This is a genomic window from Pseudomonas typographi, from assembly GCF_014694385.1.
GTDB lineage: Bacteria > Pseudomonadota > Gammaproteobacteria > Pseudomonadales > Pseudomonadaceae > Aquipseudomonas > Aquipseudomonas typographi.
This window is the reverse complement of sequence record NZ_JAAOCA010000029.1, coordinates 1-57,671: the sequence shown is the minus strand read 5'-3', so window position 1 is coordinate 57,671 and position 57,671 is coordinate 1. Positions and strand designations below refer to the sequence as shown.

Sequence of the window (57,671 nt, the reverse complement as noted above, 5' to 3'; positions counted from 1 at the left end):
CACTGGCGAGAAACGCAAGCCGCTAGCTTCACCGAGCGCCTGTTCCACCGGGTAGTTTTCGAACACCAGCAAGGTATCGAACAGGGCCTGCCCGCCCTGCCCGGCCCAGCCCTGGATCTCGAACAACGGCGTATGTTCATGCTCGCGTAGCGCGCTGTTGAAGCTTTGCAACTGGCGCAGCCAATCGCCCAAGGGCTGCTGGGCTGGCGGCGTCTGGATAACCGGCAACGTGTTGATGAACAGCCCCAGGGTGCGTTCAGCATCGGCCAATTGCGCCGGCCGGCCGGCCACCGTGGCGCCGAACGCCACCGTGGCTTGCCCGCTATAGCGTTGTAGCAACAGGCTCCAGGCGCCTTGAACCAAGGTGTTCAAGGTGACTCGCTCGCGGCGGGCGACGGCGATCAGGCGTTCAGTCATCGCGGCGTCGCATTGCCAGTGGTGCTGGCGGTGACCACTGCCCTCACCCACGCCGGTCACGCTGTTGGCCAGCAAGGTTGGCTCGCCCAGCCCGGCCAGGCGCTCGCGCCAAAAGGCCTGGCGCTGCGCCGGGTCACGCTGTTGCAACCACTGCACGTAGTCGACGAAACGCCCCGCCACCTCGGCGGGCGGCGTGCCCCGATAGTGTTGCAAGACCTCGGCGATCAGCCGCGACGAGCTCCAGCCATCGAGCAACAAGTGATGACTGGTCAGGATCAACTGATAGCGCTGTTCACCCAAACGCACCAGCAGCACCCGTAGCAAGGGTGCGGTACCAAGGTCAAACCCAGCCTCACGTTCCTGGCCAGCCAGGTACTCGACCGCCGTTTCGCGGTCTGCTCGCTCGCGCCAGTCGAGCAGGCGTACCGGCGATGGCACGTTGCGATGCACCGCTTGCAGCGGCTGGCTCAGCCCTTCCCAGAGGAAGGCGGTACGCAGCACGTCATGCCGGGCCACGGTGATATCCCAGGCCTGGGCGAAGCGCGTGGCGTCCAGGCCGTCGATGGCCAGGCTCAACTGGTTGAGGTAATGGCTTTCGCCGGGGTTCTGCAAGGCGTGGAACAACATACCCTGCTGCAACGGCGACAACGGATAGAGCAACTCGGTATCAGCGGGTAACAGCAGGCTCTCCAGCGTGCCTTGATCCAGCCCTGCCAGTGGGAAGTCCGATGGCGTGAAGCGTTGCACGTCGGGGCTCAGGCAATGCTCGATCAACCCTTGCAGCTCAGCGCGGTACGCCTGGGCCAGCCCCTCGACCCAGGCCGAGGAAAGCCGTGCGCCGCTGTACTGCCAGTTCATCTGTAGCTCACCCTGGCGTACCTGGGCATTGATGATCAGCTCGTTGCCCAAGGGTGCATCAGCCGCCTGGTCGTCACCGCCACGCTCGGCCGCGATGCTGAACAAGCCCTGGGCATCCAAACCCCGGTCGGTCTGGCCCAGGTAGTTGAATGTGATCGACGGTTGCGGCGCCCCGGCCAGCTCGGCGCGCACCTCGGGCTCGCCAAGGTAGCGCAGGATCCCGTAACCCATGCCCTGGTCGGGTACTCGGCGCAGTTGCTCCTTGATTCCACGAATCGCCGCACCGGCTGGCGCCGAAGGGTCCGCTTGCAGGCGCACCGGATACAGGCTGGTGAACCAGCCCACGCTGCGGCTCAGGTCAACGTCGGTGTAATCGGGCGGGACTTCGCGGCCATGGCCCTCGAGGCCGACCAGCAGGCTCTCGCCACCGGTCGCGCGCAGGACTACCCGGGCCAGCGCGGTGAGCAGCAACTCATCGACGCGGCTGCGATAGGCCTGTGGCGCCTGGGTCAGCAATTGGCGCGTCAGTGGCTCGGCCAGGCGCACCTGACACTCACGCACCTGGTCGCGGCGACGGCTGCCCGTTTCATCCATCAATGGCAGGCTAGCCACGTCTGGTGCCAGGATGGCGCGCCACAAGTCCAGCTCTGCCAGGCGCGATGGCGCCTGAGCCTGGAGCACTTCGCCCCAGCGTTGGAAGGCACTGGTTTTGTTACCCAACGCCAGCGGCTGGCCGGCCTGGAGTTGGCCATAGGCGCGCTGCAGGTCTTCGAGCAAAATGCGCCAAGACACGCCGTCCACCACCAAGTGATGGGCGGCCAACAACAGGCGCTGGCCCTGCTGGCTGTCCAGCAACAGGCCGCGCAGTAAAGGGCCTTCGCTGATGTTCAAGCCGGCCTGGACGGCGCTGCAGGCGCTGGCCCATTGCGCCGCGTCGGTCACCTGCACCCGATCCAGCGGTACCGCCGCCGTATCGCCGTGGCTTTGCCGCCAGGTGCCATCGGCAGCCTGGGTAAAGCGCAGGCGCAAGGCGTCGTGGTGAGCCACCAAGGCCTGCAATGCGCCACTCAGCAACGTCGCGTCCAACGCTTCCCGCGGTTGCAGCAGTACCGACTGGTTCCAGTGCTGGCGAACGTTGATGGGGCTTTCGAAGAACCACGCCTGGATCGGCGTCAGCGCAGCAGGGCCGGTGACCGGGCCTTGTGCCTGGGCGACGCTTTTCTGGACCTTGGCCACCTGGGTGAGGCCACGGATAGTCTGTTGTTCGAAAACATCCTTGGGCGTCAACAGCACGCCGGCCTGGCGCGCGCGGCCGACCAGTTGCAGGGAGACGATAGAGTCGCCGCCCAGCTCGAAGAAATTCTGCGTGGCGCCGACCTGCCGAATGCCCAGCAACTGCTGCCAGATTCCGGCCAGCAGGGTTTCCACCTCGCCTTGAGGCGCAATGAACTCGCCGCCCTGGACATGCCAATCCGGGGTCGGCAACGCCGCCCTATCGAGCTTGCCGTTTGGCGTCACCGGCAGGCGTGGCAGCCATATCAGCCGCGCTGGGATCATGTAGTCCGGCAAATGCTCGGCCAGGGCCTGCTTGACGCGGGCTTCCAGGCTCGGCTCGTCCGCCGACACCCTGGCCACGCCATAGGCAACCAGTCGTGAACCGGTAGGCGAAGGCAAGGCCAGCACCACGCAGGTCTCGACTTCCGGGTGTTGCTGGATGCGCGCTTCGACCTCGCCGGGCTCGATGCGATAGCCGCGAATCTTGATCTGCTGGTCGATGCGCCCGACGTATTCGATCACCCCATCGGCGCCCCATAACACCCGGTCGCCGGTGCGGTACATGCGCGCGCCTGGCGCGCCGAACGGGTCTGGCACGAACCGCTCGGCGCTCATCGCCGGTCGGCCATGGTATTCACGGGCCAGGCCGCTGCCGCCCAGGTACAGCTCGCCGCTGACCCCGGCTGGCACCGGTTGCAGGCGCGCGTCGAGAATGTAGGCGCGGCGGTCGCCGACGGGGCGGCCGATGGGGGCGTAGGCTGCCAGGCAGGCCTGGCTGGCCGGCACCTTCCATACCAGTGGAGTGACCACGGTTTCGGTCGGGCCGTAGCCATTAATCAGGGTGCGCGGCGCCAGGGTGTGGCGGATGCGCTCGAAGTTGGCCTGAGGCATGGCTTCGCCGCCGAAGGAGTACAAATCCAACGCCGGGGCGCGGCCTTGGGCCTGGGCTTCTGCAGCCATCTGGGCCAGGTAGACCGGCGGGAAGCCGGCGTTGGTGACCTGCTGCTGCGCCAATGTTTGCAGGGTGCGTGCCGGCGACCACAATTCCTCATCGCGCAACACCAGGCTAGCGCCGCACGTCAACGCGGTCAGCCAGCGCTCATGGGCGCCGTCGAAGGCGAAAGAAATGAAGTGGAACTCGCGGGATTCCGCGCTCATGTCGTACACCGGCGCGGTGGCGTCGCAATGCATGGCCAGCGGGCCATGGGCCACGGCAACCCCTTTTGGCGTGCCGCTGGAGCCGGAGGTGTAGATCAGGTAGGCGAGGTTTTGCGCGTGCACTTCGACGTGGGGGGGCTGGTCGCTGTAGCCGGCCAGGTCCAACTGGTCGAGGTCGAGCAACGCCAGGCCGGGCGCTTCGGGTAGCCGCTCCAGGGCCATCTGCTCGGTGATCAACAGGCTCATGCCGCTGTCGCCCAACACGTAGCCGATACGCTCGCGGGGATAGTCCAACGCCAACGGCACGAATGCCGCACCGGCCTTGGCCACCGCCAGCAACGCCACCAACAGCCGGTTGGAGCGCTGCAAGGCCACACCGACGCGCATTTCGGCGCAGACGCCACGGGCAACCAACGCATGGGCCAGGCGGTTGGCCTGTTGCTCCAGTTCGCCACGGGTGAGGGTCTGACCGGCACAGATCAGCGCCACACGCTGCGGATCGGCCGCCGCGTGGGCGGCGATGCGTTGCTGTACGCTGGCGAAGGCGGGTGGCGCGTAGTCCGACTGGCTCCAGGCCATGAGTTGAACGTGTTCGGCATCGCTGAGCGGGCTGATCGCGGCCAACGGCTGGTGGGCATCGGCGATCAGGCCGAGCAACAGGCTATTGAGATGCCCGGCCAGCGCCTCGACTCGGGCGGCGGCGAACGCATCGCGGCGGTAGCCGAAGGTGATGTCCAGGGCTTCGCCGGCGAAGATCGCCAAGGACAGCGGATAGTGAGTCGCTTCCAGGGTACTGGACGCTTCGATGCGCACGCCGCTGCGCTGGCGTATGGCCTGATCGACCGGGTAGTTCTCGAACACCAGCAGGCTGTCGAATAGGCTTTGCCCGCTCAACCCTGCCCAACGCTGGATGTCGGCCAGCGGCGTGTGTTCGAACTCGCCGGCCTCGGCGCTTTGGGTTTGCAGCTCACGCAGCCAGTCACCCACGGCCTGGGCTGGGTCGCCACCGGCGATCACCGGCACGGTGTTGATAAACAGGCCGACCACCGCTTCGGCGCCGTCCAGGGCACTGGGCCGCCCCGATACCGTGGCGCCGAACGCCACCCGGGGTTGGCCGGTATAGGTTTGCAGCAGTAAGGTCCAGGCGCCTTGCACCACGGTGTTGAGGGTTACCCGTTGGCGCCGGGCAAACTGACGCAGGCGCTGGCTGTCGACAGCCGACAGGCCACCATGGATCACACCATGCCCAAGCGCTTCGCCAAACCCTTGGGTATCGCGGGCTGGCAGGCTCTCGGCGAGCAGCGTTGGGCCATCCAAGGCCGCCAGGCGCCCTTGCCAGTAGGCGTGAGCCGCCTGGCGATCCTGGGCGCCCAGCCAGGCAATGTAGTCGCGGTACTGGCTGCGCGGCGCCAGTGGGCGTTCGCCAGCGTAATGTTGCAGCACCTCGCCGATCAGTCGCGCGCTGCTCCAGCCATCGAGGAGGATGTGGTGGAAGGTCCAGATCATCCGGCAGCGCGTGGCGTCCAGGCGCAACAGTTGCACCCGTTGCAGCGGCAAGCGCGCCAAGTCGAAACCTTCCGCGCGCTCGGTGCGGGCCCATTCGTCCAGCGCCTGTTGGCTGAGCCCGCGCGCGTCATGCAACTGCGCCACTGCCGGGCCACGGCGCAGGACGGCTTGCAGCGGCGCGCTGAGTTCGCCCTGCCAGAGAAAGACGCTGCGCAGGGTAGCGTGCTGCTGCACGGTGGTTTCCCAGGCTTGCAGGAAGCGTTGCGGGTCGAGGCCTTCGAGCACCACGTCGATCTGGTTGACGTAGGCGGATTCGGCATCGCCTTGCAGGGTATGGAACAGCAGCCCCTGTTGCAGCGGCGAAAGCGGATACAGGTCCTCGACCTCGCGAGCCGCCAGCGGCAAGGCGTCGAGTTGGGCTTGGGTCAGCCCGGCCAATGGCACATCCGCAGGCGTCAGGGCGGCGTTTTCAGGGGCCAGGCAATGGGCAGCGAGCAGGCTCAGTTCAGCGCGCAGATCATCGAGCAGGCGTTCCAGTCGCGAGGGGCTGTAGTGCTGGGCATCGGCGCGGCCGTCGAATTGCAACTGGCCTTCCACCAGGCGCGCATTGACCGTCAGCGCGTGACTGAGCGGCGAGGCAGGGTCACGCTGGCGGCCCTGGGGTTCACTGGCCAGGGCGAACAGGCGCTGGCCGTCGAGGCTGCTGTCGTATTGACCGAGGTAGTTGAACATCACCTGCGGCGGGGCCTGCTCGGCAAGCAATGCCTGGGCGGATGCCGGGCCCAGGTAGCGCAACGCACCGTAGCCGATGCCCTTGTTCGGCACCTGGCGCAGTTGCTCCTTGACCGCCTTGATCGCCGCCCCCAGGTCGCCCAGGCCCGGGCTCAGGCGCACCGGGTACAGGCTGGTGAACCAGCCGACGCTGCGCTCGATATCCAGGCCTTCGCTGAACGGGGCGGGCAAGGCGTCGCGACCATGACCTTCCAGGGCAACGCTGAGCGAGGCCTGCTGGCTTTGTCGGCAGAGAACTCGGGCCAGGGCCACCAGCAGCAATTCATCCAGGCGCGTGCGATAAGCGCTTGGCGCTTCCTTGTGCAGGCGCCGGGTCAGTTCGCCCGGCAGGCGCATGCGACGTTCCACGGCCTGGCCTTCACAGCCCAGGGCCATTGCCGATTGCCCGGCGGTCTGCGCGCACCAGTAGTCCAGCTCATCGAGCAGCGCCGGGCTTGCCGCGAACGCCTGCAAGCGTTCACCCCATTGGGCGAAGCTGGCACCTACCGGCGCCAACGTCACCGCTTGGCCAGCGGCCTGCTGGCGATAGACGTGTTGCAAGTCTTCCACCAGCACTCGCCAGGACACGCCGTCTACCACCAAGTGATGGACCACGATCAACAGCCGCTGGCTGCCATCGCCCAAGGCCAACAAAGCGGCACGCAACAATGGGCCATTGCCCAGGTCGAGGCTGGTTTGCAGGCGCTCGGCCTCATGGAGGAAGGCCTCGGCGTCCGGGGCGTCGACTTCCACCAGCAGGTTCTCATCAGAAAACGTTGTGTAGCCTTGTTGCCAGGTGCCATGGGCATCCTGCCGGTAACGCAGGCGCAGGCTGGCGTGGTGTTCGACCAAGGCCGCAAGGCTGGCACGCAAAGGTTCGGCTTGCAGAACCTGCAACGGGCGCAGCAACGCTGACTGGTTCCAGTGCTGGCGCTGGGCAATGCCCTGGCTAAAAAAGTACTGCTGGATCGGCGTCAGCGGTGCCGGCCCGACCGTCACGCCCGGCGGCGGCTCGGCGCCCTGGCGAGCGCTACGCGCCCCATGGGCCAAGGCGGCCAGGGTCGGGTGCAGGAACAGGTCACGGGGGTTGAGCTGCCAACCGGCACGCCGCGCCCGGCTGATCACTTGCAGGGACAGAATGGAATCGCCACCCAGTTCGAAGAAGTTGTCGGCAATACCGACTTGCTCCAGGCCCAACACCTCGGCCCAAATCGCCGCCAGGGCCTGCTCGGCCTCGCTGCGCGGCGCGATATAGTCCTCGGCCGCAGCCTGCCCTTCCGGCTGCGGCAGTTGCTTGCGGTCCAGCTTGCCGTTGGCCGAGAGCGGCATGGCATCGAGCTGCACCAGGCGCCACGGCACCATGTATTCGGGGACGTGCTGGGCCAGATGGGCCTTGAGCACATCCTCTTCGGTCGCATCGCCAACCCAATAGCCGATCAGCTTGTCGTCGCGGGCAATGACCACGCTTTCCCGCACGTTGGCATGGGCCAGCAACACCGCTTCGATCTCGCCCAACTCGATACGCTGGCCACGCAACTTCACCTGATGGTCGAGGCGACCGAGGTACTCGATGGCCCCATCGGCACGCCAGCGCGCCAGGTCGCCGCTGCGATACATGCGCTCGCCAAACTCACCGTAGGGGTTGGCGACGAAGCGTTCGGCGGTCAGTGAAGGGCGACCCTGGTAACCCCGGGCCAGGTTTACCCCAGCGATGTACAACTCACCCGCCACACCCACCGGCACCGGGTTGAGGTCGGCATCGAGAATGTGGATCTGCGTGTTGGCGATGGGCCGGCCAATCGGCACGCTCTTGCCATCTTCGCGGCACGCCCAGGAAGTAACATCGATGGCCGCTTCTGTCGGGCCGTACAGGTTGTGCAATTCGCTGGCGGTTTGCGACAGCACTTGCCGTTGCAATTCCCGAGGCAGGGCTTCACCGCTGCAAAGGATGCGTTTAAGCGAGGTGCAAACCGGCAGCTCGCCCGCCGACACGAACGCCTGGAGCATCGATGGCACGAAATGCAGCGTGGTGATGCCATGCTCGACGATCAACTCACGCAACGCTTGCGGATCACGGTGCGCACCGGGCGGGGCCATGACCAATGCCGCGCCGCTGAGCAGCGGCCAGAAGAATTCCCACACCGACACGTCGAAGCTGTAAGGGGTTTTTTGCAGCACCCGGTCGCTGGCGCTCAGGCCGTATTCGGCCTGCATCCATTGCAGCCGGTTGAGCAGGCCGGCGTGGCGGTTGCCGACCGCCTTGGGCTTGCCAGTGGAGCCGGAGGTGTACAGGCAGTACACGAGGTTCTCCGCGCCGATATCGACGCTCGGCGCGGTCAACGGTTGGATGCCCAGCGGTAAGCGTTCCAACGCATGCACCGGCACGCCAGCATCCCCAGCCCATTTGCCCAGCAGATGCGCCTGGGTCAACAGCAACGGGCTGCCACTGTCGGCCAACATGCCTTGCAGGCGCTCTCGCGGATGATCCGGGTCCAGCGGCAAATACGCGCCACCGGCCTTGATCACCCCCAGCAGTGCCACCACCAATTCCACCGAACGCTCGGCGCAAACAGCAACCGGCACATCCGGCCCCACGCCCTGGCCTTGCAGCCAGTGGGCCAGTTGGTTGGCGCGGGCATCCAGCTCGGCGTAGCTCAAACGGGCATCAGCGTGGACCAATGCCAAGGCATCGGGCGTGGCGCGGACCTGCTCTGCAAGCAGCGCGGGCAGGTTGGGATATTGGGGATAGTCTTCCTGGGTCGCGTTCCAACCGGCGAGTTGCTGTTGCTCTGCCGGGGTCAGTGGCTCCAGTTCGTGCAATGCGCGCTCAGGCTGTTCCAGCAGTTGCTCGAGCAGGTGCAGGAAGTGCGCGTGCCAAGCCTGTACGGTGGATGCCTCGAACAGGTCGGTGGCGTAGCTGAAGGTCGCGGTGATCTGGCCCTGGCGGTTTTCCTCGGTGGTCAAGGCCAGGTCCAACTGCGCGGTTTCAGCGGCCTGGTCCAGCCGCTCGAAGACCAGCCCGCCCGCTTCCAACTGGCTGTCGCCGCGCTGCAAGTGGTTGAACAGCACCTGGAACAGCGGGTTGCGGCCTAGGCTGCGCTGGGGTTGCAGTGCTTCGACCAGTTGTTCGAAGGGCAAATCCTGATGGGCCTGGGCTTGCAATGCCTGCTCGCGCACGGCCTTGACCTGGCCGACAAAGGATTCATGGCGCAAGACGCGCAGCGGCCAGACTTGGGTGTTGACGAAGCAACCAATCAGGCCTTGGGTCGCGGCGGCCTGGCGATTGGCGACCGGGATGCCGACGCGCAATTCGGCCTGGCCGCACAGGCGGCTGAGCCACACGCCGTAGGCGGCGAGCAAAACCATGAACGGCGTGGCGTGTTGACCACGAGCGAACTGGCGCAAGCGGCTGCTGGTGGCGTCGGGCAACGGCTTGCCGACCCGCGCCCCGCGATAGGTAGGCAAGCCGGGACGCAGGTGATCCACCGGCAACTCCAGCACCGGCTCTTCACTGCCCAGGCGCCCGCGCCAATACGCCAGCTGTTGCTCGCTTTCCCCGGATTCCAGCCACAGGCGCTGCCAGCGCGCGTAGTCGCTGTATTGTACGTCGAGGCTGGCCAGCGGGCTGCCGGCGGCATGCAGGCGGCGGGCATAGCCGCTAGCCAGTTCTTGCACGAACAGCTCCACCGAGACCCCGTCGGCGACAATGTGGTGCAAGGTGACCAGCAAGGCGTGCCGCTCGGCGCCACAGCGCACCAGGCAAAGGCGCAGCAACGGCCCCTGGGTCAGGTCGAAGGGTCGGCCGGCCTGATCCTGGGCCAGGCGCGTCAAGGCGGCGTCCTTGGCCTGGGCCGACACATCGCTGAGGTCTTCACGCCCCAGGGTCACCGCGCAGGCATCGGCGGCATGTACACGCACCACTGGCTCGCCGCCCTCGCTGGGGAAGTCGCTGCGCAGTACGGCGTGACGGGCGACGATATCCGCCAGGGCCGCCTCCAGCGCCGCCTCGTTCAGTTCACCGGTGAGTTGCAGGCCTCCGGTGATGTGATAAGCGCTGGCCGTCGGCTCCAGCTGCCAGAGCAGCCACAGCCGGTGCTGACTGTAGGACAACGTGCACTTCGCCTCGGCGGGGGCCGGGACGATGGGCAGGCGGCGGGCATCAATGCCTTTTTCACGCAGCTGTTGCAGGAATATCCGCTGCTTTTCGGCTGGAAGAGCGTTGAGCCGTTCGGCCAGCGGCCGCAACGGATCGTCACGGTGGCTGGGGCCGTGGGCTTGGCTCAGGTCGTTCATTCAATGCGCTCCAGTTCGTTCAGCAATTGGGTCATGGCGTCCACCTCGTCTTCGGCGGCGTGCGCCGGAATGTGCTCCAGGTGCCGAGCGAGCGCCTCGACCGTCGGTGTGTCGAACACCGCGCCGAGGCGAATCTGTACGCCTAACCGGTGTCGGATCTGCGAGGCCAGGCGGGTTGCGAGCAACGAATGCCCACCCAGCTCGAAAAAGTCATCCGTCACACCGACCCGCTCCACGCCCAGCACCTCGGACCAGATCCTGGCCAGGTCGCGTTCGGCGTCATTGCGGGGTTCGACATAGCCAATAGCAGCGGCCTGCGCCTCGACCTGCGGCAACTGCTTGCGATCCAGCTTGCCATTGGCCGAGAGCGGCATCGCCGGCAGTTGCATCAACCGCCACGGCACCATGTATTCAGGAACGTGCTGGGCGAGGTGAAATTTAAGCGCGGCTTCATCGGCATCGGTGCCGACCCAGTAACCCAGCAGTTGATTGTTCCGGGCAACCACCACGCATTCGCGCACCGCGTCATGGGCCAGCAACACCGCTTCGATCTCGCCCAACTCGATACGCTGGCCACGCAACTTCACCTGATGGTCGAGGCGACCGAGGTACTCGATGGCCCCATCGGCACGCCAGCGCGCCAGGTCGCCGCTGCGATACATGCGCTCGCCAAACTCACCGTAGGGGTTGGCGACGAAGCGTTCGGCGGTCAGTGAAGGGCGACCCTGGTAACCCCGGGCCAGGTTTACCCCAGCGATGTACAACTCACCCGCCACACCCACCGGCACCGGGTTGAGGTCGGCATCGAGAATGTGGATCTGCGTGTTGGCGATGGGCCGGCCAATCGGCACGCTCTTGCCATCTTCGCGGCACGCCCAGGAAGTAACATCGATGGCCGCTTCTGTCGGGCCGTACAGGTTGTGCAACTCGCTGGCGGTTTGCGACAGCACTTGCCGTTGCAGTTCCCCAGGCAGGGCTTCACCGCTGCAAAGGATGCGCTTAAGCGAGGTGCAAACCGGCAGCTCGCCCGCCGACACGAACGCCTGGAGCATCGATGGCACGAAATGCAGGGTGGTGATGCCATGCTCGACGATCAGCTCGCGCAACGCTTGCGGATCACGGTGCGCACCGGGCGGGGCCATGACCAATGCCGCGCCGCTGAGCAGCGGCCAGAAGAATTCCCACACCGACACGTCGAAGCTGTAAGGGGTTTTTTGCAGCACCCGGTCGCTGGCGCTCAGGCCGTATTCGGCCTGCATCCATTGCAGCCGGTTGAGCAGGCCGGCGTGGCGGTTGCCGACCGCCTTGGGCTTGCCAGTGGAGCCGGAGGTGTACAGGCAGTACACGAGGTTCTCCGGGCCGATATCGACGCTCGGCGCGGTCAACGGTTGGATGCCCAGCGGCAAGCGTTCCAACGCATGCACCGGCACGCCGGCATCCCCAGCCCATTTGCCCAGCAGATGCGCCTGGGTCAACAGCAACGGGCTGCCACTGTCGGCCAACATGCCTTGCAGGCGCTCTCGCGGATGATCCGGGTCCAGCGGCAAATACGCGCCACCGGCCTTGATCACCCCCAGCAGTGCCACCACCAATTCCACCGAACGCTCAGCGCAAACGGCAACCGGCACATCCGGCCCCACGCCTTGGCTTTGCAGCCAATGGGCCAGTTGGTTGGCGCGGGCATCCAGCTCGGCGTAGCTCAAACGGGCATCAGCGTAGACCAACGCCAAGGCATCGGGCGTGGCGCGGACCTGCTCTGCAATCAGCGCGGGCAGGTTCCGGTATTGCGGGTAGCGGACGCTGGTGGCATTCAACTCCGACAACTGACGTAGTTCCGCCGTATCCAGCATGCGCAGCTCGCCGAGGCGCAGCGTGGACGCCCCCTGCACCTGGGATGCCATAGCCAGCAGCAGGTTTTTGAAATGCTCACCGAGGCGAACCACGCTGGCCGCATCGAAGGCGCCTAGCAAGTAACTCAACTGCACGTTCAGCGTATCGCCGGCATGGATCACCACGGTCAGCGGGTAATGGGTGGTTTCCCGCGAGATTACCTGGCCGAACCGCACGCCACTGCCGCTGCGCAAGGCGCTGTCCACCGGGTAGTTTTCGAATACCAGCACGCTGTCGAACAACGCCTGGCCGCCCTGCCCGGCCCAGCGCTGGATATCGAACAGTGGCGTGTGCTCATGCTCGCGGACCGCCAGGTTCAGCGATTGCAGCTCGCGCAGCCAGTCGCCCAGTAAACGCCCGGGGCCGGGCGCCTGGATGATCGGCAAGGTATTGATGAACAGCCCAAGCACGCGCTCGGCATCGGCCAACGCAGCCGGGCGCCCGGCCACGGTGGCGCCGAAGGCAACGCTACGCTGCCCGGTGTAGCGCTGCAAAAGCAGGCTCCAGGCACCTTGCATCAAGGTATTCAGGGTCACTCGCTCGCGGCGCGCAAACGCCGCCAACGCCGAGGTAACACTTGCGTCCAGTTGCAGGCGCAGGTCGCCATGCCCAGCCTGGGCCGGCACCGCTGGCAAGGCATCGGCCAGCCGGGTCGGTTCATCCAGTTGGCGCAATTGTTCGCTCCAGAACCCGTGGCTCGCGGTGGCGTCCTGGCGGGCCAGCCAGGCCAAGTAATCCCTGTAGCGGCTGGCGCTCGCGGTGGGCGATTCACCTCGGTAATGCAGCAGCACTTCTTCGATCAACTGCGCCGTGGCCCAGCCGTCGAGAAGAATGTGATGGCGGGTCCAGATCAGCTGGTAATCGCTTTCGCCCAGGCGTACCAGCAACACCCGTTGCAGCGGCGGCTGGCGCAGATCAAAGCCTTGGTCGCGCTGGGCATCGGCCAGTTCGGCCAGGTCCAGGCGAGCCTGTGCGGCGGATCGTGTGCGCCAATCCAAGTGCCGCACCGGCGATGGCAGTTGGCGATGGATCCATTGCAGTGGCTGCGGCAAGTCGCCTTCCCAGGCGAAACCGGCGCGCAGGATCGCGTGCTCCTCGGTAACCCGCTCCCAGGCCGCGGCGAAACGCGGGCCGTCGACATCGCTCAGGGGCACGCAGACCTGGTTCACATAGGCGCTGCTGGCCCCGCCTTGCAGGGAGTGAAAGAGCATGCCCTGTTGCAGCGGCGACAAAGGGTAAAGGTCTTCGAGGTCGGCGGCGGCCACCGGCAGCGCGTCCAATTGCGACTGGCTGACGCTCGCCAGGGGGAAGTCCGAGGGCGTGACCCCCGCAGCATCGGGGCTCAAACAATGGTCGATCAACTCGCCCAAGGTTGCCAGGTAGCGCTCGGCCAAGGCTTGCACCACCTCGCTATCGAAGCGCTCTGTGCCGTAGCGCCAGCTCAGTTGCAGGCAGCCGTCGCGCACCTGGCCGGTGATGACCCATTCGCTGTCGGCGTCGGCGCTCGGGTCCAGGGACGCGCCAAGGCTTTCTTCGGCCCAGGCAAACAGGCCGCCAGCCGAGCGGCCTGGGTCGAACTGGCCGAGGTAGTTGAAGGTGACTTGCGGGGCCTCCCGGGCCGCCAGTTGGCCAGCCAGCGCGTCCTCGCCCAGGTAGCGCAACATGCCATAGCCAAGGCCTTGGCCGGGCACTTGGCGCAGTTGCTCCTTGATGGCCTTGATGATTTGCGCGGGCGATTCACTGCCAGGCGCCAGTTGCAGCGGGTACAGGGCAGTGAACCAGCCCACGCTGCGGCTCAGGTCCAGGTCCGCGGGGGCATCCGCCCCTGGCGTGCGGCCGTGGCCTTCGAGGAGGATGTCCACCGCCGGCTGGCCGCTCCATTGGCACAACGTCTGGGCCAGCCCGGCCAACAGCAGCTCGTCGATGCGTGTGCGATAAGCGCCGTGGGCCGCGCCCAGCAGTGCACGGGTGCGCACCGGGTCGAGTTGCATGCGCACGTGGGCCGTGGCGCCGAGGGCACGGCTGCCTTGCGGGCGTTGCACGCTCAACGCAGTGGCTGGCGTCTCGGCATAAGCCTGCCAGTAGGCTTGCTCGGTGTTGTCCAGGCCCTGATGCGCCCAATGCCTGAGGTACTCGCCCCAAGCCTTGAAGCTGCTGGTACGCGGGGCGAGCCCCAGGGGCGAACCGGCCAACGCCTGGGTATAGAGCTGCGCCAGGTCTTCGAGAAGGATGCGCCAGGACACGCCGTCCACCACCAAGTGATGAGCGACCAATAACAGACGTTGTTCTCCATCGCCCAACTGCATCAGCAACGCCTTGAACAGTGGGCCTTGGCCCAGATCGAAACCACGCTGGGCTTCTTCGCACAGTGCCCTGATCGCCTCGGGTTCGGGGCCGCTCAGGGTCTGGCAATCCAGCAGCGAGGCTGTGCCGTTCCCATGGCTGGCGCACCAGCGGCCCCCGACGCGCTGGAATTGCAGGCGCAGGGCGTCGTGATGAGCGAACAGCGCCAGCAGCGCCTCGCCCAACGCGGGAGGTGCCAGGTTTTGCAGCGGTCGCAGCAGCAACGCCTGGTTCCAGTGGCCTGGGACCGGCACCGCCTGGGCGAAGAAATGCGCCTGGATCGGCGTGATCGGCGCCTCGCCCTGCCCCGCAGCGCTGTCGACGCGGGCCTGATCCAAGGGCACGGCGACTCGCGCCAGGGCAGCGATATGTTGATGTTCGAACAGGTCACGGGGGTTGAGCTGCCAACCGGCACGCCGCGCCCGGCTGATCACTTGCAGGGACAGAATGGAATCGCCACCCAGTTCGAAGAAGTTGTCGGCAATACCGACTTGCTCCAGGCCCAACACCTCGGCCCAGATCGCCGCCAGGGCCTGCTCGGCCTCGCTGCGCGGCGCGATATAGTCCTCGGCCGCAGCCTGCCCTTCCGGCTGCGGCAGTTGCTTGCGGTCCAGCTTGCCGTTGGCCGAGAGCGGCATGGCATCGAGCTGCACCAGGCGCCACGGCACCATGTATTCGGGGACGTGCTGGGCCAGATGGGCCTTGAGCACTTCCTCTTCGGTCGCATCGCCAACCCAATAGCCGATCAGCTTGTCGTCGCGGGCAATGACCACGCTTTCCCGCACGTTGGCATGGGCCAGCAACACCGCTTCGATCTCGCCCAACTCGATACGCTGGCCACGCAACTTGACCTGATGGTCGAGGCGGCCGAGGTACTCGATGGCCCCATCGGCACGCCAGCGCGCCAGGTCGCCGCTGCGATACATGCGCTCGCCAAGCGCACCATAGGGGTTAGCAACGAAGCGTTCAGCGGTCAGTGAAGGGCGACCCTGATAACCCCGGGCCAGGTTTACCCCAGCGATGTACAACTCACCCGCCACACCCACCGGCACCGGGTTGAGGTCGGCATCGAGAATGTGGATCTGCGTGTTGGCGATGGGCCGGCCAATCGGCACGCTCTTGCCATCTTCGCGGCACGCCCAGGAAGTAACATCGATGGCCGCTTCTGTCGGGCCGTACAGGTTGTGCAACTCGCTGGCGGTTTGCGACAGCACTTGCCGTTGCAGTTCCCCAGGCAGGGCTTCACCGCTGCAAAGGATGCGCTTAAGCGAGGTGCAAACCGGCAGCTCGCCCGCCGACACGAACGCCTGGAGCATCGATGGCACGAAATGCAGGGTGGTGATGCCATGCTCGACGATCAGCTCGCGCAACGCTTGCGGATCACGGTGCGCACCGGGCGGGGCCATGACCAATGCCGCGCCGCTGAGCAGCGGCCAGAAGAATTCCCACACCGACACGTCGAAGCTGTAAGGGGTTTTTTGCAGCACCCGGTCGCTGGCGCTCAGGCCGTATTCGGCCTGCATCCATTGCAGCCGGTTGAGCAGGCCGGCGTGGCGGTTGCCGACCGCCTTGGGCTTGCCAGTGGAGCCGGAGGTGTACAGGCAGTACACGAGGTTCTCCGGGCCGATATCGACGCTCGGCGCGGTCAACGGTTGGATGCCCAGCGGCAAGCGTTCCAACGCATGCACCGGCACGCCGGCATCCCCAGCCCATTTGCCCAGCAGATGCGCCTGGGTCAACAGCAACGGGCTGCCACTGTCGGCCAACATGCCTTGCAGGCGCTCTCGCGGATGATCCGGGTCCAGCGGCAAATACGCGCCACCGGCCTTGATCACCCCCAGCAGTGCCACCACCAATTCCACCGAACGCTCGGCGCAAACGGCAACCGGCACATCCGGCCCCACGCCCTGGCCTTGCAGCCAATGGGCCAGTTGGTTGGCGCGGGCATCCAGCTCGGCGTAGCTCAAACGGGCATCAGCGTAGACCAACGCCAAGGCATCGGGCGTGGCGCGGACCTGCTCTGCAAGCAGCGCGGGCAGGTTGGGGTGCTGCGGGTAGCGGACATCGGTGGCGTTCCACGCGCCCAATTGTTCCAGCTCAGCAACGCCCAGCAGTGGCAGGCTGAACACCGAACGGTCGGGCGCGGCAACCATGCCCTGCAACAACTGGCATAGGTTCTGAGCAAGCCGGTCGATAGTCGTGGCGTCATAGCGCGCGGTGGCGTACTCCAGCCGGCAATCGATGCCGTCGGGGCTGGCGATGACGTCCAGGCTCAGGTCGAAGCGCGCGCTTTCCAGCTCGATGTCCAACACCTGCACGTGCAACCCCGGCAACTGCAAGGCCTGGGCGTCGCGGGAATGGCGGAAGTTGAACAACACCTGGAACAGCGCCGTGTGATGCAGGTCGCGGGTCAGGTTCAAGCCGTCCAGCACGCACTCGAACGGGAAATCCGCCTGTTCCAGCGCGATGCGGCTTTCATCGCGCAGGCGGCCGCACAGGTTTCGGGTGGTCAAGTGTGGCTCGAGCCGGGCACGGTAGACCTGGGTGTTGACGAAGAAGCCGACGATGTCTTGCACTTGGGCATGGCTGCGGGCGGCGTTGGGCACGCCGACGGCGAAGTCGCGCTGGCCGCTGTAGCGCGCCAGCAACACCTGCCAGGCGCCAAGCAACAACACGAATGGCGAGCAGTGTTGCTGGCGGCAGAATTCACGCACTGCCCGGGCGGTGGCGGCCGGCACGCGAACATCGCGCCGCGCGGCTTCACGGCGTGGCGCGGCGCTAGGTGGCCGGTCGCTGGGCAGTTCCAGCACGGGCACGTCCCGGCCCAGATATTCGCGCCAATACGCCTGGCCTTCGGCGGCGCCCTGGCCGGCAAAGCGCTGGCGCTGCCAGGTCGCGTAGTCAGCGTAATCCAGGGGCAGGCTCGGCAATGCCCGGTCATTGCCGCCCAATGCCGTGGCATAGGCCCGGCCTAGGTCGGCGATCAGCAGCGGGTTGGACCAGGCATCGGCGACGATATGGTGCAGGCATAACAGCAACACCGCGCCCTCCTCGCCGCACAACAGGCTGCCCCGCAGCAGCGGCGCCTGGCCGAGGTCGAACGGCATGGCGACGCGCTGGCGCAGTTCCGCTTCCAGGTTAGCGTTGGCTGGCAGGTTCACGCATTCGAGTTGGAAATCCACCCTTGGCTCGATAACCTGCATCGGCAGGTCATCGACCAGCACGAAGCGGGTGCGCAGGCTGGCGTGGCGTTCGATCAGCCGGCGCAAGGCGGCCTGCAATGCCGAAACATCCGGCTGGCCATGAATCCGTAGCGCTCGTGCCGAGTTATAGGCCGGGCTGTCCACTTCGTATTGTTGGAGAAACCACAAGCGGCGCTGGGCGAACGACAGCGGCGCCGGCCCATTCTCGGTGCGTCGGCCCGGCCCCGTGGGTGCGGCTGGCGCTTCATCATCAAGTAACAGGGCAAGCAGTTCGTCGCGGTCGATATCGGTCATGGTCAATCCAATCCGGAATAGAGGGGGCCGGCCTGAGCCGGCCCATTGTCAGTGGGCCGCCAAGCCTTTGGTGGCGCGGGCCTTAGCCAACAGCTCGGCGCGTTGCTGGTCGCTGAGGCTGTCCAGTTCGCGGCGCAGGCGGGCGACCTTTTCCAGGCGCGCCGGGTCGGCAAGTTCGCCAAGGGCCACGGCCAGCCCGGCCGCGCTGGGGTGGTCGAAGACCAGGCCCGGGGGGGCTTCGACCTTGAACATCGTGCGCAAGCGCGCCACCAGCTTGATCACCAGCAGCGAGTGGCCACCGGCTTCGAAGAAGTCGTCGTCCACGCCCAAGGCGGTCGGCGCACAGCCGAGCAGTTCAGCCATGGCATCGCGCAGGCTGGCTTCCAGCTCGCTGGCCGGCGCACGGGCGGGTTGACGACGCGCCAGTTGGCCGGGATCGGGCAAGGCGTGGCGATCGACCTTACCGTTAGGCAGGCGGGGCAGGCTCGGCAACGCCAGCAGGCGCGCCGGGCACATCGCTTCGGGCAGACGCTCGGCCAAGGCCGCCGGCAACTGTTGCAGGGCATCGGCGGCAGCGCCTGGGGCGAGCACCACGTAGGCAATCAGGCTGGCCGCGCCCTCGCTGGGCGACCACAGCCGGGCCAGGGCCTGGTCAACGCCAGGCAAGGTCAACAATGCCGCTTCGATTTCACCCAGCTCGATGCGCTGGCCCCGCACCTTGACCTGATGGTCCTGGCGGCCGACCAGTTGCAAGCCGCCCTCGGCGCGATACCGGCCCAGATCGCCGGAGCGATAAAGGCGTTGGCCCGGCACAAAGGGGTCGCCAACGAAGCGTTCGGCATTGGCTTCGCCCAGGTAGCCTCGGCAGAGCTGCGCGCCGCCGATGTACAACTCGCCCAAGGCACCGGTGGGCACCAGGCGCAGGCGATCGTCGAGCAGGTACACCCGGTTGCCGTCGAGGACGCGGCTCAGCGGCACCCGGTCATCGCGGTCCGGCGCCTCGGCCCGTAGTGGGTGAAACAGCACGCCGACGGTGGTTTCGGTGGGGCCGTAGTGGTTGAACAGGCGCAACGCCGGCGCTTGGGCGAACAGTTGCTCGACCAGCCGGCGCGGCGTGGCTTCGCCGCCGAGGATCAGCGTGCCGGGCAGGGGTGGTACGTCGCCTTCGAGCAAGGCCGCCAGGTGCGACGGCACGAATTTCGCCACATCCGGACGCTCCCGAACCAGGAAGCGGCTGAACGCGGCACCCTCGGCAAGGTCGTCCGGGGCGGCGATGACCAGCTCGGCGCCAACTTGGCAGGCGCCGAACAGCAAGGTATGGCCCAGGTCGACGGTCAACGGGCTGGTCAAGGCCAGGCGCATGCCGGGTTCCAGGCCCAACGCCGCGCAGGCCGCCTGGGCGTAGTTGCGCAGCGCGCCATGTTCGATGAGCACGCCTTTCGGCGCCCCGGTCGAGCCGGAGGTAAACAACAGGTACGCCACGTGATGATCACTGAGGTGCGGTGGCTGGAACGGCAGTTCAGCATCGTTTGCCGCCTGCTCCAGGCGGGCGCTCGGCCATGGGCCTTGGGCGCTGCTGGAGGCCGGGTCGCACAGCACCAGGGCTGGGGCGGCGCGGGCCAGCAGGGCATTACGGCGTTCGTCCGGCCAGGCCGGGTCCAGCGGCAAGTAGTAAGCGCCGGCGCTGAGGGCGGCCAGGATATGCAGCACGCCTAGCAGCGAGCGTTCGCTCTCGATGGCCACACACTGCCCGACGCCGACGCCCCGACCTTGCAACCAGCCGGCCATGCGCGTGACCGTCTGCTGCAACTCGGCGTAATTCAGGCGCTGCAGGCCATCGCTGAGGGCCATGGCCTGTGGGGTTTGCTGGGCATGGTGGGCGAGGCGTTGCGGCAACCACTCACCGTTTGCAAGGGGCTGGTTCGGGGCGAGTGCCAGCAGGCGTTGGCGCTCCCCTGCCCCAATCGGTTCCAGGTCGGCCAGGGCAATGGCGCCGTCGGCCGGTAGGGTTTCCAGCAGTGTGCGGAATTGTTCGAGCAGCACTTCGAGGCTGGCAACGCTGTACACAGCGCTGTCGGCTTCAATGTTCAGGTGCAGGGTTTCGCCCCAGGCGCGGGCGCGCAGGAGCAGTTCGAACGCCGGGCGGCTTGGGGAGGCAAGTATCTGGCGGGGCGCGATGCGCGCCTGTTCGAAGACGAACCCCGCCAACAGCGGCGCGGTGCTGGTGGGCGCCTCGATTGGGCAGTATTCCTGCCAGCCGAGATGGTCGCCCAGGCGACCTTCGGCCTGCTGCAACCATTCGGCGAAGCGGCACGCCGGGTCCAGCTCGATTCGCAACGGCAGGATTTTCTCGAACACGCCCAGGGTGTGTTCGAAGTGATCATAGTCGCCACGGCAATCGTGCAGCCAACCGCCAACAAAGCCCTGCTGGCCACTTAGGCGACCCAACAGCGCCCACCACAGGCCTTGCAGTACGAAGGCCAGGGGTTGGCCGAGGCGATCCGCCAAGGCCTGGGCGGCGCCCAGTTGTGATCCCGGCAATTCGAGCTGCACGTTCAGGCGCCCCGCCTGAGCCGTCGCCGGGTTGCCACGCAGACCGAGGTGCAAGGCAGCGCCCTGGGCAGGATCGACCTGGGCGTGTTGCCAATAGGCACGGCCTTGGGCAGCATCTTCGTCGGCGGCCATGTCCTGGCGCCATTGCACGTAGTGTTCATAGCCCACGTCGCTGGCGACCGGCGTTTCGCCGCGTGCCAATGCCAGCACATCAGCGGCCAAGCGCTCCAGGCTCGGTGGGTCCAGGGCCAAGGCGGCGGCCACGAATTCCACTTCGAACGCGCCATCCGCCAGCGCCCGCCGGCTGACCGCCAGCACTTCGTCTTGTTCCAGCGCCAAGGGCGGCGCCGTGATGTTCAGTTCAACCCATCGCACCGCGCCGCCCTGCTGCGGCAGGGCCTGGCGCCAGCCCCGGAAACCGGGGACTTGCAGCCAACGCGCGCCAAGAATCGGCTTGCTTGCCGCGTATCGTTGCAGCGCCGCATGGATGTTCGCCGTCCCGTCCACCGCGGTCATCGCCAGGCGCAGCCGGTGGCTGCCCGCGTCAGGGCGCGAAGGGTCGTGGCCGAGCAGGCAGGCGCGCTGCTCGGGGCTCAAGGCCAGGGTGTGTGGCGCGGGCAAATCAAGGCTCAAATCGTTCATCGGAGATGTCCCTAAACAGGAAGGCCGGCCGAGTGGCCAAAGCGTTCGACGGTGTTTTCGGCAGCACTGTCAAACACGCTGCGGTCGGTCATTTCGCCCATGGCCACGACGATCCGCCGTGGGCCTTCGAACGGGTCGCGGGCATGGGCGACGAGCATGTTGTCGAGCATCACCACATCGCCACGCTGCCAATCGAAGCGCACCGCGCAGGCTTCGTAGAGTTGGCCCAGTTGTTCCATGACCGCGTCGTCGATGGGCGTGCCGTCACCGAAATACACTTGGCGCGGCATATGCCCGGCACCGACGATGCCCAGCAAGTCGCGGCGTACATCGGCTTGCAAGCAATAGTCGTGGTGCAACTGGACCTGATTGAAGAATGACTTTTCCCCGGTGTACGGATGGCGGATCACCGCTGGGCAAGGCGTGCGGGTCTGCAAGCCGCCATTGGCCAACCACTCGAACTGCACGCCTTGCTCGCGACACGCAGCCTCGACCACGGCACGCTCGTCGGTCTTGTAGAAGTCGCGCCAATCCACATCAAAGCCCGGGGTGAAGGTACGCACGTACAACAGGCCCTTGCGCTCGAAGGTCTCGGCCAGCTCGGCAGGCAAAGCGCGATACATGGCCCGGCAGTCGACGATGGGCGTGGCGCCACCGACCGGCGATGGCAGCTCGCAGAAGAACCACTGCTTGCGCGGCCAACGGCGCAGGTGCGCGCTTTCGTTGTGGAACAGGATCATCTGCCGCTCGGGGTACGGCGTGGAGCGGTAGGTGTTGCGCCCGCCTTCCTTCTTCGGCAAGTCGCCATAGGCGCCATACAGGCCCGGCTGGATGGCTTCGGCGAAGGCCTCGAAATCCTCGGCGGTGCTTAAACCGAAGCCACGGAACAGCAAGCCGGCATGGCGGCGCAGCTTGGTTTCGATGAGCTCGCGATGCTGGCTGGCCCATACACAAGGGTCGAGGTCGGCGCTGACCGGCTCGATCACCAAGGGGAACTCACTGTCGGCATTCAGCGGCGTGCAACGCACGGCGGATTCAACAGCGGGCGGCGTGGCCTGACGGGTGAGGGACTTGAGCTTGTCGCGCTTGGCCTCCAGCCGCGAGCGACCACTGGCCGGGGCGACAGGCGCGGGTTGCAGGGGGGCAAGGGTCAACGTGGCCAGGGGCTGGTCGGGCGCGGCGAGAATTTGCCCGAGAAGGTCTACCCAGGCATCGGCCCAGCAACGTACCCGTGCCTCGTCGAGTATCGCGGTGGCAAACACCCATTCGCCACCCAGGCCTTGGGCGTTCGGGGTGAGGAACAAGGCCATGTCGAACTTCGAGGTTTGTGCCGGCGCGGCAAGCAGCTCGGCGCTTAGCCCCGCCACGGTGAATTGCCCGCGCGGCATGCTGTGCAGCACGAATAACGCCTGCACCAGGGGGTTGCGCTGGCGCTCACGAGGCACACCGCTGGCGTCGACGATCCGCTCGAAGGGCAAGTCCGCCTGCTCGAAGACCGCCAGGGAATCCTCGCTGACTTGGGCCAACCATTGGCTGAACGACTGCTGCGCACGTACACGGGCACGCAGCGGGACGATGTTGACGAAGAAGCCGATAAGTTTTTCCAGCTCAGCCCGTGGTCGGCCGGCGATATCGGTGCCGTAAACCAAATCATCCTGGCCGGTGATGCGATGCAACAGCCAATCGAAGGCACCGCGCAGGACCATGAACAGGCTGGCGCCGTGGGCGCGGCCGAGTGTTTCAAGACGCGCGACTTGCTCGGTGCTGAGCTGAAAGGTCACGCTGGCACCGGCGGTCTGTGGCGTCGCCGGGTGCGGGCGGTCGGTGGGCAAGGCCAGTTGCTGTGGCGCGCCGCGCAGGTAGTCACGCCAGAAATCTTGTTCACGCTGGCGCTCGGCGCTGCCGGCCTTGGCGTTCTGCCATGCCGCGTAGTCGCTGTACTGGATGCTCAATGGCGCCAGCGACGGTTCGCCACCCGCCAATTGCGCCTGGTACAGCGCGCCGAGTTCCTGGACCAGCACGCCGAATGACCAGCCATCGCCAATCAGGTGGTGCATGCTCAGCAGCAGGCGATGCTCCTGACCGCCCAGGCGCAGCAGCGTGGCGCGCAGCAGCGGCGGCCGTTGCAGATCGAACGGTTGCGCCGCCGCTTCGGCTTCGGCCACGGCCAGGGCGGTGGCTTGTTCGGCGTCGCGCACATCACTCAGGTCGAGCAGCGGCAACGCCAGCGCTACCTGGCTGGCACAGTGCACCAACGCCACGCCATCCGGCCCCGGCACGAAGGCACTGCGCAAGCTCGCCTGGCGCTGCAGCAAATCCGCCAATGCGCCTTGCAGGGTACCCACCCGAAGGTCGCCACACAGGCGCAATTGGGCAACCATGTTGTACGCAGCCCGGCCCTGTTCGCCACCCAACTGCTGTGCCAGCCACAGGCTGCGCTGCACCGGCGACATCGCCTGCGGCCCGCTGGCATGCACCCTTTGCAACGGCGCGCTGGCGGCCAGCCGCGGCGCGGCATCAACCGTGGTGGCCAACTGCGCCAGGGGGGTGGCGGCGAATAGCGCGCTTAGCGGCAGCTCGACGTTGAACTCGGTACGCACCCTTGCCACCACTTGCACGGCGGCCAGGGAATGACCGCCCTTGGCGAGGAAGACGTCGTCGCGGCTGACCTCGACGCCCTCGAGCACCTCGGCCCAGATCGCCGCCAGGCGCTGCTCGGTATCGCCCTGGGGGGCGGCGCCGCCTTGCCCGGCGGGGCGCTGGCCCAGTACCGGACGACGGTACACGTAATAGGCACCGAGTTCGCCGGTTTCCAAGCGCTGGCGGCAGGCCGAGCGTTGCAGCTTGCCACTGGTGGTCTTGGGCAAGGCGGCCGGCTCCAGCAAGGCGATGACGCTGGCGGGCTCCTGCTGGGTTTCGCTGACCACCCGGTCGATGGCATCGATCAACGCCTGTGGGTCGAATTTCTTTTGCACACTGCGGCCGATCTCGGCGGCGATGCCGATGCATTCGCGGCCGTCGACCTGTACCGGGAACGCGGCGACGCGGCCTTTGCGTACCGCTTCGACGCCCTGTTCCACGGCCTTCTCGATGTCTTGCGGGTAACGGTTCTGGCCGCGAATGATGATCACGTCCTTGGCCCGCGAGGTGATGAACAGGCCGCCGTTGTAGAGGAACGCCAGGTCACCGCTGCGCAGCCAACGCCCATCGGGCAAGTCGAGGAAGGTCTTGGCGGTGGCTTCGGGGTTGCGCCAGTAGCCATGAGCGACGCTAGGGCCGCGCACCCAGATTTCGCCAACGGTGTTTTGCGCGACGGCTTGCAGGGTTTGCGGGTCCATCAGGCGCACTTGGTCATCGAACAGCAGCCCGCCGCTGCTGACCATTTCGGTGCCGGACGGATCGGGCACCACCCGGCCATGGGCCAGTTCCTCGTGGTCGACATGCAGGGTGTAGTACGGGCCACCACGGGTATTACTGGTGACCATCAAGGTCGCTTCGGCCAGGCCGTAGCAAGGGTGCAAGGTGGTTGGCGACAGCCCCGCCTGAGAGAAGCGCTCTACGAAATCGGCCAGGGTATCGGCACGTACCGGTTCGGAGCCGCAGAACGCCACACGCCACCGGCTCAGGTCCAGCTCGGCAAGCAAGCTGTCGCGCACGCTCTCGGTACACAGGCGAAAGGCAAAGTCCGGGCCGCCGCTCAAGGTGCCGTCATAGCGGTGGATGGCTTCCAGCCAGCGCGCCGGCCGGGCGAGGAAGTGCTGGGTGGTCAGCAACACCAGCGGCACACCGGCATAAATCGGTTGCAGCATGCCGCCGATCAGGCCCATGTCGTGGTACAGCGGCAGCCAACTGACGAATACATCGCCCGGCTTGGTGCCGAAGCCCATTTGCAGCAGGCGCTGGTTATCCAGCAGGTTGGCGTGAGTGACTTCGACACCTTTGGGTTCGGAGGTGGAGCCGGAGGTGTATTGCAGCATGGCGATGGCGCCGCCGGGCACTTCACGTGGCTGCCAGGCCTGAGCCGGTTGCGCCTCGAGGGCCTGGACGCTGGCCACGGCCGGCAGGTTCGCCAGGGTCAGGCCGTCACGCAATAGCAGGGAAGCTTCCAGAGCAGCCTGCTCGCAAAGAATCAGCGACGGCTCGGCATCCATGGCCATGCCCTGCAGGCGTTCGGTATGGAACTGGCGATTGCGCTCCGGCGGATAGGCCGGCACCGCGATCAGCCCCGCATACAGGCAGGCAAAAAACGCCACGATGTAGTCCGGGCCGTTGGTCAGCAGCAGGAGAACCCGGTCCCCCTCCTCGGCGTGCTGCCCAAGGCTCGCGGCCAAGTGACGAACCCGAGCGTCGAGCTGGGCGTAGGTGTACAGCTCGGTGGTTTCATTGCCATCGCCGAGAAAGCGCAGAGCCAGGTGCTCACCTTGTTGTTCGGCGCGCTGCGCCAGCATCTCGATGAGGGATTGGGGTTGAGGCTGATGTGGGATGGCCATGGGGCGTCCTCCTGCAATCGCAAAAAAATTCAGTAAAAGTCGAGGGCTGTTCAGCGCGCGTCGGCGCCATGGGGCTCGGCCATCGCCACCACCACTTTGCGCGCCCCCTGAAACGGCGCACGGCCGTGGGCGGTGAGCATGTTGTCGAGCATCAGCACGTCGTTGGCCTGCCAAGCGAACTCGACTTGCTCCTGCTGCATCACGCCACGGACGTCTTCCAGCAGGGTTTCCTCCAGCGGGCTGCCGTCGCCGTAATAGACGTTGCGCGGCAAGTCCTCCTCCTCGACCAGGTCGAGCAGGGTTTCGCGCACTTCCTCGGGCAAATTGGAAACATGAAACAGGTGCGCCTGGTTGAACCACACCGCGTCGCCGGTGCGCGGATGGGTGGCCACCCCCTGGCAGACCTGACGCGTGCGCAGGCCGCCATCGGCTTTCCACTCCAAGCTGATGCCATGGGCCTCGCAGTAGGCGTGCACGGCACTGCGATCCTCGGTGTTGAATACCTGCTCCCAGGACACGTCCAGGCCGTTGCCGTAGTTGCGGGTGTACATCAGGCCTTTGCTGGCGAACCGCTCGCGAATCTGCTCACCAACCCGCCGGTAGATCGCCCGGCTATCACCAATCGGCGTCGCGCCACCCACCGGTGACGCCTGCTGGCAGAAGAACCAGATTTTCATTGGCCAATCCCGGGTGTAGGCCTGCTCGTTATGCAGCGGGATATGCTGGTGTGGCGGGTATTCGGTGGAGGTGTAGATCCCGGCGGTGACGTTGCTGCGCGGCGTGGAGCCGAACTCGTAGGTGAGCAGGTCTGAACCGAAGCCCACGGCGAAACGGCGAAAACGCTCGGCGGTCTGCACATCGAAGCCACGTAGCAGCACGCCACCGGCACTGAGCAGTTGCTCATCGATCAACGCCCGCAGATCGGGCAGGCAAGCCGATAGATCAAGGCCGGGCTCGCGGGCCTCGATCAGCAGGGGCAACGGGGTATCGGCGTGGCGCAGGGGCCGGATGTCGAAGCGTGAATCAAGCATGGAAGGCTCCGCGAAAAGAGGAAGGCGGCGAGGCATGGGTCACCCCTGGGCGCGCAAGGAACGGAGTGAGGGGCGCTGTGCCTGGGCCAGCGCACCCAGGCTGCGCAGGAAATCAGCGCGCTGGCGGTGCAGGAAGAAATGCCCGCCAGCGCACATTTCCAGCTGGAACGGCCCACTGCATTCGGTCTCCCAGGCTGCCAGCGCACTGACCGCGACACTGTCTTCACGCCCCCCAAAGACATGCAGCGCGCACGGCAACGGCCCACGGCAAGGTGGTTGATAGCGATCACCCAGCAGGAAGTCGGCGCGCAGCACTGGCAACACCATGGCCAGCAGCTCGGGGTCATCGAGTACTGCCTGGGGGGTGCCGTCGAGACGGCGCATTTGCGCGATCAACTCGGCATCGCTCATGGGTTGCGCATCCGGCTTGCCGTCGCGCCGGCTGGGCGCCGTACTGGCGACGGCAATCAAGGCGCTGGGCGGTTCGATGCCCAGGGCGACCAGGGCATGGGCCACTTCCAGGGCAACGACAGCGCCGACGCTATGGCCGAGCATCAGGTAAGGGCCGTCGATCAGCGGCGCCAACTCGTACGCCAGGCTCGCCGCCAGGCTGGGCATGTCCACCTGCAATGGCTCATCACCACGGCGACCATGGCCGGGCAGCTCGACTGGCTGCACATCGAGCCAGGCCGGCAAGGCGGCGCGCCACGGCGCGAAAACCATGGCGCTCGCCCCAGAACACGCGAAGCAGAACAAGCGGATGCGATCGGGTGCGACGGACACTGCGAATCTCCTAAAAGCAGGTGACAAGCCGGACCGGCCTTGCCTGGAACACTGCTCATAAGGACGAAAGAAATCCGTGGAGAATTAAGTGCCGTTGATAAATATTGTTATTTGCGGGGTGGGATTAGGCCGGATTGGAGAAGCGGTTGCAGCCTTGGGGGCGGCTCCGCCACGCCCCAGGATTGATGGTGCCCATCCCTACGCCTGCCCGGCTGAAACCGGCCCCACGGCGTGAGCCGGAGGGACCGGCTTTAGCCGGCAATGGGCCGTGGCCCACGCTGTAGGGTTGAGGTACCTGCCCCTACGTCTTCAGGGGCGCCCCCGGTAGTTGACCCGCAGGGGCCACCTTGCGCCCGCAGAGCGCCTTGTGCCTCACCCCAGATTCATGATCGTTGAACCACCGGCTGCAACCCCGCCGCCAAGGCGGGCGCCTGGCGATGGACGATCTGGCCGCGCTCGAGCTTGATCAACTGGTCGGCCAGGTGGAAGTAGCGGTCGTCGTGGGATATGACCAGCAGCGTCTTGCCCTGGGCGCGCAGCTCGGGCAGCAGCTCGCAATAGAATACCTCGCGGAACGCCGGATCCTGGTCGGCGGCCCATTCGTCGAAGATGATCACCGGCCGCCCTTCCAGGCAGGCGACGATCAACGCCAGGCGCTTGCGCTGACCCTGGGACAGTTCACGGGTGGAGAACGAACCGTTGCTGACGCTGACCTTGTGGTCTAGGTGCAGCTTGGCCAGCCATTCACCCACCTGGGTATCCAGGCTGGCGTCCGGCGCTTCGAGCAAGGTGTCGAACAGATGGAAGTCCGAGAACACCGCCGAGAACAGTTGGCGATAATCATCCCACTCGCCGGCCTTTACCAGCCGGCCATCGACTCGCACTTCGCCGCTTTCCGGCCGGTACAGGCCAGCGATTAGCTTGGCCAGGGTGGTCTTGCCACTGCCGTTGCCACCGACCAAGAAGGTAATCTCGCCAGGGTTGAGGGTCAGCGCCACCGGCCCGAGGGTGAAAACCTCGTCTTCGCGCTCGCTGAAGTAACCATGGGTCAGGCCATCCAGTGCCAATGTCACGCCCTTGGGCAGCACGGCAGGGATCGGGGTTTGCAGTTGGGCTTCAGCCTTCAATTCCGCGAGCGTCGCTTCGATGCGCGCGCTGGCGACTCGCGCCTGGCTCATCTGCGGCAGGTTCAGCAGCACGCCTTCCAGCGGCCCCATCATGTACAGGAACACCATCACGTAGCCGGTGATCACCTCCGTATCGGAAGGAATCCACAAACGCAGGAACAGCACCACACCGATCAGCACCAGGAACAGCAAGCGCCCCCAGCCGCCGGTGATGGCGAACAGCATCAGGCCCTTGGCACGGTTGTGGCGCACTTGCTCGATGGCATTGACCAGCACTTCATCGAGAAAGCGCCGCGCCTTGGAGCGGTTGAGCTTGAGTTCCTTGGCGCCAGAGACCATGGCGTCGAAGTGACCGAAGAGTTGGTCCTGGCTGGAACCGGCCTTGTGGAAGTACTGGAGCATGTGCGAATGGCACAGGTGGTAACCCAGCGAGCCAAGGCCGATGGCCAACACCGAGACCAGGAAAATCGCCCACGACAGATACGCCAGGTACCCGAGGCAACCGAGCACCACCACGGCACTGGTCACCAGCATCGGAAAACCGGTGAAGAAGTTAGACAAGGTGGTGGTGTCGTCGGCCAAGGCCGCCTGGATGCGCCCGCGCCCGGCCTTCTCCAGCCCGCGCAGGGGCGCGGCGACCACATGCCGCGAGATGTGCAGGCGCAGCGTGGCTAGGCCTTGCTGGCTGAGGTGGGCGAACAGCGTTCTAGACAGCACTTGGCTACCCATGACCAGGGCTATCACCAGCATGAAGGGCAGCGCGTAGCCGGCCAGGGCGCCCAGTGGTGCATTCAGGGCCTGATTGATCAGCGCTACCAGCAGCACGTTGGCCAAGCCGCAGACCAGGCTTGCGCCGATGGCCACCGCCAACCGGGTGCGCGAAGCGCGGACCAGCATACCGAACAATGACATGGTGTCTCCTTGGGGTCGGCTGGCGCAGGCCGTCACGCCGTCGCCATCGATAGATTGGGTCACAGGAGTAATAAACGAAGCCTGTGGCAGATTCTTTAGGCCGCACCGGGCGGCATTATTGCAGGTATTGGGAATAAGGTACTGTTGATATAGAATCGCATTCTCGCCACGTGGCGACCTGCCTGCTTGGAGTTTGCTGCAATGCCCATTACCCGCCGTGGAGCCCTGACCGGCCTCGCGTTGCTGCCGGTCGCGCTGTACGGCTCGCCCCTGGTCCGTGCCGCCGGGCCGACATTGCCCAAAGTCGATATCGTCAGTTTCGAGCCCGCCCTCACCGAAAGCCTGCTGGGCCTGGGCGTGGCCCCCAGGGCGGTGGTCAACGCCGGCTTTTATCGCGAGTTCGTCGCCCAGCCGGAAATGCCCGACGACGTCCTCGACCTGGGCCCGAGCATCGAGCCCAACCTGGAGTACCTACAGCGCCTGGCGCCGGGGCTGATCATCGGCACCTCCTGGCAACTGGAGGGTACGTTGCTGCGCCGCATCGCGCCGTTGCGCACCTTCGATATCTATACCACGAATGCCGAGCCCTATCGCAACGCCGGCCAGGTGATGCTGGACCTCGGCGCCCTGGTGGATCGTCGCGACGAGGCGCAAGCCTTGCTGGAACAGACTGACCGCCTGCTCGCCGACTTACGCGCCAAGCTCACGTCGATCAGCGACCGGCCAGTCTATATCGCACGCCTCAATCCGGATGGCCGCCACCTACTGTTGTTCGGCGCCAAGGGCATGTACCAGGCCGTTCTCGAACGGCTGGGCTTGCGCAATGCCTACCAGGGCCGTACCAACGCCTGGGGCGGCAGCCCCGCGGTGGGCATCGAGGCGTTGCTGGAACATCCGGAGGCGTCGTTGCTGTATTACACCAACCCCCGGGAAGCCGTCGCGGCGCAGCGTCGGCTGGACATCAGTCCGATCTGGCGCGCCTTGCCGATGGTCCGCGAAGGCCGCGCCCAGGCGCTACCGCGCTTCTACCCCAGCGGCGGCTTGCTGACCGCGCAGCGCCTGGCCCTGTCGATCACCGAGCAGTTGCTCGCCATGGAAGCCGACCATGCCTGACCACACCTCACGCCTGCGCCGCCAGCCGGCCTGGCTGGCTCTCGGCCTGCTATTCATCGCCCTGGCCTTGAGCGTCCACCAGGGGCATTCACTGCTTGCCCATGCTTCATGGACCAATGCCTTCGGCCCAGTGGCACCCGGCGACCTGCCTGCCTTGCTGGTTCGCTACAGCTACCTGCCGCGCCTGGTCATCAGCCTGCTGGTCGGCGCGGCGCTGGCATTAGCCGGGGTGATCTTCCAGCAAGTGCTGCGCAACCCCATCGCCGAGCCGACCACCCTCGGCGTCGCTTCCGGTGCCCACCTGGCCCTGGCCGCCTGCGCGATCTATGCACCGAGCCTGCTCGACGGCGGCCAGGAAAGCGTGGCCCTGGCCGGTGCCGGTCTGGGTATGCTCGCGGTGCTGGGCCTGGCCTGGAGCCGGCGTTTGTCGCCGGTGGCGCTGATTCTTTCCGGGCTAATCATCAACCTGTATTGCGGGACCCTGAGCACCCTGCTGGTGTTGGCTAACCACGAAGTATTGAGCAACCTGTTCATCTGGCAATCGGGTTCGCTGAACCAGAACAGTTGGCAGGATGTGTATCACCTGGCACCGCGCCTGGCGGTGGCGGCGTTGCTGGCCGCCCTACTCGCTCGCCCGCTGGCGTTGCTCGGTCTTAACGATGCGGCGGCGGGCAGCCTCGGTATGTCGCCTAACCGCATGCGCCTGGTGGCCCTGGCCGTGGCGGTGGCCTTGAGCGCCAGCACCATCGCCAGCGTCGGCGTGATCGGTTTCCTCGGCCTGGCCGCCCCTGCCCTGGCCCGGCTGGCCGGTGCCCGCAGCCTGCGCCAGCGGCTGATTTGGGCACCATTGTTCGGGGCCTTGCTGCTGTTGCTCGCCGACCAGATAGTGCAGGGATTGGCGGCACTGCTGGGCGGAGAAATGCCCACCGGCATCTTCACGGCATTGCTCGGCGCGCCGCTACTGCTGGTGCTGCTGACCCGCCTGCATGAAACCCGGGCCAACCCACCTACCCAACGCGCCGCCGTACACGTTACCCCGCCCAAGCGCACCGCCTGGATACTGCTCGCGCTGCTGGCATTGGCCGTGTTCCTGGCGCTGACCTGGGGACGTGGCCCGGATGGCTGGTATTTTAGCGGTGGCGCGGAGTTCGATGCCCTGCTGCCATGGCGTGCGCCACGGGTGGCCGCGGCGTTCGCCGCCGGCATCCTGCTGGCGCTCGCCGGCACCCTGATGCAACGCATGACCGGCAACCCCATGGCCAGCCCGGAAATGCTTGGTGTCAGCTCCGGCGCCGCTCTGGGCGGTATTCTTGCCTTGCTGGTAGTACCCGGTTTCAACCCATTGGTGCTGCTACTGGCGGCGACCTTCGGCGCCCTGCTTGCCCTTCTGGCCATTGTTGCGCTGAGCTGGCGCAGCGCCTTCGCGCCGGACCGCATGCTGCTTACCGGTGTCGCGCTGGGCACTCTGCTCAATGCTTTCGCCGCGGTGTTCATGGTCAGCGGTGATTCCCGAGTGTTACTCATGCTCAGTTGGATGACCGGCTCGACCTATCGTATCGACGCCAGCCAGGCGGTGGTCATCAGTGCCCTGGCGGTACTGTTCCTGCTGGTCACGCCACTGTGCAACCGGTGGCTGGCGATCATGCCACTGGGCGCCGAACGCGCCCGGGCGCTGGGTATTTCCCTGAGTGGCAGCCGCCTGGTGTTGCTGCTACTCACCGCCGTGATGACCGCGGCCGCCACCTTGGTGGTAGGCCCGCTGAGTTTCGTCGGCCTGATCGCGCCGCACATGGCGCGCCTGCTCGGCGCGCAACGGCCTATTGCGCAATTGATCATCTCGGCACTGCTGGGCGGCACGCTACTGGTGCTGGCTGACTGGCTGGGCCGCAACCTGGTCTTCCCGTGGCAAATCCCGGCCGGGATGTTCGCGACCTTCGTCGGCGGGCCGTATTTCATGTGGTTATTGGCGCGCAAACGCTGAAAAAAGGCTTGTACAGGTTATTTTTATAGAATGTAAATAGTTGCGATTCCTATTCGTTATAGACTTACCCAAGCTATGGCCTGGCCGAACTGAGCCGGGCCAAGGCCGGCAGGTTTCCTGCGGGCCGGCATACGCGAGAAATCACTAACGGAGAAGCATCATGACCACGCCGAACTTCACCCTACACCTGGCTGACGGCCGCAGGGTGATCGCCCAAGTGGCGGACGATGGCAACGGCAGCCTGACCATCGAGGGCGTCGACCTCGTGCATTTCCGCCGCCAGGACGGCAACGTGCTACTGGAAAACATGCCCGAGGCATTCCCGGCCAGTGGCCTGTTGGCGCTGCTCGGCCAAGTCTTCTGCAATTCGTCCCGCGTCCCGATGCTGGAAATCAGTGCCCCGCTCTCCCTCGACCGCGCACGCGATGCCATACGCCAAGGGGTGTTCGACACCCTGCTCGGCCATGACGGCCGCACGGCCCGCCTGGCCTGCGCGCGCAGCAGTTTCTGGCAACACCCGCTGCCCTGGCTTACCACCAGTTCCGCCGCCGGCATGCCGGTGCGCTACACCTTCAGCGGCGACAAGCGTCACCCGCAGCGCCCACCGATCCCACACGGCGAGGTCTACCGCCGCGAACTGCCCGGCCTGAATACCACCTTCACCCTGCGCACCGTAGACATCGGGCTCGACCTGGAGCGTTTCAACCGCTGGATGAATCTAGAACAGGTCGCGTTCTTCTGGGAACAAACCGGCAGCCCGGAGGAACATGCTGCGTACCTGCAACAGATGCTCGACGACCCGAGGGTCTTGCCGTTGATCGGCAGCTACAACGACGAGCCGTTCGCCTATTTCGAGATCTACTGGTGCAAGGAAGACCGCATCGCACCCTATTATGACGCACAAGACCACGACCGCGGCTGGCACGTGGTGGTCGGCGAGAGCAAGCACCAGAGCGCCGGCAAGCTCAAGGGCTGGTTCCGCTCGCTCATGCACTACATGTTCATCGACGAGCCGCGCACCCAACGCATTCTCGGCGAACCGCGGATCGACCACACCCGGCAGATCGGCTTCCTTGAATCCCAGGGCTACGGCAGGCTCAAGACCATCACCCTGCCGCACAAGAAAGCCGCCCTGCTGCGCCTGGAACGCGAGACTTTCTTCGACGATTACTACCCCTGACCGTTCACCGTTAGCCGCCCGCAGCCTGATGGGGATCAAGCACCGGGCGGCCTGATCCTTACCAACTAAAAAAATATCACTTCACACTCAGGAGCCCCCATGTACGCAAAAAACGTCTTCACCTACCATCCGTTGGCACTGGCGTTGTTTCTCAGTGGCCTGCCGCTAAGCGCAGCCCACGCCGCCGACAGCACTGATGCCGCGGCGCCAAGCGGCACGCTGCTACTGCAGGAAACCAACGTCGATGCGAAGGCGATCGAGAACCCGACCGGCCAGGTCAGCGGCCCCGTGGCAACGCGCAGCACCAGTGCGAGCAAGACCAACTCAGCGATCAAGGAAATCCCGCAGTCGATTTCGGTCGTCACTCGCGACGAAATGGACGACCGCAAGACCGACACCCTGGCCGAAGCCCTGAGCTACACGCCCGGCGTGATTGCCCAGCCGGGCGGTTTCAGCCGCGTGGCCGATGACTTCGTGATCCGTGGCTTCAACGTGGGTTCGGGCACCGGCGGTATCCTACGCGATGGCATGAAACTGCAAGGCAGCGTGTATGACGGCGGCATCGAACCCTATGGCCTGGAGCGCGTGGAAGTGGTCAAGGGCGCCTCTTCGGTGCTGTACGGCCAACTGTCGCCGGGCGGCCTGATCAACACCATCACCAAGCGCCCGACCGACACCCCATTGCATGAAATCAACGTGGAATACGGCAGCCATGCGCGCAAGCAGTACAGCTTCGACCTGGGCGGCCCGATCGATGACGCCGGGCAGTTCTCCTATCGCCTCACGGGCCTGTGGCGCGACAGCGATACCCAGACCACCGATGCCGATGACGACCGCCGCTACATCGCGCCAGCCCTTACCTGGCGCCCGAACGAGGACACCTCGCTGACCTTCCTGGCCAGCTACCAGGAAACCCGCACCGGCTTCGCACCGCCCCTGGACTACGACCTGACGACCTCGTCCAGCGCCCGTTATCCCAAGGTCGATCGCGACTTGTTCACGGGCGAGCGCGGCTTCGATCACTACAACAACTATTCGACCACGGTCGGCTACTTGTTCGAGCACAATTTCACGCCAGACCTGAAAGTCCGCCATGCGCTGCGCCATTTCGAGGCCGACCTGAGCTGGGACTACATGCAAGTCGCCGACACCGGCAGCGCCTCCTTGCGCAACCAGGGCCTGCTGGCACGCCGGGCGAGCATTCGCCGCGAACGCTCCGAAGGCTGGACCAGCGACAACAACGTGGAATGGACCCTCAACAGCGGCCGCTGGCAGCATACCCTACTGGCTGGCGTGGACTACTACCACAAGACCTATGACTCGCATCGTTTCGCAGGTGCCACCTCCCTATTCAACCCGGCCAACCCGGTGTACGGCGCATCGACGGGCATCACCTCGGCCGACAGCGGCTCGGACCTGCACAGCGCCCAGGCCGGCGTTTACCTGCAAGATCAGATCAAGTTTGACGATAAGTGGATCCTGCTCCTGGGCGGTCGCCAGGATTGGGCCGAAAGCCGCACCTACGCCAACGCCACCGGCGCACGCACGCCCCGCAACGACAAGAAAACCACTGGCCGCGTAGGCCTGGTGTATGAAGCAGACAATGGCCTGGCCCCATACGTCAGTTGGAGCCAATCGTTCCTGCCGGCCAACGTCTTCAACGCCAACGCCGACACCTCGTTCAAGCCGACCGAGGGCGAACAGTACGAAGTGGGCGTGCGCTATACCCCACCCGGTACCAATGCACTGTTGAGCGCCGCGGTGTACGACCTCAAGCAGAAAAATTCGCTGAGCACCGACCTCTCCGGCAACACCGTGCAGTTCGGCGAGACCCGCTCGCGGGGTGTCGAGCTGGAGGCAAAGGCTGATATCACCCGCAACCTCAGCGCCACCGCTTCATATACCTACACCGATTCGAAGATCACCGATGACCCCGTGGCCAGCCAAGTCGGGACGCGCATCGACGGCGTGCCTTACCACATGGCCAGCCTGTGGGCTGACTATCGCCTGACCGCCCTGGGCCTGTCCAAGGTCGTGATCGGCGGCGGCGCCCGCTACATGGGCACCAGCCGTACTTCCAGCTCGGACACCGATGAGAAGGTTGACGCTTATACCTTGTTCGACGCGAAAGTCAGCTACGAAGTCGACCAGAACTGGACTGTGGCCATGAAGGCGCAAAACCTGGCCAATGAGAAGTACCTGTTCTGCAATGCCTCGTGCCGTTATGGCGACGAACGCACGTTGATCGGTTCGGTCAACTATCGCTGGTAACAGCGGGACGCCCTCTGGATGGGGAATGCTCTTCACTTAAGCATTCGAGACCAAGCCGGGCTTATCCGAAAATCCGATGCCAGACCGCTGGCATCGGATTTTTTATGTGTGCTCAATAGGGGCTGCTCGACGTCGGCCACCTTCCAGCAAAAAGGCGCCTTCTGTGTGCAAGTGGCCCGTTACATAAGCATGGTAAACGCCCGGTGAAGGCACATTGCGATGGGCTATGCTGTGATAGCCACGGATTGAGGTTCCCAGCATGGGATGTCAGGTTCGCCCCGCAACAAGCGAAGACGCAGCAGCGATTAGCCGAGTCGTGATCGCTGCTTTGCATAAGTCGAACTCGCAAGATTACTCACCTGAAGTGATCACTCAGGTTGAGAAGCACTTTTCTCCGGGCGCCGTCAGCGCCCTACTCAGTAAGCGCAAGGTTTTCGTAGCCTTGCTAAGCGAAAATATTACGGGCACTGCAAGTCTCGAGGGTGATGTAGTCAGAAGCGTTTTCGTTGACCCCGCGTACCAAGGTATCGGTATGGGTAGGCAGTTGATGGAAGTTATTCATGCTACGGCTGCCCGCGCTGGTATTGGGGCTTTGCGGGTGCCGTCATCAATTACGGCGCAGGGCTTCCACGCCACGCTGGGTTACCGGAAAATCCGCGGTGATTTTCATGGGGCTGAACGCACCATCGTTATGGCAAAACAGCTTGAAGATTAGCGTGGCGTTCAGAAGTTCGCACGAGCATTGACCTGTGAAGGTTGCTGTTGGGCCAGGCGCCGTGACGCGTCATAGCCGGGCTACGGCGAGCAGGGGCAACGCCGGCCAGCAGCAAAGGGCACCGTCAATAGGGTGCAGCCAACTTCTGAAGCACCACACCCGTAAAGCCCTTAAGCCTGCATCGCCTCGCGCAAGCTGGCCGGGCGCATGTCGGTCCAGTTGGCTTCGATGTATGCCAGGCAATCGGCCTTGGATGATGCGCTGCCTACCGCTGACCAGCCTTGCGGCACGGCCTTGAACTCAGGCCAGATCGAGTACTGTTGTTCCTCATTGATCACCACCAGAAACTGCGTGTCTTCGCGGTCAAATGCCATCTGTGTTGCCTCCTACGGATGATTGAGCGTGCCTACGCCACGGACATAGGCCTACCCATGGAAGACGGGCGACGCAACCCTAAAATTAGTCCCCTCGATAGCCCGAACGAATACCGTCGTCATCGGCCAATGCCTTATCGGTAACATGCTTGAAAAGGGCCTCCGTGCGCACCTACATCGACTGTGCGGGCTCTCTTGGTTCCGGCATCTATTGATCCCCCTCGCCCTTTTCCACCAGGCCCGGATGTTTTCGAAAGCAGCCGATAGGCTGCCTTTGCACACTGTGTAATTTGAACAATCAGTGCGCGACCAACGGCAGCGTAATGATGAACGTGCTGCCTCGGTTTTGGCCGTCACTGAGCGCGACCACCGTACCGCCATGTGCCTCGACCAATTCGCGTACCACCGCCAGGCCTATACCCAGCCCTGTGCCGTTGAACCCCGCGGCTTGCTCGTCTTGCACAAAGGGCTCGAAAATGTGCTGCAGCACATCGGATGATATACCGATGCCGTTGTCGGCAATGCTGACTATCAGTGTGTGCTCTTCGGCCCGCGCTGACAGCGTTACGATGCCGCCCGGAGGCGTATATTTGGCCGCGTTGGTGAGGATGTTGGCAATGACCTGGGTTAACCGCACCGGGTCACCGCTGACAAACAAACCTTCGCCGGGGAGGTCGCACAGAAACTGCAGTTGCCGCGCGTTGAGCACCGGCAGGCAGTTGTCAACCACCGAGCGGATCAGCGCCACAATATCCAGCGGCTGAAGTTTCAGGCGCAGCTTACCGGTCGATGCCCTGGATACATCCAGCAGGTCGTCCACCAAGCGTGCCATGTACTGAACCTGGCCTTCGAGCAGCGCTTGCAGCTTCGGCAACTCGCCACTGGGGGCTCTGGCGATGCGCCCGGCGATCATGCTGATCGGTGTGAGTGGAGTACGCAGTTCGTGGGCCACCAGGGCGAGGATCTTGCGCTCTTGGCCCAGGGCGCGCTCGGCCAGCACCTGAAGGCTCTGGGCGCTCAGTGCGGCGATCACCAGCTGTTCATTGGCCTCACGCAATAATTGCGGCCCATCCTCGCGGGTGTGCAGCGCTAACGAGGCAGCCGCTTCCGATTGCGCTGAGATAACCGCAATAACCAGTTGCTCATTGGCCTCCAGCAACTGCGCCATCTTCTGCCGGTCACTGATGCGCCCCTGGGCCTCGACCAGCGTGCGTTCCAGGGTCGCCAGCACTGCACGGGCTTCCAAGGTTTGCTTGCCGATCCGTTGAAGCTCGCTGGCGGCGCTGGCCAAAGCTTGCTCATTCGGGCCCGTACTATCGGTCATGGCAGCTCACACATGGTCCTCTCCCGGCGCCGCATGGGGAATACATTGTTGCGTCGGGCTGCCCCCCAGCAGACCTTCTAGACCTTTGAGCCTTTCGCCTATCTGAATGCCCTGATCATCGATGTGGTACTCACGCAGCTCATCGCTATGGGCGCTGGCGCGCACTTTCACGACCGCCATCATGCGTAACAGCCGGCTTTGCACTTCGATGTAGCGTTGCACGATGATCGCGTCGGTTAAAAAAGCGGTGCCGTAAGGGCTGAAGCGTAGGTCCGTGTAGCGATCTTCCAACTCGCAGGTCATCAACACACTCACACCCACTTGGGCCAAGGCCGCAACCAACCTCGACAATGACTCGCGGAAATCCTCGCGGAAGGTCGGCGCCAGCGCCAACTCGAACCCTGACAGTGAGTCGATCACGACGCGGGTAGCCTTCAGACGGTGGATTTCCTCCAAGATCATTTGAACGGTCTCGTCGATCGACAAATCTGCCGCCCGGCTGTCTACCAGGCCAACTTTGCCCTCCTCGACCAAGCGCGCCAGGGCGGAGTTCTGTGAATGGCTGGGGCGTTGCTCGAACACCGCCATCACGCCGGTTTCGCCCTCGCTGGCGCCTTGCGCGAGAAAGCTGGCGGCGAGAATGCTCTTGCCGGAACCGGAGGGCCCGGCCACCAACAGCGAATAGCCTTGTGGCAAGCCCCCACCGAGCATCTCATCAAGGCGCGCACAGCCCATTTGCAGGCGTTTGCCGGGCGGGCGGGGGCGTGGCGCTGAACGTTGCTGCATGCCGGCGGGTGCGAATACAGTGATGCCGGCGGTGTTGATACGGAAGGTATGGAGCCCCGGCAACGTGGGTTGCCCGCGCATCTTCATGATCTCCATTTTGCGCACTACGGAGTTGCGCTGCACGCTCTGACGCAGCCAGATCAAACCGTCGGCCACGGTAAACACCGGATTGGTATCGACTTCAGTGAAGTATTCGCCAATCAGAAAGGTGGTGGCTTGCCAAGTGGTCATCAACATGCCCAGTTGCTGAACGAATTGCGGCAGGTTGTTATTGGGATTGTCTTGGGTCTGGGTGGCGAGCACCACGGAGCGGAAAGAGTCGACGAATACGAACGCCGGGCCATAGGTTTCAACCTCAGTGACGATACGGCGCAGCACCTCGTCGAGATTGCCCGAGAGTGTATCGTCGGCGAGGTTGATGTAGCGCACCGAATGGTTGATGGCGTCGCTGTTGAAGAAGTCGAACTGTTGCTGGTACCGCAGCATTTTCAGCGGCGGCTCGCCCAGCACACTGAAGAACAGGGCTGGGTGCTCGGGGGTGGCCAGGGCGAACATCATTTGATGTGCCAGGGTGGTTTTACCGCAGCCGGGCGGCCCGGCGATCAGGTTGAACGAAAACTCTGGCAACCCGCCACCCAGTACTTCATCGAGCCCCGGGACGCCAGTGGCCAAGCGGTTGATTGTCACTTTGCTACTCATGGCGAACTATCCTGCGCCGGGGGCGCGCTGAGCGGGGCTGCGAATACGGCACCGAGAAGGCGAGCAGTGAGTGATGCCCCGATCAACGTGCTCAATAGTTGATAGAGCGTCTGGAGCAACTGCTCGCCGAGGAGCAGTGCCTCGTCCGGGGCTCGCTGATCGAGCAGGAATCTGAGGCACGCGGCGTACATAGGGTCTTGAGCGCTTTCGGGCAACTCGGCCATACCAGGGTATATCGAGTAGCTCAACTGAAGGCTACGACGCATTAACGCTGCGACGCCTGTACTTCCTATGACAGGCGAGAGAACGGTGTCCATGTCTTGCAGCGTCGCACTGATCATGGCGGCGATCCGTGCACTGTCAGCGCCATGGCCAACGCGGCGAGCCAGGAAAACCTTGATCTGTTGGCTTCCGTCACTATCCGTTGACATGGTAATCGGGTTCTGGTGGACGAACCTGATCGTACGCCTTATTGGCAAGGACCGAACGATTGATTGGGCCATTGCCTCCGGGGCGCCGCGCAGCAGGGGCTGCGCGGGAAGGCTGCCGGGCGTTCACATTTGGCATTGGGCGCCGTCGTTGCACTTTTTGCCCTATGTGCCTGTCTATGAACCTTCTTCTGAACGGCCTTAGGGAACGAATATGCACAGTTGGAAGCGCATGGCGCTGATTCAGCAGCTTGAGCTAGCGCTGCCTAACCACCGCATAGACTGCGTGTTGTGCCAAGGCTGGAGCGCAACCGTGCTGATCGCGACGCAGTCGGCCGATGAGTGGTTCTGTACACCAGGGGTGGCGCTTGAGCCCTTGAGTGATCAGCGTGATGTGAGCCATTTGGCGCAAAGTTTGAAGTACGAAATGGAAATGGCGCGCTTTACGAAAGCTTGCCCTTAATTTCACGCTCTGTTCACGCCGGGTGCTCGATGCTGGGTGCCTCCAATGTGTGATTGTTTTGGCCCGCCTCCTCGGCGGGCTTTCTTTTGCCTGCGCTTTAGGCCACTTGTAGCTAATACGCCCCGTAACGGGCATTGATGATTCCCTTCAGCGACTGCCATAGAACAAACCACCGCACCGTTGATTCAGCATCTGCCCCGGTGGGTGGCCACACGGTCTGTGAAGCAGGGGCGGCGGTCCGTACCGACGTGCCGGACCCTGCCCAAATTCTGATCCACCTGCTGGGCGACCTGGGCCTGCTGTACAGACCGCTGGCAATCAGCACGTTGCGGTCGCTGATGTACGTGTGGGGTATTTCAGAGGTTCACATGTCAATGAGTGGGAAGTGCTGACGCCCACAACAACGCGGCTGAAACAAAAATGGCGCCCGCTATAGCCTAGCCGGGCGCCATTGTTAGTTCAGAAGCCGGCCCATTAATTAGGGCGAAGCCAAGCCTACTTCTGTCAGTGCATGAAGATGGCAATCAGAATGATAACCGGAATAGGGATACCCAGGAACCACAACAGTAGCGAACGCATAAACTATCTCCTTGCCGGCCATTGCCGTACAGTCATTGACCTACCGAATTATCGAACTTGCGCCGTGGTGGCATGTGCGTGCAGGTGCGCGTCACGTTCGCTTGTGCCCTCCAACCATTGCGCGCGGTCACGCAGGCGGCCGCCGAACAATGCCGCGGCGCTGGCGATGAACGCCCCGCACAGCAGCGCGATGAAGGTCCAGATCGAGGTCCATGCGGCCACCTTGGCAGCGGTATCGGCCGCTTGCTTGGCGGCGGTTTTGGCATCATTGGCAGCTTGGCGGGCTTGCCCGTATACCTGGTCTACCCGCTGTTCGGCTTGGGCTTGGCTTAACTGCGCGCGTTGCGCGACCAACTGCGCCAGGTAGGCGCGATCATCACCGGTGAGTTGGCCGTCGTTACCCGCCAGGGCCTTGGCGAAAATACGCCCAACCGTTGCACCGGTCGATTGCTCGCTACTGGCGCCGGGGTTGTTCCCGCGAAGCAACGTGTCTACAAAGTAGCCATTGCTATCGCTGCCTTGGCCACTGGCGGCAGCACCGCCGGCCGCCCCAGCGGCCATGGTGGCGGCGCCCGAAACCGCACTAGCCCCTGCGCTGGCGCCCGCGCTGGCCAAATGGCCAGCTGAACTGACTATCAGTACGGCCGCCACGAGCGTGGCCACTGCCCAGGAAAGAAACCCGTGGGCGGTGTCGCGGAAATACACCTCATCGCCATGCAAGCTGGCCCACTTGACCCGCAAGCGCCCCGCCAAATAGCCGCCCAGCCCGGAGGCAAGTATTTGTGTCACGAGTAGCCAAACGATGGTGGAGACACCTAGCGCCTTGGCACTGGCACCTTCGCCGGCCCACGGCGAGGACGCCGCAAAACCGAGCCCAGCCCCCAGCAGCACCAGGATAAGGGATAACGCGGCTGCGCCCGCGGCGCCGGCGAAGACAGCCGCCCAGGACACGCCCGAGCGGTTCTGGCTATGTGCCGTGGCAGTTGAATATTCAGTTGGTGTAGTCATTATTGTGAGTCCTTTTTAATTATGAGCGTTGAATCCTTACTCCCTGGCTGAAGTGCAGCGCCCGTGCCAAGCGCAGGCTTTTATTGATTGGCTTTTAAAACAAGGGGTTAAAAAAATTTGCCGCGCGGCCTTCCGTGCAGAATGCAGGATCACCGGCAATGCCATACGGTGTTCTGCAACCTTCGTGGCGGCTTGAATGGCAAAGCTCAATTGCGCCCAGGGCTGATACGCAGTGGGATGAACTTGCCCCGGCCCGCGGTTTCACACTGAGTAGAGCGCGGCCCAGCGGGTGCCCGCAGCGGAGATAGGCAATGGACCTGAAAGCACTGGCAGCGCGTATCAAGGCAGGCGAAGTGGCCGCCCTGGAACTGACATCGGTCGAGGGCGGCTCTTACGTGCTGCACGCTCAGTTGGGCAGCCAATTGGAGCCTGTGCTCAACGCGCAGCGGCAACCCTTGCATGTGGCTTCGGTAGAAGAGGCCCGTAAAGTGCTGTTCGATGTACCTGAGGTGCCGTTCTTCCTCGTGCAGCGCGCGGCGCACGATGAGATGGTCGGGCAAGATGACACCCACACGGGCGCAGCGCGCGAACCGATCAAGCTGCGCTCCAGTTTGTAGACCCTTTGGCGCAGGTTTTTTACCCCACCGAGCCCCCTGCGACCCGCCCATCGCAGGTGCAATGCGCCACCGGGGCCTAAGGGCTGATTGCAAGGAGAGCGCACCATGGCCAAGCCCCATCACCCCCACTTCGGCTGGTTCAAACGCCGCCACGAGGTGCAGCCCAGCGACCTCACCATCATCGACAATGCGCTGCTCAAGCGCGCCGTGGGCGCGGCGGCCCTGGGCAATGCCATGGAGTGGTTCGACTTCGGTGTATATGGCTACATTGCGGTCACTCTAGGCAAAGTATTCTTCCCCGAAGGCAACGCGGCGGCGCAACTGATCGCGACCTTCGCGACCTTTACCGTGGCGTTTCTGGTCCGGCCGCTGGGCGGGCTGGTGTTCGGGCCATTGGGTGACACCTTCGGCCGGCAGAAGATCCTGGCCCTGACCATGATCCTGATGGCCCTTGGTACATTCAGCATCGGCTTGATTCCCAGTTACGCCAGCATCGGTATCTGGGCACCCGCGCTGCTGTTGCTGGCGCGTGTGGTGCAAGGGTTCTCCACGGGTGGTGAGTACGGCGGTGCCGCTACCTTCATCGCCGAGTATGCCACCGACCGCAACCGCGGGCAGATGGGCAGCTGGCTGGAGTTCGGCACCTTGGGCGGCTACATCGCCGGTGCCGGCACGGTGACGCTGTTGACGGCCCTGCTCAGTGCGCAGCAACTGCTCGATTGGGGGTGGCGCGTGCCGTTTTTCATCGCCGGGCCGCTGGGCCTGTTTGGCCTTTATATGCGCCTGAAACTCGAGGAAACGCCAGCCTTCCAAGCACACAACCAAGCGCAAGCGGCGCAAAAGGGCGATTCCCCCGGCCATACCCTGCGCGAACTGTTCACCCTGCACCGCCGTGCGCTGCTCAAATGCGTGGGGCTGGTGCTGGTGTTCAACGTGACGGACTACATGCTGCTCACCTACATGCCCAGCTACTTATCGGTGACCTTGGGCTATGCCGAAACCAAAGGGCTGTTGCTGATATTGATCGTGATGCTGGTGATGATGCCCTTGAACGTACTGGGCGGGTATTTCAGCGATCGGCTGGGCCGCAAACCCATGATCATCGGCGCCTGCGTGGCCTTGCTGATACTGGCCATTCCTTGCCTGAAGCTGGTGGGCAGCGGCCACGACGGTTTGATCTTCCTGGGCCTGATGCTGCTGGGCATTGCCTTGGTGTGCTTCACCAGTTCGATGCCCTCTACGCTACCGGCACTGTTCTACACACCGGTGCGCTACAGCGCGTTGTCGATCGCGTTCAATGTGTCGGTGTCGCTGTTTGGCGGCACCACCCCCCTGGTAACCGCCTGGCTGGTAGAGAGAACGGGCAACCCGATGATTCCTGCCTACTACCTGATGGGCGCCGCGCTGGTGGGCATCCTGACCATGTTGACGGTGCGCGAAACCGCGGGCAAACCGTTACGCGGCTCACCGCCTGCGGTGAACAACGAAGCGCAAGCCAAAGCCTTGTTGGACAGCGATGCGCCATTGACGGTCGACAAGCGCCCACCGGGCTAGTGGGATGCCTCAGAAGTTGGCTGCACAAGGCTGGCGGTACCCTTTTGCTGCCAGTTCCAGCTATGCGGCCCCTGCTCGCCATCGCCCTGCAATGGCATGCCCTGGCGCCTTGCCCATCGGCAACATCTACACGCCCCTTCTTTTGCGAAATTCCGAAACAGTGTGATCATGATTTCGTCATATGGCGGTGCTAGCGTCGCGCGCAACCCTCAACCACCGCGCCCGGAGCCTCCATGAGCCGCTCGCCAGACGATGAAACGCAACCCAACCCTCTGCCGCAACCGCCCTGTAACAGCCGCCGCCGGTTTCTCGGCGGTATGGCGGTGATGGGTGCCGGCGCTACGTTGGCCGCCTGCGGCGCCAGCGACGCACCGACGCCGCCCGAAAGCCAAGCACCGCAGCGCACACTCAGCCCGGCACAACTGGACGAAGCCCTGCAAGACAACGTCAAGACCGTGGTGGTGATTTACGCCGAGAACCGCAGCTTCAACAACGTATTCGCCAACTTCCCTGGCACCGAGAGCCCGCTGGCCGGCCTGGCGAGCAACGACTACCAGCAACGCGACCGTGACGGCAGCCCGCTTGCAGGCTTGCCCCCGGTATGGGGCGGCACCTGCCAATTGGGCCCGCAAACGGTGGAAGGCGTGACCTACCCCACCGGCACGCAATACCAGCAAAACCTGCCCAACGCCCCGTTCGCGCTCAAAGGGCCGAATGGCGAAGACCTTCCCTTTGGGGTAGTGACCCGTGACCTTTGGCACGTGTTCTACCAGAACCAAATGCAGATCAATGGTGGCAAGAACGACATGTTCGTCGCCTGGGCCGATGCCGGCGGCCTGCCCATGGGCTACTACGGCCATAGCCAGTACGCGATGCACCTGTGGGCCATCGCCCAGGACTTCGTGCTGTGCGATAACTTTTTCCAGGGCGCCTTCGGCGGCTCGTTCCTCAACCACCAGTACTTGATCAGCGCAACGGCGCCACGTTACCCGAATGCCCCGCATTCGGTGGCCAAGGACCTGATCGCCACGTTGATGAGCGACGACCCGGCCGACCCGCGCCTGCGGCCCTTGGATAAAAGCCCGGCCAGCGCCATGCAGGGGCCGCCACAATTTGGCCCCAGCGCCCTCACCCCAGATGGTTTCGCCGTTAACACCATGGCCCCGCCCTATTGGCCGACCTGGCTACGCGACCCCGCCAACCCGGGCTATTCCCAGCCCAACTTGCCTAACGTACTAGTGCCGCAAAACCACGAGCACATCGGCGACAAGTTAACGAAAAAGAATATCGATTGGGCGTGGTACGCCGGCGCTTGGCAGGCAACCATCGAGCAGTTCAAGGACTCCACCGGCATCCCGAAAATCCCGAACTTCCAATACCACCACCAGCCGTTCAACTACTTCGAACGACAAGGCCCGCAAAACCCCACCGAGCGCCGCCGGCGCTTGCGTGATGGCGGGCTGGGCGATGACCCGGCCACCAATACATTCCTTGCCGACGCTGTGGCCGGGACGCTGCCGCCAGTGACCTTCTACAAGCCCCAAGGCAACCTCAACATGCACGCCGGCTATGCGGATGTAGCCTCGGGTGACCGGCACATTGCACGCATCGTCAAGACCCTGCAGCAAAGCCCACAGTGGAAGAACATGGTGGTGGTGGTCACGGTAGATGAAAACGGCGGCTGGTGGGACCACGTGGCGCCGCCGAAGGGCGACCGCTGGGGCCCTGGCTCGCGTATTCCGGCGTTGGTGGTATCACCCTTCGCGCGCCATGGCACGGTGGACCATACCGTGTACGACACCGCGTCGATCCTGCGCTTGATCACCCGGGTGTTTGGCCTGGAAACGCTCGACGGCCTGAAGGCACGCGACCAAGCGATGATCGCCCGTGGGCAACCGCCGATGGGCGACCTGACTAACGCGCTGCGCTTCTGAGTTGGCGGGCGCGGTAACGCGCCATCGCCAGGCCCAGCAGCACCACCAGCGCTGCCCCCGCTGCGCTGGCCAGGTAATGCTGCCAAGGTTGCGCCGGCGGCAGCCAGCGTTGCAGCGCAGGGTCGGCGATGGCCATGCCGCCGGCGATCCAGCCGATCAACGCACCGCCAAACACCACCACCGCGGGAAAGCGATCCATCAGCGCCAGCACCACACGGCTGCCAAGTACGATGACTGGAATACTGATCAGCACGCCGGCCGACACCAAGTACAGGTTGCCCTGCCCGGCGGCGGCGACGGCTACCACGTTATCCAGCGACATCACCGCATCGGCCACGATGATCGTGCGAATCGCGGTGATCAGCTTCACCCCTCCATCGATTTCGCTTTCAGCGCTATCCTGGTCGCCGATCAGCTTGGTCCCCACCCACAGCAGCAACAGCGCCCCGCCCAGCTTCAGCCACGGCAGCGCCAGCAATTGCATGGCGAAGAACAACAACAACACGCGTAGCGCGATGGCACCGACCATGCCACCCCAGATCGCCTTTTGGCGCTTGGCCACGGGCAACCGCCGGCACGCCATGGCAATCACCACGGCGTTGTCACCGCCCAGCAGGATGTCGATAGCGAGAATTTGCAACAGGGCGGTCCAAGCACCTGCGTCGGTCAACCATGTCATGAGCGATCCTTGGAAAAAAAACGGCGCAACAAAAGGCTGTGACCTTCGGCGCGGCAAATGAATTCAACAGTGTTTAGCTTGCACACCGCGTGCCGAGGCGGTATTTAGGGCAGCCACATTGTGTGTTTATTTAGGAGGCGGCCCCATGAGCGCAACGGTACTGGTGCTGGTGGAGACCATCGGCGATTACCTGCCGGTTCTCGAGAACGCCGGCTTCGAGTTGATCCTGGCGACAACGCCGGCTGCCCGAGCAGAAGCCATCCAAACTTATGGCAAGGATATCAGCGCGGTGCTCACGAGGGGCCCCCTGGGCCTGCGCGCCGACGAAATCGACGCGCTACCGCGGCTTGAGATCATCACGGTGATCGGCGCCGGCTACGAGCACGTCGACCTGCAAGCCGCCCGCAAACGCGGCATCGTGGTCACCAATGGCGCCGGTGTCAATGCCTCGGCCGTAGCCGACCATGCGATGGCCCTGCTGTTGGCCGTGGTCCGCGACATTCCGCGTGCCGATGCGTCGGTACGGCGCGGCGAATGGAGCAAGGTGATGCGCCCCTCGCTTGCCGGCAAGCGCCTGGGTGTGCTCGGCCTGGGCGCCGTGGGCATGGCCATCGCCAAACGCGCCGGGCTGGGCTTCGGCATGGCGGTGAGCTACCACAACCGCCGGCCGCGGCCGGATGTGGAATATCGCTACCACGCCACCGCCGAGGAACTGGCCGCTGACAGCGACTACCTGGTCATCGCCACGCCCGGCGGCGCCGATACCCAGCAATTGGTCGGCGAAGGCGTTATCAGCGCACTGGGCAAACAGGGTTTCATCGTCAATATCGCCCGGGGCAGCGTGGTCGATTCCGCGGCCTTGATCGCCGCGCTGCAACAACGGCGTATCGCCGGCGCCGCCTTGGATGTATTCGATGATGAGCCCAACGTACCCGACGCGCTCAAGGTGCTCGACAACGTGGTGCTGACCCCCCATGTGGCGGGTTTGTCGCCAGAAGCCGTGCAGGCGACCGTGGAGATGGTCGCCAAGAACCTGCTGGCCTACTTCTCCGGGCGCCCCGTCTTGACGCCGGTACCCGGGTTTTGATTACAAGCGCTATTAACGGCACCAGGCACTGGCCCGGCTGTAGTCCTCGCCCCAAGTGCGGTAGCCGGCGGTGTCGATATGGATACGCCCAGAGGGGTAACGCGACAGGCCCATCTGCCATGGCTGGCCGCGGGCCTTCCAGAAATCGCATAGCCCCGGCGCGGGTTGCTCCAGCCACAGGTCTACCGCGTACGCTCGGGTGTGGGCGCTGTGCGCCGAACCGCCGGCGCAGTGGTTAAGGCGCGCATCGCGGTACGCCGAAACCACCTCGAAGTGGCCGACCACCTCGGCGGCCTGCAGCGCCTTGAGTAGCATCAGCGTGCGTTTAACCGCCGGCCAAAGCGCCTCGGGGGGTACGGCGAAAGGCTCGGCACCGCAGCGCTGCCAGTCACTGGCACTGCGCAACAGCTGATACAGCGGTGCCACGTCGCCTGCACCTTGCGCCCGCAGGTACTGCTCGAACGCACGCGTGTCATGGCCGCTCTGCCAGGTACGCCACTGCGCGGCATCGCGCGCCTCGCCGGGCACCTGGCCGAACGCGGCAGCGGCCAGTAGCAACAGCGTAGCGATTACGCCATGATGGCACTTCACCGCTGACAAGGAGTTGCCCATGTTGAAGAAGTCTCCTGTGGTTGCTGCGCTCACCCTGGCTTTGGCCGCCGGTGCCCAAGCCGATGCGCAACTGGACTTGGGCAACCGCGAACGTGTCACGCGCCTGTTCGCCTTCCCCAACAATTGCAGTGTGATCTGTTACCGCAATTGGACGCTGGAGCAAACGGTAGAGCACTACCTGACCCAAAGCGTGCAGCGTGACGGTTACGCGGCCGCCAAGGTAACGGTAAGCGCCAACGGCGATGAACTGCAGGTCACTATCAGCGGGGTGCCGGCCGGCTATAGCCAGCCCCTGGCGCAGTTGCTGAAGGCCGGTGACCTGGCCTACCAGGGGGCCGCCAAGCTTAACCAAGCTGGCGGCTGGGCATACGACTGGTATTTCTTTCTGCCGCTGGGCATGGCCCTGGAGAACCGCAAAAGCTTGGAGCTGCTGCACTTCCCACCGGATTATTCCCTCACCCAGGCGCAGGATTATCTCGAATCGAAAACCACCGACCGTTGGGACACCCTGCTGGTACAGAACGGGGTGGATAAGACCCTCACCGCGCAATACCAGACCATCGTCGACATCGCCCCCATCGCCGCCCCGGCCAGTGCCGGCGACAGCTTGGCCAAGACCTACGACTACTTCACCGCCTACCAAACCCAAATGGTCCAGCAGATCACCCAGGGCCAACAAGGCACAAGCCTGCCCGTGGTGGCCTTTGGCGCGCCAGTGCGCAATTGGGTCAAGCAGCAGTACGGGCAAACGGTAGCGGTACTGGGGCTGGTTACCATCGCCCCAACGCAAGGGCAAAAAACCCCGGTGCTCGGCGCCAACCACCCCAGCTACATCTGGTATGCGGCAGACCCCGCGACCTACAACGGCGACGAGCAAAAAGCCGACCGCATCGGCTTGACCGTGATGGGCCAAGACCTCACCGCCGCTTGCTGGCAAGCAGCAATCGGCCGCACACCTGGGGCGGACCCACAAGCAACGCTCAGCGCCTGCGGCAACAAGTGGCAGGTAGCACAGAGCAGCCAAACCTGCGAGCTGTTCTATGAAAGCATCCGCAACTTACCCCCTGAGCAAGCCCAAGCCAAGTGCACCACGGCGCCGGCCAAGGCGGCCCAGCGCCAGCTCAAGCAGCCGATGCCGCTGGATGCGCCGGCCGACCGTTAAGCTATTCCAATGGTCGCAGCCGGTATTGCGCAGGTAACTGCTCGATACTGCTGATGTTGGTGTCGAGGCTCTTCCAGCGGCCATCCTTGATACCGTAGATGCACCCATGGATAGACAACGCCTGGCCACGGTGCCAGGCGTTCTGCACGATGCTGGTATGGGCCACGTTCGACACCTGCTGGATCACGTTCAATTCGCACAGGCGGTCGACTTGTTCCTCTTCGCTGGGCAACCGCGCCAACGTGTGCCGGTGAACGTAGTACAGGTCCCGAAGGGTGCGCAGCCAGCCATCGATCAGGCCGAGCTGGCGGTCTTGCATGGCCGCCCGCACGCCGCCGCAGCCGTAATGGCCGGTAACCAGGATATGCTTGACCTTGAGGACGTCCACCGCGTACTGGATCACTGACAGGCAGTTGAGGTCGGTGTGCAACACCACGTTAGCCACGTTACGGTGCACAAAGAGGTCGCCGGGCAGCATGCCAACGATTTCGTTGGCCGGCACGCGCGCGTCTGAACAACCGATCCAAAGGTACTCGGGGCTTTGCTGGCGGGCCAGCTTGGCAAAGAACTCCGGGTCTTGCTGGGTGATCGAAGCGGCCCAGCGGGCATTGTTGTCTAGCAGTTCCTGCAAGTCGTGCATGGTGGGGCCTCTGATAGGGTGCGCTGTTATGACTGCCTGCCAACGCGCAAGGTCACGCGGTGGCCAGCCCCTGCTAATGATTGAATCTCCCACCGGGGTGCCTGTCCACCCCTTATAGGCAGATGAAGACAGGAGACTGCGCGATGACCCGACCACAACGCCCACTGAATGCCGAAGAGCCTTTGCCGATCGACGATGACAACGACCGTATGGGCTCGGTACACCCGTTGGACTTCGATGACACCGACGAGCCCAGTGGCAAGATCGGCGATGAGCTGCCAGCCGACGAGCGCGCCCAGGAACTCAGTGCGCAACGCACCCGCGAAGCCGGCATGACCGGTGCTTCGACCGATGACCACCATAACACCGAAGATGATTTGGCACCGGAGGTGCTGATACGTGAAGATGGCGCCCGCTCATCGCAAGAGCGCGGCAAAGGCAAGCCTGCCGACCGCGACCTGAGCGAGGCGGACTCGGACCACATCGGCGCCGGCCACGGCTTCGACGAGGAAGAACTTGCGCATATCAAGCCGTTGGACGGCAAACCCGAGTAGCGTTCATAGCAAGGTGCAGGCCATTACGATGGCATCTTCGCGGCCGCCGGCGGCCGGGTAATAATCCCGCCGCCGGCCGATTTCATTAAAGCCGTAACGCTCATACAGCCGGTAAGCCACTTGGTTGCTGGCGCGCACTTCCAGGAAACATTCCTTGGCGCCGCGCTCCAGCGCCCGCGCCATCAACTGTTCGAGCAACTTAAGGCCCAAGCCTCGGCCTTGGCTTTCAGGCTTTACCGTAATGTTGAGCAAGTGCGCTTCGTCGATGATGACGTTGATCACGCCATGGCCGACCTGCTGCTGGCCGTCGAATATCAGCCATATTTCATAAGACTTAAGGCCATCGACGAATATCCCGCGGGTCCAAGGGTGGCTGTAAGCCGCGTATTCGATTTTCAGCACCGCGTCCAAGTCTGCCTCGGTCATGCGGCGAAACGCCAGGTGTTCACTCATCAAGCAGTTCCCAGCGCGGCATCATACGGCGCATCGAGTGCCAAACGGCCGCTTTACGTTGCGGCTCGTCCATTAAAAGTTCAAGGCCCGGTAGCGCCCAGGCGCAGCCCAGCCCCTCCAGCGGCCAATCATTGTAAAAAGCGCTATCGTCGGCACCCGCGGCGTAACGCAGGGCAGGCAGGCCCACAAGCCACAAGCAGGCACAGGGTTCGGCCTCATACTGGGCAGCAACAAAACCTTGCACGAAGTCTTGCGCGGCCTGCGGCCCTTGGTCGAGGTTGCCGCGGGCCAGCAGCGGCCAGCGCACCGGCTCGCCGATAAGCCGAGGGGCATCGGGTAGCCCGGCGGCACGTAGCAGGTCTTTGAGCAACAGGTATGCTGGGTCGCGGCTTTGGAAGGCTTCCCCCGTGGGCAGCTCGACCAATAGCAGGCAACGCCCGGCACGCAGCAATTGCAGGGCAAAGCGCGGCGGCGGCGCAGGCTTGGCCACGGGCGGCGCCGGTTCGGTTGCAACCGCTTCGGCAATGGCGGCGGGCGCGGCCTGCGGGCGTGGCACCGCGACCTTTGGGCGTGGCCGCCCCGGTGGCGGCGCAGGCTTATCACCGCCTGGGCCCGGGGCTTCAGCCTCGCCCGGCGCCGGCAACCAAGGCTCGAGCAACTGCGGGCGCGACGGCGCGGCGAATGGCAGTTCGGCACGCGGCAGCCATTGCACGATTTGCATGGCGTTCAAGTAGGCGCGGCGGCGGGTTTCGGTCAGCACTGAAGCGGCCATCGGTTGAAAACGAAGCGCTATTCTAACCGCGAAAGCCGGCGCTGGGCACAGGCCGATCAGCAGCGCCGCGCAGTGGCCACCGATGCAGTACAATTCGGCCTTTTTCCGGCAATGAGCCCGCCCTCATGATCGAACCCAAGCGCGTCCTGCGCGCCCTCGCCGAACACTGGGCCTTGCTCGAGCCGCTGTGCGAACATTTCGACCAGGGCACGCTGGGCCTGGCCGAACTGCGCCAGCAACTGGCAAGGCAACAAGTAGGCAGTACCGCACAAGACATCACGGCATTGCTCGATGTGTGGATCCGCCTGGATATACTCGTGCCCGTGGCCAAAAGCCCCAACCGGTTCGAGCTCAACGCGCAGATCCACGACTTTCTGGCGTACCTGCGCCGCGAGCACCGCTTAGGCCTGTGCCTGGAGATCGAAGCCTACCTGCGCCACCTTGAACGCCTGGCCGGGCATATCCAGGACGCGTTCGATATCCGCGACGGCAACGACCTGGCCCGCCAGCTCCGCTTGCTCGACATGCGCGTGCGCGATGTGCTCAAGAAGCTGGCCAACGACGAACAAGCCCTGGTCGCGGTGGCCGAGCGGGCCAAGACCCACGACCGGCAAATCCCGTTGCGCCAACGTTACGCCGAAGTGCTGGCCACCTGGGATGAATACGTCGAGCCGATGATCCAATTGGTGCATGCCGATGGCGCCTTCGAGCAGGGCGTGCGCCAGGTCGAAACGGTGCTGCTGCGGCTGATGGGTGAGCAGCAGCGGCTAGGCCACTTGGTAGACGATGACATGCTGGTGCGTACCCATGCGCGCATCCTCGAAATGCAAACCAATGCCCAATTGACCCTGCGCCGGGCGCGTGAATTGCTGCTACCGCTACGCGAGGAGGCCCGCCGCCACAACGCCGTGACCCGTGGCGCCGCGTTGGCCTTGGCGGCCATCCGCCGCAAGGGGGTCGATGCGGTGCCTCAGGCAGCCATGCCGCTGTTCACCCGCCCACAGAGCAATTTTCTCGGTAGCGCGAGCCAGGTCGAGGCGTATGTATATGCCCTGGCTCGCTTCGAATCGAAACCGGCGCGCTTCCCCAAAGCGCACAAGGGCGCCCAACGTGGCGAACCCACCCAGGCGCCGCGCACGGTCAAGGAAATGCTCGAACGCTGCGAAGAGGCCCTGCCGCTGCCAGACCTGATGGCCTGGTTGCTGGATCAGGAGCCGCACGGCGCCACCGATGAGCTGCTGTATTGGTTTTCGCGGCTTTCGCGAGAAAAACGCTTTGTGCGTGAGCGCCTCGAACGGCGCGAGTACCTTACCCGCGAGCATCAGGTCAGCCTGCGCTCCTTCGCCCTGTTGGCCACCGCCCGCGCGGCGGCAGGCCCCAACGCGAGCCATCCCCATGCATCTTGATTTGTCCGAACTGAGCCAACTGGCGCCGATCTTCCGCGAACTGTTCAAAGGGTTCCACATCAGCCGCCGCGACACTGAGCTGTATACTCAACTGTCCAATTGCCAAGACCAGTACCGCGGGCTGTTCAAGGCCCTGGGCTTCGAGCTGGTGTGCGATACCCGCGGTTTCTATTACTTTGTCCCGGAGCAGGCCGCGGCACAGGTCAACAAAACGGCGCAGCGGCTGTCGTTATTTACGTTCATCCTGGTGGAGCACCTCGCCGACCAAGGCCGTGACCCGCTGGCGGTGCTCGACGGCGGCAGCCTAGGGCGCGAAGAGCTGCCGGCACTGCTGGAGAAATACCGCGACCTGTTCGTGCAAGCAGAGGTGCAAACCCAGGAAGAACTCGAAGAAAAGGTGATGCGCCGCCTCACCCAACTGGGCTTTGCCAGCGAGCAAAACGGCGTGTATCGCTTCTTGCCACCAATGCACCGGTTCCTTGACGTGTGCCTGGCCGTGCAGCAAGACCGCGACCTGGCCGCCAGTGTGCACAGCCACCTGCCGTTGCCCACTCCCAACCTGGTAGAACCCGACAGCGAGGAAGACGGTACCGAAGACCCGCTCGACCTGTCGCCGTTTAGCGAAGATGAAACGCAAGAAGAGGCCCTGGCCCGCGCCATTGCCGCCGAGAAACAGGAGATCGACGCATGAGCCAGGACCGCTACGGCATCCGCCGTTTCGCCCTGCTGAACACCGCCGGCTATAGCTTGGGGATTTTTCCGCTAGAGCAGCCCTTGTCGGTGTATGGTGCCAACAACCTGGGCAAGAGTGCATCGATTAACGCGCTGCAATTTCCCATCTTGGCGCGTATGTCCGATATGTCGTTCGGCAAGTACAGCCTGGAGCAGTCCCGGCGCTTTTACTTCGCCACCGACACCAGCTACATCCTGTGTGAAGTGATGCTGCCCCATGGCGCCCATGTGATCGGTTGCGTCGGCCGCGGCCCGGGCGGCGGTTTCGGCCACCAGTTTTTCGCCTATGCCGGCGAGCTGGACCTGGCCCACTACCAGAAAAACGACACGTGCCTACGCCAGAAAGAGCTGTTCGCCAACCTGGAGCGCGCGGGCCTGAAGGCCTACGAGGTGAAACCCGATGAACTGCGCCGGTTGCTGGTGGGCGGGCATACCTCTGTGCCCTTGGACCTGACGCTGATCCCCTTGCGCTCAACCAGCGAACAAAGCCTGAAAACCTTCCGTGCCTTGTTCATCAACCTGCTGCACATGCGTGAAATCACCGCGGCCAAGCTCAAGCAGTTGTTTTTGGATGCCTTCGAGCACAGCCTGCGTTCGGGCAGCGTCGACTACATCGCAGCATGCGAAGAGGCCTTCCGTGATGTGCGGCGCATGGAAACCGACTATAACGCGCTGGTTGCAGCCGGCCCATTGGTCGAAGCGCTGGCCAACGGCGTTAAACAGCGCGATGTGTTGCGCGGCAAGCTGCATCGCCTTTCGCCCCTGCTCGACAACCTGCTGGGTGCCTGGCAAGACTATGCCGGCGCGCGCCAAGATGAGTTGGCGATCCAGGGCGAGCATTACCGGCACGAGCAAGACGCGCTGCAAAACGACCAACGCGGCGGCACCCAGGAGCTGATGCGCCTGGAGCGCGAAATCACTGGCATTCAGCGCTGGCTGGGTGAGTTGGCGGTGCTGAAGAACCGCTTCGCCCTGGTGGATGACGTAAGGGTGTTGGAGCAACAGTTGCTGGCTGCCAAGGATGCCCACGACGAACTCGCCGGCGCCCTGGCCCAGTCGCGCCAATTCAGCGCAGAGGACCTTGATGAACGCGTAAGGGAGCTGGAGCGCCGGCTCAAGTCGGTCAAGCAGCAGCTGGAGCATGCCGACAATAACAGCTATGCGCGCCTGCGCGAGGAATTCTCCCAGCAAGACGTGGGGCGCCTGATGCGCTTGTTCAACGGGGCGTTGTTCAGCCTGCCGTTGGGTGAAAGCGGCATCGCCTTGGAAGAAGGCGATGGCTGGGTCAAGGCCGTCGAAGCCGTACTGGAGCACTTCAAGGGCGAGCGCTTCGAAGTGCCAGGGTTGAGCATCGACCTCTCGCATATAGAGCCACCGGCACTGCAGGCCCTGGCCGACCGCGCCGCCTTGCGCGACCAGAAAGAGCGCTTGGACAAAGAGCTGCGCCAGCTGAAAACGCAACAGGCGGTGGCTTCGGACCGCGCGGCCAGCAAAGCGCAAAGCGATACGCTGTACCAACAGGTACTGGATGCGCAAAGAGCGCTCGAAGATTTCCGCCGCGCCCAGACACTCTCGGCCGAAGAAGGCGATAAGCTGGAACAGCTGGCGCAGATGGAAGCCGCCCAGGATGAACTCAAGCGCTCCAGCGATGCCTTCACCGAGCGGGTGCAACAACTGTCGGCCAAGCTGCAATTGGTCGGGCGCCAGATCGCCGACCTTGAAGCCCAGCAGCGCACGCTTGACGATGCCCTGCGCCGCCGGCAATTGCTGCCGGCCGCCCTGCCCTTCGGCACGCCTTGGCTGGAGCCGGTGGACGACACCATGGCCAACTTGCTGCCATTGCTCAACGATTACCAAGACAGTTGGCAAGCCTTGCAACGCATAGACGGCCAAATCGAGGCCCTATACGCCCAGGTGCGGCTCAAGGGGGTGGCCAAGTTCGACAGCGAAGAAGACGAAGAGCGGCGCCTACAGCTACTGGTCAATGCCTATGCACACCGCCAGGATGAGGCCCTGACCCTAGGCAAGGCGCGGCGCGCCGCGGTGACCGACATCGCCCGCACACTGCGTAATATCCGCAGCGACTACGACAGCCTTGAGCACCAGTTGGCGCTGTTCAACCGGGAGATCAACCGCAAGCAGGTCTCTAACCTGCAAAGCTTTCGTATCGTTTTGGCGCCGAACAAGGAAGCGCTCAAGCACATCGACCAGATCATCCACAGTGCCGGCCAATACGAAGAAGGCGAAACGCTGTCGGTGTTCGACCTGAGCCAGAGTGCCGAGCAAGACAACAAAAACGAAGAAGCCAAAGAATACCTGGCGCGGCTGGTGGCTGCGAACCATAACCAGTTGGGCCTGAAAGACTTGTTCGAACTGGCCTTTGAGATCACCAAGGTCGGCGGCCAGCCGGTCATCCATACCGACATTGATGGCGCGGCGTCCAACGGCACCACCATGACCATCAAGGCCTTGACCAACATGTACTTGTTACTGCACTTGATGGACCGTGAGCAGGCCGGCCGCATCCGCTTACCCTACTACCTCGACGAAGCCGCCGACATCGACGAACGCAACCAGGCAGCGCTGTTGGAAACCAGCCTGCAGTTAGGTTTTACCCCGATCCTGGCAAGCGTTAAGCCGCAAGTGTCGGCACGCGTTGCCATCGACTTGGAAGGCGGCAGTGGCCCTAACGGGATTTACATCGACGAGGCCGATTGGAAGTTCATTCGCCGCCACGATGAGGGGCAGGCCGTGGATAACCGGGCGCTGGTGGACGAAGAGGCCTGAGGCCAGGGTATACAAATAACCGTGCCGCCCTTGGGTGGCGCGGTTATTTTTTGCCTGCGCTGCAAGGTCCTGCCGCGTGGCCTTGCCCTGCAATGCGGGTTGAGCAAGGCCCCACAAGCCCGTAAAAGACAAAACCCCAACCGCGTGAGCGATTGGGGTTCTGTGGGTTTGAATCTTGACGATGACCTACTCTCACATGGGGAAACCCCACACTA

The 57,671-nt window shown here is 64.2% G+C and carries 30 protein-coding genes and 2 pseudogenes (1 of these 32 running past the window's edge); 15 read left to right on the top strand and 17 right to left on the bottom strand.

The features are described 5' to 3' along the window. The 8 genes and pseudogenes from HAQ05_RS20680 to HAQ05_RS20650 all read right to left on the bottom strand — a co-directional run. Window positions 1-10,278: the 5' portion of a non-ribosomal peptide synthetase gene (locus HAQ05_RS20680; protein ID WP_190424042.1), read on the bottom strand. 2,040 nt of this gene lie to the left of the window's left edge; 10,278 of the gene's 12,318 nt are visible here — the first part of the coding sequence; the start codon lies at window positions 10,276-10,278; its stop codon lies beyond the left edge, outside the window. After that, window positions 10,275-13,403: pseudogene (locus tag HAQ05_RS29695) on the bottom strand (amino acid adenylation domain-containing protein); the annotation flags it as partial. The pseudogene HAQ05_RS29695 and the gene HAQ05_RS20680, both read right to left, overlap by 4 nt. A 45-nt stretch (window positions 13,404-13,448) precedes the next feature. Then, window positions 13,449-18,008, bottom strand: a pseudogene (locus HAQ05_RS29690) (amino acid adenylation domain-containing protein); the annotation flags it as partial. 48 nt (window positions 18,009-18,056) lie between these two features. After that, complete coding sequence (locus HAQ05_RS20670) at window positions 18,057-21,203, bottom strand: non-ribosomal peptide synthetase (RefSeq protein ID WP_190424038.1); 3,147 nt, start codon at window positions 21,201-21,203, stop codon at window positions 18,057-18,059. 11 nt (window positions 21,204-21,214) lie between these two features. Continuing rightward, a complete protein-coding gene (locus HAQ05_RS20665; protein ID WP_190424036.1) occupies window positions 21,215-25,693 on the bottom strand; it encodes a condensation domain-containing protein in 4,479 nt (1,492 codons plus the stop codon). A gap of 50 nt (window positions 25,694-25,743) precedes the next feature. Beyond that, entirely contained in the window at window positions 25,744-26,724 is a 981-nt protein-coding gene (locus tag HAQ05_RS20660; RefSeq protein ID WP_190424034.1) for a TauD/TfdA family dioxygenase, read from the bottom strand. A 39-nt stretch (window positions 26,725-26,763) separates the two neighbouring features. Beyond that, a complete protein-coding gene (locus tag HAQ05_RS20655; RefSeq protein ID WP_190424031.1) occupies window positions 26,764-27,507 on the bottom strand; it encodes an alpha/beta fold hydrolase in 744 nt (247 codons plus the stop codon). 383 nt (window positions 27,508-27,890) lie between these two features. Then, window positions 27,891-29,546: a cyclic peptide export ABC transporter gene (locus HAQ05_RS20650; RefSeq protein ID WP_190424029.1), complete on the bottom strand. Its 1,656-nt coding sequence runs from the start codon at window positions 29,544-29,546 to the stop codon at window positions 27,891-27,893. Window positions 29,547-29,747: 201 nt separating this feature from the next. Here HAQ05_RS20650 and HAQ05_RS20645 point away from each other — a divergent pair, with 201 nt between their 5' ends. The 5 genes from HAQ05_RS20645 to HAQ05_RS20625 all read left to right on the top strand — a co-directional run bounded on the left by HAQ05_RS20645 (window position 29,748) and on the right by HAQ05_RS20625 (window position 36,806). Further along, complete coding sequence (locus tag HAQ05_RS20645) at window positions 29,748-30,659, top strand: ABC transporter substrate-binding protein (protein WP_190424027.1); 912 nt, start codon at window positions 29,748-29,750, stop codon at window positions 30,657-30,659. Continuing rightward, entirely contained in the window at window positions 30,652-32,640 is a 1,989-nt protein-coding gene (gene fhuB, locus HAQ05_RS20640; protein WP_190424025.1) for a Fe(3+)-hydroxamate ABC transporter permease FhuB, read from the top strand. Before HAQ05_RS20645 ends, fhuB begins: the two co-directional genes overlap by 8 nt. Before the next feature lie 160 nt (window positions 32,641-32,800). Continuing rightward, a complete protein-coding gene (locus tag HAQ05_RS20635) occupies window positions 32,801-33,820 on the top strand; it encodes a GNAT family N-acetyltransferase (RefSeq protein ID WP_190424023.1) in 1,020 nt (339 codons plus the stop codon). Between the two features lie 99 nt (window positions 33,821-33,919). Continuing rightward, on the top strand, window positions 33,920-36,091 hold the full coding sequence (locus tag HAQ05_RS20630; protein WP_190424021.1) for a TonB-dependent siderophore receptor: 2,172 nt from the start codon (window positions 33,920-33,922) through the stop codon (window positions 36,089-36,091). A 259-nt stretch (window positions 36,092-36,350) separates the two neighbouring features. Next, on the top strand, window positions 36,351-36,806 hold the full coding sequence (locus HAQ05_RS20625) for a GNAT family N-acetyltransferase (RefSeq protein ID WP_190424019.1): 456 nt from the start codon (window positions 36,351-36,353) through the stop codon (window positions 36,804-36,806). A 170-nt stretch (window positions 36,807-36,976) separates the two neighbouring features. Here the strand turns inward: HAQ05_RS20625 and HAQ05_RS20620 are convergent, their stop codons facing one another. The 3 genes from HAQ05_RS20620 to HAQ05_RS20610 all read right to left on the bottom strand — a co-directional run bounded on the left by HAQ05_RS20620 (window position 36,977) and on the right by HAQ05_RS20610 (window position 39,989). Next, window positions 36,977-37,180 carry an MbtH family protein gene (locus HAQ05_RS20620; protein WP_190424017.1) on the bottom strand — a complete coding sequence of 68 codons (204 nt, stop codon included), beginning with the start codon at window positions 37,178-37,180 and terminating at the stop codon, window positions 36,977-36,979. Between the two features lie 298 nt (window positions 37,181-37,478). After that, window positions 37,479-38,504, bottom strand: a complete 1,026-nt coding sequence (locus HAQ05_RS20615; protein WP_190424015.1) for a sensor histidine kinase — start codon at window positions 38,502-38,504, stop codon at window positions 37,479-37,481. 6 nt (window positions 38,505-38,510) lie between these two features. After that, window positions 38,511-39,989 carry an ATPase domain-containing protein gene (locus tag HAQ05_RS20610; protein ID WP_190424013.1) on the bottom strand — a complete coding sequence of 493 codons (1,479 nt, stop codon included), beginning with the start codon at window positions 39,987-39,989 and terminating at the stop codon, window positions 38,511-38,513. 660 nt (window positions 39,990-40,649) lie between these two features. Here HAQ05_RS20610 and HAQ05_RS20605 point away from each other — a divergent pair. Then, window positions 40,650-40,880 carry a hypothetical protein gene (locus HAQ05_RS20605; RefSeq protein WP_190424011.1) on the top strand — a complete coding sequence of 77 codons (231 nt, stop codon included), beginning with the start codon at window positions 40,650-40,652 and terminating at the stop codon, window positions 40,878-40,880. Between the two features lie 627 nt (window positions 40,881-41,507). On the opposite strand, the gene HAQ05_RS20600 is transcribed toward HAQ05_RS20605, so the two are convergent. Beyond that, a complete protein-coding gene (locus HAQ05_RS20600; protein ID WP_190424010.1) occupies window positions 41,508-42,467 on the bottom strand; it encodes a hypothetical protein in 960 nt (319 codons plus the stop codon). Between the two features lie 311 nt (window positions 42,468-42,778). Here HAQ05_RS20600 and HAQ05_RS20595 point away from each other — a divergent pair, with 311 nt between their 5' ends. The 3 genes from HAQ05_RS20595 to acpA all read left to right on the top strand — a co-directional run bounded on the left by HAQ05_RS20595 (window position 42,779) and on the right by acpA (window position 46,572). Then, window positions 42,779-43,084 (top strand): DUF6482 family protein, encoded by a 306-nt coding sequence (locus HAQ05_RS20595; RefSeq protein ID WP_190424008.1) that lies wholly within the window; start codon window positions 42,779-42,781, stop codon window positions 43,082-43,084. 105 nt (window positions 43,085-43,189) lie between these two features. Then, the gene (gene proP / locus HAQ05_RS20590; RefSeq protein ID WP_190424006.1) at window positions 43,190-44,638 is read left to right on the top strand and encodes a glycine betaine/L-proline transporter ProP; all 1,449 of its coding nucleotides are present in this window, start codon (window positions 43,190-43,192) and stop codon (window positions 44,636-44,638) included. Window positions 44,639-44,871: 233 nt separating this feature from the next. Beyond that, on the top strand, window positions 44,872-46,572 hold the full coding sequence (gene acpA / locus HAQ05_RS20585) for an acid phosphatase (RefSeq protein WP_190424003.1): 1,701 nt from the start codon (window positions 44,872-44,874) through the stop codon (window positions 46,570-46,572). Here acpA and HAQ05_RS20580 read toward each other — a convergent pair. Beyond that, window positions 46,553-47,251 (bottom strand): TerC family protein, encoded by a 699-nt coding sequence (locus tag HAQ05_RS20580; protein ID WP_190424002.1) that lies wholly within the window; start codon window positions 47,249-47,251, stop codon window positions 46,553-46,555. The two genes, acpA and HAQ05_RS20580, sit on opposite strands and share 20 nt — an antisense overlap. A gap of 145 nt (window positions 47,252-47,396) precedes the next feature. Here HAQ05_RS20580 and HAQ05_RS20575 point away from each other — a divergent pair, with 145 nt between their 5' ends. Continuing rightward, window positions 47,397-48,338 carry a 2-hydroxyacid dehydrogenase gene (locus tag HAQ05_RS20575; protein WP_190424000.1) on the top strand — a complete coding sequence of 314 codons (942 nt, stop codon included), beginning with the start codon at window positions 47,397-47,399 and terminating at the stop codon, window positions 48,336-48,338. A 12-nt stretch (window positions 48,339-48,350) separates the two neighbouring features. Here the strand turns inward: HAQ05_RS20575 and HAQ05_RS20570 are convergent, their stop codons facing one another. Beyond that, window positions 48,351-48,950: a D-Ala-D-Ala carboxypeptidase family metallohydrolase gene (locus HAQ05_RS20570; RefSeq protein WP_190423998.1), complete on the bottom strand. Its 600-nt coding sequence runs from the start codon at window positions 48,948-48,950 to the stop codon at window positions 48,351-48,353. Here HAQ05_RS20570 and HAQ05_RS20565 point away from each other — a divergent pair. Beyond that, a complete protein-coding gene (locus HAQ05_RS20565) occupies window positions 48,949-50,112 on the top strand; it encodes a hypothetical protein (RefSeq protein WP_190423996.1) in 1,164 nt (387 codons plus the stop codon). The genes HAQ05_RS20570 and HAQ05_RS20565 overlap by 2 nt on opposite strands. A 1-nt stretch (window position 50,113) precedes the next feature. Here the strand turns inward: HAQ05_RS20565 and can are convergent, their stop codons facing one another. Then, window positions 50,114-50,752 (bottom strand): carbonate dehydratase, encoded by a 639-nt coding sequence (gene can / locus HAQ05_RS20560; RefSeq protein WP_190423995.1) that lies wholly within the window; start codon window positions 50,750-50,752, stop codon window positions 50,114-50,116. A gap of 143 nt (window positions 50,753-50,895) precedes the next feature. On the opposite strand from can, the gene HAQ05_RS20555 reads away from it, so the two are divergent. Next, complete coding sequence (locus tag HAQ05_RS20555) at window positions 50,896-51,306, top strand: serine kinase/phosphatase (protein WP_190423993.1); 411 nt, start codon at window positions 50,896-50,898, stop codon at window positions 51,304-51,306. A gap of 3 nt (window positions 51,307-51,309) precedes the next feature. Here the strand turns inward: HAQ05_RS20555 and rimI are convergent, their stop codons facing one another. After that, entirely contained in the window at window positions 51,310-51,759 is a 450-nt protein-coding gene (gene rimI / locus HAQ05_RS20550) for a ribosomal protein S18-alanine N-acetyltransferase (protein ID WP_190423991.1), read from the bottom strand. Further along, window positions 51,752-52,519 (bottom strand): energy transducer TonB, encoded by a 768-nt coding sequence (locus HAQ05_RS20545; RefSeq protein ID WP_190423989.1) that lies wholly within the window; start codon window positions 52,517-52,519, stop codon window positions 51,752-51,754. Before HAQ05_RS20545 ends, rimI begins: the two co-directional genes overlap by 8 nt. 137 nt (window positions 52,520-52,656) lie before the next feature. Between HAQ05_RS20545 and mksB the strand changes: the two genes are divergently transcribed. The 3 genes from mksB to mksF are packed head-to-tail and all read left to right on the top strand — an operon-like array spanning window position 52,657 to window position 57,456. Further along, complete coding sequence (gene mksB, locus HAQ05_RS20540) at window positions 52,657-53,937, top strand: Mks condensin complex protein MksB (RefSeq protein WP_190423987.1); 1,281 nt, start codon at window positions 52,657-52,659, stop codon at window positions 53,935-53,937. Next, on the top strand, window positions 53,927-54,628 hold the full coding sequence (mksE, locus tag HAQ05_RS20535) for an Mks condensin complex protein MksE (protein WP_190423985.1): 702 nt from the start codon (window positions 53,927-53,929) through the stop codon (window positions 54,626-54,628). The genes mksB and mksE overlap by 11 nt, the downstream gene beginning before the upstream one ends. Then, on the top strand, window positions 54,625-57,456 hold the full coding sequence (gene mksF / locus HAQ05_RS20530; RefSeq protein ID WP_190423983.1) for an Mks condensin complex protein MksF: 2,832 nt from the start codon (window positions 54,625-54,627) through the stop codon (window positions 57,454-57,456). The genes mksE and mksF overlap by 4 nt, the downstream gene beginning before the upstream one ends. The last annotated feature ends 215 nt before the right edge of the window (window positions 57,457-57,671 follow it).

Bases quoted from the DNA above. Each gene is read 5' to 3' on its own strand.
- HAQ05_RS20670 (WP_190424038.1), bottom strand. From the start codon at position 21,203: ATGAACGATTTGAGCCTTGATTTGCCCGCGCCACACACCCTGGCCTTG.
- HAQ05_RS20665 (WP_190424036.1), bottom strand. From the start codon at position 25,693: ATGGCCATCCCACATCAGCCTCAACCCCAATCCCTCATCGAGATGCTG.
- HAQ05_RS20660 (WP_190424034.1), bottom strand. From the start codon at position 26,724: ATGCTTGATTCACGCTTCGACATCCGGCCCCTGCGCCACGCCGATACC.
- HAQ05_RS20650 (WP_190424029.1), bottom strand. From the start codon at position 29,546: ATGTCATTGTTCGGTATGCTGGTCCGCGCTTCGCGCACCCGGTTGGCG.
- HAQ05_RS20645 (WP_190424027.1), top strand. From the start codon at position 29,748: ATGCCCATTACCCGCCGTGGAGCCCTGACCGGCCTCGCGTTGCTGCCG.
- fhuB (WP_190424025.1), top strand. From the start codon at position 30,652: ATGCCTGACCACACCTCACGCCTGCGCCGCCAGCCGGCCTGGCTGGCT.
- HAQ05_RS20635 (WP_190424023.1), top strand. From the start codon at position 32,801: ATGACCACGCCGAACTTCACCCTACACCTGGCTGACGGCCGCAGGGTG.
- HAQ05_RS20630 (WP_190424021.1), top strand. From the start codon at position 33,920: ATGTACGCAAAAAACGTCTTCACCTACCATCCGTTGGCACTGGCGTTG.
- HAQ05_RS20625 (WP_190424019.1), top strand. From the start codon at position 36,351: ATGGGATGTCAGGTTCGCCCCGCAACAAGCGAAGACGCAGCAGCGATT.
- HAQ05_RS20620 (WP_190424017.1), bottom strand. From the start codon at position 37,180: ATGGCATTTGACCGCGAAGACACGCAGTTTCTGGTGGTGATCAATGAG.
- HAQ05_RS20615 (WP_190424015.1), bottom strand. From the start codon at position 38,504: ATGACCGATAGTACGGGCCCGAATGAGCAAGCTTTGGCCAGCGCCGCC.
- HAQ05_RS20610 (WP_190424013.1), bottom strand. From the start codon at position 39,989: ATGAGTAGCAAAGTGACAATCAACCGCTTGGCCACTGGCGTCCCGGGG.
- HAQ05_RS20605 (WP_190424011.1), top strand. From the start codon at position 40,650: ATGGCGCTGATTCAGCAGCTTGAGCTAGCGCTGCCTAACCACCGCATA.
- HAQ05_RS20600 (WP_190424010.1), bottom strand. From the start codon at position 42,467: ATGACTACACCAACTGAATATTCAACTGCCACGGCACATAGCCAGAAC.
- HAQ05_RS20595 (WP_190424008.1), top strand. From the start codon at position 42,779: ATGGACCTGAAAGCACTGGCAGCGCGTATCAAGGCAGGCGAAGTGGCC.
- proP (WP_190424006.1), top strand. From the start codon at position 43,190: ATGGCCAAGCCCCATCACCCCCACTTCGGCTGGTTCAAACGCCGCCAC.
- acpA (WP_190424003.1), top strand. From the start codon at position 44,872: ATGAGCCGCTCGCCAGACGATGAAACGCAACCCAACCCTCTGCCGCAA.
- HAQ05_RS20580 (WP_190424002.1), bottom strand. From the start codon at position 47,251: ATGACATGGTTGACCGACGCAGGTGCTTGGACCGCCCTGTTGCAAATT.
- HAQ05_RS20575 (WP_190424000.1), top strand. From the start codon at position 47,397: ATGAGCGCAACGGTACTGGTGCTGGTGGAGACCATCGGCGATTACCTG.
- HAQ05_RS20565 (WP_190423996.1), top strand. From the start codon at position 48,949: ATGTTGAAGAAGTCTCCTGTGGTTGCTGCGCTCACCCTGGCTTTGGCC.
- HAQ05_RS20570 (WP_190423998.1), bottom strand. From the start codon at position 48,950: ATGGGCAACTCCTTGTCAGCGGTGAAGTGCCATCATGGCGTAATCGCT.
- can (WP_190423995.1), bottom strand. From the start codon at position 50,752: ATGCACGACTTGCAGGAACTGCTAGACAACAATGCCCGCTGGGCCGCT.
- HAQ05_RS20555 (WP_190423993.1), top strand. From the start codon at position 50,896: ATGACCCGACCACAACGCCCACTGAATGCCGAAGAGCCTTTGCCGATC.
- rimI (WP_190423991.1), bottom strand. From the start codon at position 51,759: ATGAGTGAACACCTGGCGTTTCGCCGCATGACCGAGGCAGACTTGGAC.
- mksB (WP_190423987.1), top strand. From the start codon at position 52,657: ATGATCGAACCCAAGCGCGTCCTGCGCGCCCTCGCCGAACACTGGGCC.
- mksE (WP_190423985.1), top strand. From the start codon at position 53,927: ATGCATCTTGATTTGTCCGAACTGAGCCAACTGGCGCCGATCTTCCGC.
- mksF (WP_190423983.1), top strand. From the start codon at position 54,625: ATGAGCCAGGACCGCTACGGCATCCGCCGTTTCGCCCTGCTGAACACC.